A 57671-nucleotide genomic window follows, 5' to 3' on the forward strand; every position below is an offset into this window, starting at 1 on the left:
GTCGGCAGTCGGCAGTCGGCAGTCGGCAGTCGGCAGTCGGCAGTCGGCAGTCGGCCCACAACGCGTCGCGCCCCGGAGGCGTTCCGGGGCGCGACGGGTGCGGCTCTGAAGGCGCCTTGACAGGGCTTTGCCTGCCCGGGGCGACGGTCTAGGAGGCCTGTCGTTCGGGGCCGTGGTGGATCTCCACGCCACCGGAGTCGCCGAAGGTCAGCCGGCAGGTGTCGGCGCGGTAGGTGGCGATGGAGAGCGCCGCGGTGCGTCCCTCGACGAAGAACCGGGTGGTGACGACCAGGACGGGGGCACCGGGCAGCCGGTCGAGCTCCTTGGCGTCGTCGGCGCGGGCCGAGCCGAGCTCGACGGCGCGGTCCTGCCCCTCCAGGTCGAGGCGCTGCAGCTCGCGCAGCACCGCACGCGCGCGTGCCGACCCGGACGGCGCGTCGATCGCCGACAGGTCCGGCACCGAGGACGCGGGGATGTAGAGCAGTTCGGCGGCGACCGGCTGGCCGTGGGACACGCGGGAGCGGCGCACGGCGTGCACGGCCTCCTCGGGGCCGGTCTCCAGGGCGGTGGCGACGGCCGCGGGCGGCACCGTCTGTGCGCAGTCGACAGGCTGCCAGGCGTCACCGGCGGCGCCCGGCCAGGCGTGCTGCTCGGTGCCGACGGCCACGCCGACGCGCGGTGGGGCCACGGTCGTACCGACGCCGCGGCGGCGCTGGAGGCGGCCTTCCAGTTCCAGCTGTTCGAGGGCCTGACGGAGGGTGGCGCGGGCCACGCCGAAGCGGGCGGCGAGGTCGCGCTCGTTGGGCAGGATCTCGCCGACCGAGAACTCGGAGTCCAGTGCCTCACTGAGCACGGTCTTGAGGTGCCAGTACTTCGGTTCCGGCACCGATTCCAGTTGCGTGGTCCCCACCCTGTCCTCCGCAATCGCCGTGGTCCGGCGGCGTTTTAGCGCCCTTGTTTATTAAAGGTTGTTGCACTTATCTGCGACCATAAGGCGCCCCACACCCTTGGTCAAGACCAATCCTCGGTCCCGCGTGCACCGCACGGCCCGCCCGCCGTGGAGCGTTCACGAGGCGTTCTCGCGGGGTCACATTTGTGACATCACGGCAAAGCCCCCGTGCGGCGGGGGCTCGCGGGGCGGGTACGGCTCAGAGGGCGGCCAGGGACCCCAGCCTGTCGGGGTTGCGCATGATGTACACCGCGCGCACGACACCGTCCGCCACATCCAGTTGCAGCACGCTGTCGGGCTTGTCCCCGGCCAGGGCGAGCACCGCGAAACCGCCGTTGACCTCCACGAAGCGGAAGGACAGTCCCGGCGCGTCCTTGCGGGCGGCGCCGATGACGAAGCGGCCCACCTTGTCGGCGGTCTCCAGGATCCGCACGGGCGCCTTGGCCTTGCCGCCGCTGTCGCCGACCAGGCGGACGTCCGGGGCCAGCAGCGACATCAGGCCGTCGAGGTCGCCCTCGGCCGCGGCGGCGAGGAACCGTTCGGTCAGTTCCCGGCGCTCGGCCGGGTCGACCTCGTAGCGCGGCCGCCGCTCCTCGACGTGCCGACGGGCCCGGCCGGCGAGCTGGCGCACCGCCGCCTCGCCCCGGTCGAGCACGGCCGCGATGTCGGCGTACGGATACCCGAAGGCCTCGCGGAGGACGAACACGGCGCGCTCCAGCGGCGAGAGCGACTCCATGACCACAAGTACGGCGAGGGAGACGGAGTCGGCGAGCACGGCGCGCTCGGCGGCGTCCGGGACGGTGTCCCCGAAGTCGGTGACGTACGGCTCCGGGAGCCACGGGCCGACGTACGCCTCGCCGCGCGTGCGGATCTGGCGCAGCCGGTCGATGGCGAGCCTGGTGGTGACGCGCACGAGGTAGCCGCGCGGTTCGCGCACCTGGCCGTGGTCGGCGCCGGACCAGCGCAGCCAGGCGTCCTGGAGCACGTCCTCCGCGTCGGCGACGCGTCCGAGCATGCGGTACGCGACCCCCATGAGGACGGGCCGGTGCTCTTCGAAGACGTCGGTCGCGGTGTCGGTGGTCACGGCGTCCATCCCATCCGACACTTGCCGTACTGTCCAGGCGGAATCGGCCCGTCCGCGGGGGCGGTCGGACCAGAATGATCGGCGGACCGCCGGTGGTCGGCGGACCGCGACGAAAGGCAGCCGATGCGGTACGCGGTGCTGGGCACGGGCGAGGTGGGCCGCACGCTGGGCGGCAAGCTGGTGGAGCTCGGACACGAGGTGACCCTGGGTTCGCGCTCGAAGGACAATCCAGCCGCGCTGGAATGGGCTCAGGGCGCGGGCGGCGGGGCGAGCGCCGGGACGTTCGCGGAGGCGGCGGCCGCCGCCGAGCTGGTCGTGAACGCCGTCGGCGGCCGGGTGTCGCTCGCGGCGCTGGAGGCGGCCGGCGCGGCGAACCTGGACGGCAAGGTGATCGTCGACGTGTCCAACCCCCTGGCGATCGAGGAGGGCCAGTTGCGGCTGGACCCCGTGGAGTCGGACAGCGTGGGCGAGCAGATCCAGCGGGCGTTCCCGCACGCGCGCGTGGTGAAGACGCTGAACACCGTCAACTGCCAGGTCATGGTCGATCCCTCACGGGTGCCGGGCGAGCACCAGATGTTCGTGTGCGGGGACGACGCCGACGCCAAGGAGCAGGTGACGGCTCTGCTCGGGGAGTTCGGCTGGCCCGCCCACCGGGTGCTGGACCTGGGCGGCATCCGGGCGGCGCGTTCGCTGGAGATGTACCTGCCCCTCTGGGTGAATCTGTTCCAGAACCTCGGGCACGCCGACTTCAACGTGGAGGTCCGCAGGGCACATTGAGGACCGGACCCGGACGGGCGCACGGCCGGACCCGCGGCGGGACACGCGGCGATCGGGGGCTACCCGTCGGTAGCAATTGCTGACAAGCTGTCTACGGCGTCCGCAGGCCAGTCCACACGAGGAGCACCCCATGTCCGCCACCGTCTCCTTCAAGGTCCCCAGCTCGCACGGCCCACAGCCGGTGACCGTCTCGTACGCGCGCGTGGGCAAGGGCGATCCGCTGGTCCTGCTGCACGGCATCGGCCACCACCGGCAGGCCTGGGACCCGGTGCTGGACATCCTCGCGACCGAACGCGACGTGATCGCCGTGGATCTGCCCGGGTTCGGCGCGTCCCCCTCGCTGCCGGACGGCCTCGCCTACGACCTGCCCACGACGAACGCCGTGCTCGGCGCCCTCTTCGAGACCCTGGAGCTGGACCGCCCGCACGTGGCGGGCAATTCCCTGGGCGGCCTGCTGGCCCTGGAGTTGGGCCGCCACAAGCGCGTGCGGTCCGTCACCGCCCTGTCCCCCGCCGGGTTCTGGTCCGAGGCCGAGCGACGCTACGCCTTCGGCGTCCTGATCGCGATGCGCCGGATCTCCCGGCGGATGCCGCTGCCCCTGGTCGAGCGGCTGGCCCGCACGGCGGCCGGCCGCACGGCCCTGACCAGCACGATCTACGCCCGGCCAGCGCGCCGTTCACCCGAGGCCGTGGTCGCCGAGACGCTCGCGCTGGCGCAGGCCACCGGGTTCGACGCGACCCTGCGGGCGGGCACCACCATCCGGTTCACCGACGACCTCGCGGGGCTGCCCGTCACGGTCGCCTGGGGCGCCCGGGACATGCTGCTCGTGCGCCGGCAGGGGGTCCGCGCCAAGCAGGTCATCCCGCGGGCCCGACTCGTGCGGCTGCCCGGCTGCGGGCACTGCCCGATGAACGACGACCCCGCGCTCGTCGCCCGGGTCATCCTCGACGGCAGCCGCTGACCGGCGCCCGGTACTCGCACCCGACCCCAGGACGACTCCGGCGCCCACCAGGGCGCTGCCCACGGCCTGTGCGGCACCGTAGGAGCCCGCCGCGGCGAACGGGGCGGTGGCGGCGGCCGCCACGGGGATGAGCCCGGAGAAGAGCGTCGCCCGCTCCGCGCCGATCCGTCGCATGCCCGTGTACCAGCACACGAAGCCGACCACCGTGACGACCGCCGCCTGCCACAGCAGCGCGGCGGTCTCGGCGGCGTCGGGGCGGCGCAGCCACGCACCGCCGTCGAGGACGGCTCCCACGACCGCCGCCTCGGCCGCGGCCAGGGCGCAGACCGTGGCGGACAGCAGCCGTGGCCCGAGCGGCCGCAGCACGGGCACCGCGAGGACGGCGAAGCCCACTTCCCCGGCCAGGGCGCACCCGGAGCAGGCGAGCCCGGCCCCGTCCGTGCGCCCCCATCCCTGCACGGTGAAGGCCCCCAGGGCGACGAGCAGGGCCCCGCGGAGCACGGCGCGTTGCGGGCGGCGCCCGTCGAGCAGCGGGACCACGACCGCCACCACCACCGGGGCGCAGCCCACGAAGACGCCCGGCACCGCCGGTTCCGCGGTGCGTTCGGCGGCGATGACGGCCAGGTTGAAGCCGACCATCCCGACGGCCGCGAGCAGGGCCAGCCGGACCCATGCGCGGACCTTCAGCGAGCGCAGCCGCCGCGCCGCGCCCCGTCCCGCGAGCGGGAGGAGCAGCAGGCAGGCGGCCCCGTAGCGGAGGGACTGTCCGCCCGCGTACGGGTAGTCGCCCAGGAGGCTGTTGACGGTGAAGGAGCCGCCGACGAGGACGCAGGCGAAGGCGGCGAGGAAGGCACCGCGCGCGGTGGTGGCGTTCATGACGGCGACGCTAGGAACGGACGCGGTCCGGTTTAAGGTCCACTTCCATGACCTCTTCGGGGACCAATCCGGGCGGGCTCGCGGGCACCGCCGCATGGGAGTTGTTGCTGCCGGCCGCCTCGGCACCGGCACGCACGCGTGGCCGTTCCCTTCAGGCTGCGCTGCGCGAGGCGATCCGCTCGGGGCGGCTGGCGCCGGACACGCGGCTGCCGTCGAGCCGGGATCTGGCGGCCGATCTCGGGGTGTCGCGCGGGTTGGTCACCGAGGCGTACGAGCAGTTGACGGCCGAGGGCTATCTGCGCAGCGGCCGGGGAGCGGGCACCTGGGTGGGCGGCGCCGTACGGCCGGCCTCGCCCCGCGCGCGTGACCTCGCTCCGCGCTCCCCCGGCGCGCGGGCCGACTTCGTGCCCGGGACCCCGGACCTGTCGCTGTTCCCGCGTGCCGCCTGGGCCGCCGCGCAGCGCGGGGTGCTGGCGGACCTGCCGCACCAGGACCTGGGCTATCCCGACCCGCGCGGACTGCCCCGGCTGCGGACGGCCCTCGCGGAACTGCTGGCCCGTCGGCGGGGCGTGGTCGCCGATCCGGAGCGGATCGTGGTCGTCTCGGGTGTCGCCCAGGCCACGACCCTGCTCGGACACGTGCTCCACGCGCGCGGGTGGCAGGCGGTCGGCGTGGAGGATCCGGGCAGCCCGCAGCACGAGGCCCTGTACGCGGCGGCGGGTCTGGGGACCGTACCGCTGCCCCTGGACGGCGACGGCCTGGCCGTCGGCCCGCTGCGCGCGTCGGGGCTGCGGGCCGCGGTGACGACGCCGGCGCACCAGTTCCCGACCGGCATCGCGTACTCGGCGCGGCGGCGCGCCGAGTTGCTGGACTGGGCACGTTCGGTGGACGGCCTGGTGCTGGAGGACGACTACGACGGCGACTTCCGCTACGACCGCGCTCCCGTCGGCGCGCTGCAGGGACTGGACCCGGAGCGGGTCGCGTACGCGGGCTCGGTCAGCAAGTCCCTCGCGCCGGGCCTGCGGCTGGGCTGGCTGCTGGTGCCCGGGTGGCTGGCGGAGGAGGTGGTCGAGCGCAAGCGGACCATGGATCTCGGCCATCCCTCCCTGGACCAGGCGCTGTTCGCCCGGTTCCTGGAGCGCGGGGACTACGACCGGCAGCTGCGCCGCTGCCAGCGGGCGTACCGCGAGCGGCGTGACGCCTTGGTCGCGGCGCTCGCGGAGCACTTTCCCGAGGCCACGGTGTCCGGGATCGCCGCGGGTCTGCACGCCATCGCAGAACTGCCCGAGCGGTACGGGCCCGAGGAGCGGTTCCTGGAGCGGGTGGCCGCGGCCGGTGCGGCGGTGCGTCCGCTCGGCGCCTACACGCACGCGCGTGCCGCGGATTCCGGCGTACGCCTGGTCCTCGGGTACGCCCATCTGTCGCCGGCGCGGATCCGGTCGGGGGTGAGGCTGCTGGCCGAGGCGATCGCCGGGTGACGGCCGGACACGTGGCGCCTCCTGAATCGCACACCGGTTCCCCTGTCACAGGGGCGAGTTGTTCACTTCCGGTTTCCGTGTGCGCTGCGGCGCACCAGTAGTTGTGGCACTGCACACTGACCGGATCCCGTGCCTGGAGGCGCATCCATGTCGCACCGTCCGTTCCCCGGCCGCCGCAGCGTCCTGCGGGGCTCCCTGGCCGCTTCGGCGGCCCTGACCCTGCCCACCGCCCTTGGCGCGGCACCGGCATTCGCCCTGTCCGGGCGCCCCAAGGCGGGCTGGGGCGTGCAGACGGGCGACGTGACCTCGGACTCCGGTCTGGTGTGGGTGCGCTCGGACCGGCCGGCCCGGATGATCGTGGAGACCTCGGCCACCGAGTCGTTCCGCAACCCCCACCGCCGGCACGGTCCGCTGCTGGACGCGGACACCGACTTCACCGGTACCACCCGGCTGTGCGGGCTGCCGTCCGGCGAGCAGATCCACTACCGCGTGCTGCTGGCCGACCCGGACGACCCGCGTCGCACCGGCGAGCCGGTGACGGGCACCTTCCGCACCGTCTCCCCGCGCCGCCGCGAGGGAGTGCGCTTCCTGTGGTCCGGCGACCTGGCGGGCCAGGGCTGGGGCATCAATCCCGACTTCGGCGGCTACCGGATCTACGACGCGATGGCGAGGCTCGACCCCGACTTCTTCATCTGCAGCGGCGACAACGTCTACGCCGACGGCCCCATCTCGGCCACCCAGGCCCTGCCGGACGGCAGCACCTGGCGGAACATCACCACCGAGGAGAAGTCCAAGGTCGCCGAGACCCTGGCCGAGTTCCGCGGCAACTTCCGCTACAACCTGCTGGACGAGAACCTCAAGCGGTTCAACGCGCAGGTGCCGTCGATCATCCAGTGGGACGACCACGAGGTGCGCAACAACTGGTACCCGGGCGAGGTGATCGCCGACACGGACGCCCGGTACACCGAGAAGAGCGTCGACGTGCTGGCTTCGCGCGCCCGGCGGGCGTTCAGCGAGTACTTCCCGATCTCGACGCTGCGTCCGGGCGCGAAGGAGGGCCGGGTGCACCGCGTGCACCACCACGGCCCGCTGCTGGACGTGTTCGTCCTCGACATGCGGACCTACCGCAACGCCAACTCCCCCGACAACCAGACGGTGGACCCGCAGGGCATCCTCGGCCGCGAGCAGCTGGAGTGGCTCGAGCGGGAGCTGTCCCGGTCGCGCGCGGTGTGGAAGGTTATCGCCGCCGACATGCCGCTCGGACTGGTCGTGCCGGACCCGATGGAGGGCAAGCCGAACTTCGAGGCGGTGGCGCAGGGCGACCCCGGAGCCCCGCTGGGCCGTGAGCTGCAGATCGCCGAACTGCTGCGGTACATCAAGCACAGCCGGATCACCGGCACGGTGTGGCTGACGGCCGACGTGCACCACACCTCCGCCCAGCACTACCAGCCTTCGCGGGCCGCCTTCACCGACTTCGAGCCGTTCTGGGAGTTCGTCTCCGGCCCGCTGAACGCCGGTGCGTTCCCGGCCGGCGCGCTGGACAACACCTTCGGTCCGGAGCGGGTGTTCGTGAAGGCGCCGACGGCGGCGAACGTCTCGCCCGCCGGTGGCTACCAGTTCTTCGGCGAGGTCGACATCGACGGCCACAGCGGCGAGCTGACGGTGCGGCTGCGCGAGCAGGACGGCACCGTGCTGTTCACGCAGACGCTGCAGCCGGGCCGGGTCGGCCAGTAACTCCCGTACGCTTCACCTGAGCCGCGCACCGGCGTCATCCCCCGGTGCGCGGCACCGTCGCATCCGCCCCCAACTGGCCTCGCCGGAGTGCGTTTTCGCAGGTCAGGACCGATTGTCAGTGGTCGCCTCTACGGTTTTCCCCATGACGCGATCTGTACAGGCTGTGGCCTATCGACGACCCTCCGTGCTCGAATCCGCCGCGGACGGACGCCACCTCGGACTCGAAACCTCCCGGGGTGCGACGCCCACGGGTGTCGAGGACCATCCGCGGTTCTTCGCGGGCTTTTTGACCTCGCCCCAGGTGGCCGCCGCCGGGCTGCTCGCGGTGGCCGACGTGGCCGCCGCGAGGTACTACCAGCCGCAGCTGCGCGCCTCGCTCGACCCGGTGGTGACGGGCAACGGCGACCGGCTGCGCTTCGAGTCCTTCTCCGGCTGCGGCGGGGTCTACGCACGCCTGGACGTCCTCGGCCCCGGCCTGGACGGCGACGAGGTCGGTCACGGGACGACGAACGTCGACGTCAACAACCCGCTGCGCGAGGCCCTGTCCCGCATCGGCACCGACGACCCGCTCCACCTGCGGGTCGGCCCGCAGGAGCTGACCGTCACCACGCTGGACGGGCCGGTGGTGGAGAAGAAGGTGCCGCTGCCGGACCGGTGGCTGCGCGGCTTCGCCGAGGCCCAGGTCATAGCGGCCGGGTTCGACCTGCGGGCCGAGCTGCCCGCGGACGAGGCGGTGCGGTTCCTGCGCAGTCTGCCGCGCTCCGGCGGGGCGCGGCGCGGCTCGGGCGGTCCGCGCTGGGTGGTACCGGTGGGCGGCGGGCTGCGGCCGACGACCCGGCCGGTGCCGGGCGCGGTGTGCCTGCCGGGACCGGAGCGGCTGGCCGCGCTCCAGCGGGTGCTGCGGCACGCGACGGCCCTGCGGGTGTACGGCCCGGCGGTCACCGGCGCCGGTGCGGGGGCCGGCGCCACGGCAGCCGCCTGGGAGGCCGTGCTCCCGGGCATGCGGCTCACGCTCACGCTGTCGCCGGACGCCTCGCGCGGCTTCTCCGGCGAGGGCGGCGTCCTGGACGCGCTGGCCACCGACGAGGCCGCCGAGGACGCGGAGCTGATCGAGGTGCTGCTCGCGTGGGAGCCGCGCGTCGACGTCGCCGACCTCGCGGCGGGCTCCGGTCTCACCGCGGAGCGGGTCCGCGCGGCCCTGGTCCGCCTCGGCACCTCCGGGCGCGTCGGCTACGACACGGCGGAGGCGGCCTACTTCCACCGGGAGCTGCCGTACGACGCCGAGCGCGTCGAGCGCCACAATCCGCGGCTGCGCTCGGCCCACGCGCTGGTGGACGCGGGTGCGGTCGTGCTGGACGGCCCCCTGGGGACGGTGACCGCCGAGGACGGGCATGTGCACCGGGTGCGGGACGAGGCGGGGGTGCTCAGCTGCAGCTGCGTGTGGTGGGCGAAGTACCGAGGCGGGCGCGGGCCGTGCAAGCACGCGCTGGCGGTGCGGATGGTGCGGCGCGGCGCCGCGGTGGAGCGGGGACTGGCGGGAATCGACGGGGGTGTGCGATGAGTTCGCTGCTGGAAGCGGTACGGGCGGGGCGAACGGACGAGGCGCTGCGTCTGGTGGAGAGGTTGACGGACTCCGAACGGCGGGCGGCCCTGCCGGAGTTGAAGGAGCTGCGCAAGGAGCTGCGGGCCGCGCCGTGGGAGAGGGCGACCCGCAGGGCACATCCCGCGCTGCACGTGGCCGGGGCGGCGTGCCACACCGGCGCCGCGGCGGCCGCGAGCTGGCTCTCGGCGGCCGACATGCGCTGGTCGCAGGCGCCCGCCGAGAAGCTGCTGCGCGCCTTGAAGGACCGTGACACCGCGTGGCAGGCCCAGGTGGCGCGGCGGCTGGCCCAGCGTCCCGTGTCCGCGGGCGTGGGGTACGAACTGATGTCCGGGCTGGTGCACCGCTCGGGCTGCGACGTCCCGGTGACCGACGCCTATGTGATCGGCTGGTTCCAGCACGTCTTCGGCTCCCGGCACGGCACCCTTCTCGACCGGCTGCGCGGGGAGCAGGACCTGGCACCGCTGGTGGCCGGCCTGTTCGAGCTCACCGATCTGCGGGAGATCCGCTGGCTGTTCGGCGACGGTCCGGGCTCGTGGCACAGCGCCCTCGCGGGGCTCACCCGGGAGGGGGTGCTGGACCGCGCCACGATGGTCGACGCCTGTGTCGCCCGGCTGCTGCGCGGTGGCGGTCCCACCGACCACCGCATCTTCCTCCCGCTGCTGATCGAGCTCGGCCTCACCCGGGACGAGGAGCGGGAGCGGACGGCCGACTGGACCGCCCTGTCCCGGGATGCCGCCTCCCCCGTCGCCGCGCACGCCCAGTCGGTCCTCGCCGCACTGGCGCTGGACGGGGAGCTGACCTCACGGCAGCTGGCCGAGGCCTCCGAAGCGGTGCTGTTCCGCCCGGAGAGGAAGCTCGTGCGGGCCCAGCTGGTGCTGCTCGGCAAGGTGCTCTCCCGCGACGGGTCCGCCGCGGGAGAGCTCCTCCCGGTGGTGGCACAGGCGTTCGGGCACGAGGACACGCAGCTGCAGGAGCGCGCGCTCAAGCTGGTCGAACGCCATGCGAAGCGACTCGACTCCGACGACCTGCGGGACGAACTCGCTTACTCCGTGGAACAGTTGACTCCCGCTCTGCGCGGCCGGGCGGTGGACGCCCTGGGCCTGCCGGCCGTGGACCGGGCACCGGAGACGTACGAGGAGGTGCTTCCGCCCGCCCCCGAGCCGGTGACTCTCGCGCCGGCGCCGAGCACGGCCGTCGAACTCGCCGAAGAGGTGAACGCCCTGCTGGCCACCGACGGTGACGTGGCCGCGTTCGAGCGGGCACTGGACGGTCTGGTGCGGCATGCGTACCAGGACCGGGACGCCCTGCTCGACGCGCTCGACCCGGTGATCCGGCGCCGCTGGTGGCATCGGCAGGACGGCACGCACCCGCGGCACGAGGAGCCGTACCTCACCGGCGCGCACCACGGGCTCCACAGCACGGGAGACGGCCTCGACCTCCTGCTGGCGACGCTGCGCGGCGCGGTGCGGACCGCCACGCTCCACGCGGCGGTCCAGCCCGGTGCGGCCGGCCAGAACTGTGTGCACCGCGCGCTGTCCCGGGCGTTCGACGCCCGGCTCAAAGAGGTGGCGTACCGGCTGCGCACCGACCCGCTGCCGTTGCTGCTGTCGACGCCGACCTGGAGTACGGGTCTGCTGGAGCCGGACGAGCTGGTGGAACGGCTCGACACCTACCGGAGCCTGGGCGCCCGGGTCTCGGCGGCCGACTTCGCGCAGGCACTGCTGCGAGTGCGCCGCGGCGACCGTACGGCGGCCGGCGCCGCGGCTCGGCGGGCGGCGGCGCTCGGCACGCGGGAGGGCACGCGGCTCGCCCGTTGGCTGACCGCCGAGGGTCCCGAACTGCCGTCGACCCGGCGGCGCACCGCGGGCGCGCGGATCGTGATCGAGGCCGGCGAACTGCCGGAGCTGGGCGAGGACTTCCCTGGGGAGTTCCGGGCACTCGGCAGACCGGTGACCGCCTTCGGCGCCAACCACTACTGTTACCACGGGAGCGCCGGGATGGGGCAGCACTGGCTGGCGTTGCTCCCGGAGCGGCGTGAGCTGGTGGCCGTGCGGATGGTGCAGGACCTGTCCCACGCGGCGGTGGACGACAGCCGGGGCGACGTGCCGGCCCTGCCGCTGCTCGCGGAGTCGGGCGGGGCGGCGGGTGAGAGCGTGCACCTGTGCGTGGCGTACGGACTGGGCGCGCGGCATGCGGAGGACCGGCTCGCGGCCGTGGACGCGCTGCTGGTGCTCGCCGCGCGCGAACAGCTCGACGCGGCGCGGCTGGGCGCGGACCTGGGTGAGCTCGCCCGGCGCGGCATGGTCAAGCCCCTCCGGCTAGCCGACTCGGCGCGGACGGCGGCGGCCACGGGGGCGAACGCGACGATCTGGGGGATGCTCCGGCACACCCTGCCGGTGCTGCTGGCGGACCTGACGATGCCCGATGCCACGACGCGTGCGCCCCTGCCGACGCGTGGGCTCGGGGAGTTGCTGGCCGTCGCGGCCGAGTGCGCCGAGCGGTCCGGGGCGCGTGGCGAGCTGCCGTACCTCGGGCAGGCCGCCGCGAGGACCGGTTCGTCCCGGCTGGTCACCGAGGCCCGGCGGCTGCGGGACGCGCTGGCCGAGGAGGAGGCGGCGGCGTGAGTCAAGAGCCGGACTGCGCCATGATCAATTAGCGGAAAGAGCAATAAAAAGGGCGGAAGCATGCTTTACCCATCGGTCACAAGACGTTCGTGATCACGCAACACCCTTCCTTCACAGTGGGTGCATGAATCGAGGAATGTCTGATGTGACGCGGGCGAAGCATGGGCGTCCCGTGCACCACTGGCGGCGGGACGTCGTCGAACTCGCCGCTGTCTTCACGGCCGTCGCGGTGTCGGACGGCGTGGCGAATCTGATCGGGCACGGGCCGAACGGTCCGGTGCTGCTGGTGATCTCGGCGATCGCCCTGGCCGCGACGGCGGGTTTCCACACATGGTGGGCACGGCGCCACGGTCACGCACCGCCGACGAGTGATACCGGCGCCCGGCCGCCCGCCGAGGTGCGGCAGGCCGGGCCGTCCGACGGACCCGCGGCGACGCGCGGGGCCGCGGCCGGGGCGAGCGCGCTGTGGCGGATGCGGACAACGGTGAAGGACGCCCCGGGCTCGCTGGCGACTCTGTGCACGGCGCTGGCCGGGCAGCGGGTCGACATCCTGAGCCTGCAGACGCATCCGCTCGCCGAGGGCACCGTGGACGAGTTCCTGCTGCGGGCCCCGGGTGAGCTGGCGGCGGCGGAGATCAGCCGGGCGGTCGCGGTGGCCGGGGGCACGAGCACCTGGATCGAGCGGGCCGACGCGCACGACCTGGTGGACGCACCGACCAGGGTGCTGGGTCTCGCCACGCGGACCGCGCTGGACGCGGCGGAACTCCCGTTGGCGCTGCGGCAGTTGCTGGGGCGGTGCACCATCCGTTCGCTGCCCGCCAAGCCGGTCGGCGGTGGTCGCGCACCGGCGGAGGTGCCGGTCGAGGGCGTGCTCGAGGACACCGTGATGCGGCTGCGGGCGCCGGAAGGCGGCGTGATCACCGTGGAGCGGCCGTATCTGCCGTTCACGCCGACCGAGTTCGCGCGGGCGCGGGCGCTGGTGGAGCTGGACGCCCGGCTCGGCCCGCGCATCCCGCGCAGCCACGACGTACTGACGCTGCCCGAGGGCAACGCGATCACGGTGCGCCGGGCCGACACACGGGACGTGCCGGCGGCGAAGGCGATGCAGGAGCGGTGCTCGCCCCGGACGCTCGCCATGCGCTACCACGGGCCGGTCGGCGACGCGGAGCGCTATCTGAACCACCTGCTCAGCCCGCGCTGCGGGCGGACCCTGGCGGTTCAGACCGCGTCCGGCCGCATCGTCGGCCTCGGCCATCTGCTGTGGGACGGCGACGAGACCGAGGTCGCCCTGCTGATCGAGGACGAATGGCAGCGGCGGGGCATCGGCGGCGAGCTGCTGGGCCGGCTGGTGGCGATGGCGGTCGAGGCGGGCTGCGAGAGCGTGTACGCCGTGACGCAGGCGTCCAACACCGGCATGGTCGCCGCGATGCGCGCCCTGGGCCTCCCCCTCGACTACCAGATCGAGGAGGGCACACTGGTCATCACGGCCCGGCTGGATGCCACCCCGGTCCGCTCCCGGCTGCCGTACGACGGCCGGCAGGAGCAGTTCGGCGGGCCGGTCGGCCGGGACTGACCGGGCGAGGGACACCTGAGCGCACCACGGCCCGGCGGCGACATCCGCCGGGCCGTTGCGTACGCCGAGCCCTCTCGCCGGGACTCAGCGCATGGCCTCCTGAAGCCGCGCCCCGGGCACCGTCACCGGGGTCTCCCCCAGGGCCGCGTCCAGGTCCGCCCACAGATCCTCGACGTCCTCCAGCCCGACCGACATCCGCAGCAGCCGGTCGCTCACCCCGGCGCCGCGCCGGTCGTCGGCGTCCACGATGCGGTGGCTGATGGACGCCGGATGCTGGATGAGGGTGTCGACGCTGCCCAGGCTCACGGCCGGGGTGATCAGCCGGACCCCGGCGATGACCTCGTGCGGGTCCCCGTGGACCTCGAAGGCGATCATGGCGCCGCCGAGCCGCGGGTAGCGGACGCGGGCCACGCGCGGGTCGGCGGCGAGCCGCCGGGCCAGCTCGGCGGCGGTCGCGGAGGCGGCCCGCACCCGGATGGGCAGCGTGGACAGGCCCCGCAGCAGCAGATAGCCGGCCAGCGGATGCAGCACCCCGCCGGTGGCGAACCGTATCTGCCGCAGTTGCCGGGCGAACTCCTCGTCGCAGGCCACCACGCCGGCCAGCACATCGCCGTGCCCGCCGAGGTACTTGGTGGCGCTGTGCAGCACGAGCCGGGCGCCGTGTTCGGCCGGGCGCTGGAGCACGGGCGTGGCGAAGGTGTTGTCGGCGAGCAGCGGTACGGAGCCGCAGGCGTGGGCGATGGCCCGCAGGTCGAGTTCGGCCAGCGTCGGGTTGGCCGGGGACTCGACCATCACCAGCCCGGTGTCCGGGCGCAGCGCGTCCGTGATCCCCGCCGGGTCGGTCCAGGTCACCTCGGTGCCCAGCAGTCCGGCGGTCAGCAGGTGGTCGCTGCAGCCGTAGAGGGGCCGGACGGCCACGACGTGGCGCAGGCCCGTCGCGGACCGGGCGAGGAGGACCGCGCTCAGGGCCGCCATGCCGCTGGCGAAGGCGACCGCCGACTCGGTGCCTTCGAGCCGGGCCAGGGCGGTCTCGAACCGGGCCACGGTCGGATTGCCGAGCCGCCCGTAGACGGGCATCCCCTCCGGCTCGGCGCCGGTGGAGGCGAAGGTGTCGATCCGGGCGGCCTCCGCACGGCTGTCGTACGAGGGATAGGTGGTGGACAGATCGATCGGCGGGGCGTGCAGTCCCTGCCGGGCGAGGTCGTCACGGCCGGCGTGCACGGCCTCGGTGGCCAGTGCTCTGGAAACGGTGCCCACGACGCTGTGGGCACCAGTGCTCGCTGAGTCCATGGGCGGAAGGGTGAACACCGGACGGGTCACAGGAATCGAACACCGTGCTACGTTCGGCCAATGGCCGAATCTGTCGTACTGGATCCGGTGGACCTCCATCTGCTGCGCCTGCTGCAGAACGACGCCCGGACGACCTACCGCGACCTCGCCGCCCAGGTGGGGGTCGCACCCTCGACGTGTCTGGACCGGGTGGCCCGGCTGCGCCGGGCGGGCGTGATCCTCGGCCATCAGCTGCGGCTCGATCCGGCCAAGCTGGGGCGCGGCCTGGAGGCGCTGCTGTCGGTGCAGGTCAGACCGCACCGGCGGGAGCTGGTGGGACCCTTCGTGGAGCGGATCCGGGTGCTGCCGGAGTCGCGGACGGTGTTCCACCTGACCGGACCGGACGACTACCTGGTGCACGTGGCGGTCGCGGACATGGCCGACCTGCAGCGACTGGTCCTCGACGAGTTCACGTCGCAGCGCGAGGTGGCCCGGGTGGAGACCCGATTGATCTTCCAGCAGTGGGACTGCGGACCGCTCCTTCCCCCGGCCACGCCCACAGCTGAATCGGCGATGCACGGGTGACGCGGGCAGCGTGATCGTATGAGGATGGGCGGCATGTCTGAGACCCAGATCCCGCTGCCCCGTCAGGTCGCCGACGCCTATGTCGACGACCTCATCGCCCTCGATCCGATCACCGGTACGTACCTTGGTGTGAAGGAGAGTTCGAGCAGGCTGCCCGACTGCTCGCCCGCGGGCCAGGAAGCCGTGGCGGAGCTCGCGCGGACCACGCTCGCGAAGCTGGCGGAGGCCGAGCGGCAGCCCGGGGCGGACAGCGACGCGGAGCGACGCTGCGCACGGCTGCTGCGTGAGCGGCTCACCGCCGAACTCGCCGTGCACGAGGCCGACGAGGGCCTGCGCGCGGTCGGCAACATGGCGACCCCCGGCCACTCGGTGCGCGAGGTCTTCACCCTGACGCCGACGGAGACGGACGAGGACTGGGCGGCGATCGCCGAGCGGCTGCGCGCGGTCCCGGCCGCGTACGCGGGGTACCGCGCCTCCCTGGAACTCGGTCTGGAGCGGAAGCTGTACGCGGCCCCGCGCCCCACCGCCACCTTCATCGAGCAGCTCACCGAGTGGGCGGACACGGACGGCGAGGGCCACGGCTGGTTCGAGGAGTTCGTCTCGGCCGGTCCCGAGGCGCTGCGCGCTGAGCTGGACGAGGCCGCCCGGGTGGCGACCGGGGCCGTCGTGGGGCTGCGCGACTGGATGCGGGACGTGTACGCGCCGGCCGTCGAGGGCGCCCCGAACACCGTGGGCCGCGAGCGGTACGCCCGCTGGTCGCGCTACTTCAACGGCACGGACCTGGACCTGGACGAGGCCTACTCCTACGGCTGGGCCGAGTACCACCGCCTCCTCGGCGAGATGCGCGCCGAGGCCGAGAAGATCCTGCCCGGCGCCAAGACGCCGTGGGTGGCGCTCGCGCACCTCGACGAGCACGGCGCGCACATCGAGGGCGTCGACGAGGTCCGCACGTGGCTGCAGGGCCTGATGGACCGGGCCATCCAGGACCTGGACGGCACGCACTTCGAACTCGCCGAGCGGGTACGCAGGGTGGAGTCGCACATCGCCCCGCCCGGCGGTGCGGCGGCCCCGTACTACACGGCGCCCTCGGAGGACTTCTCGCGGCCCGGCCGCACCTGGCTGCCGACGATGGGCGAGACCCGCTTCCCGGAGTACGACCTGGTCTCGACCTGGTACCACGAGGGCGTCCCCGGTCACCACCTGCAGCTCGCGCAGTGGGTGCACGTGGCCGAGAACCTCTCCCGCTACCAGGCCACGATCGGCGGGGTCAGCGCCAACGCGGAGGGCTGGGCGCTGTACGCGGAGCGCCTGATGGACGAGCTCGGCTACCTCACCAACCCGGAGCACCGGCTCGGCTACCTCGACGCGCAGATGATGCGCGCGGCCCGGGTGATCGTCGACATCGGCATGCACCTGGAGCTGGAGATCCCGGCGGACTCGCCCTTCCACCCGGGTGAGCGCTGGACGCCGGAGCTGGCCCAGGAGTTCTTCGGCTCGCACAGCAGCCGCCCGGCGGACTTCGTGGAGAGCGAGCTCACCCGCTACCTCACCATCCCCGGCCAGGCGATCGGCTACAAGCTCGGCGAGCGGGCCTGGCTGCTGGGCCGGGAAAACGCGCGCAAGCGGCACGGCGACGCCTTCGACCTGAAGGCGTGGCACATGGCCGCCCTCTCCCAGGGGTCGCTGGGCCTGGACGACCTGGTGGACGAGCTGTCCCAGCTCTGAGCGAGGGCCCGGTCCCGAACGGCGGTGTCCACGACGATCTCGTGGGCACCGCCGGTAGCGGCTGAACGCCCGGCGCCGACCGGTTCAGTGCGGCAGCCGCCGCAGCTGGACGAGTCCGACCCAGGTCTCGGGGCCCGGTCGGGCGTAGGCCGCGCGCACCGCGTAGGCGCCCGCCTCCAGGGGGACCCGCAGGTGCTCCGCGCGCTCGCTCTCGTCGCCGGGCCAGGCCGAGTCGAACAGGACGACCGGGCCGGGCACGTCCCAGCGCACCTCGTCCCCCCAGGCCGCCGCGTCGAGGGCGGCGGGCACACCGGCCAGCAGTTCCTCCTCGGAGTTCGCCGCACTCCACCGTACGAAGGCGGCGTGGTCGGGCAGATAGGAGGTGGAGGCCGGTTCGTCGCCGAGCACCAGGGCCGCGCTGTTCCCGACCGGGAGCAGACCGACGTAGCCGTCGACCTCGCACGCCCGGTCGTAGTCCGTGGCCATGTCCTCCCCGTCGGCCCCCGCCCAGAAGGGCAGCACGGCCTCCGGGACGACTATCAGCGGGCCGCCGCCCGACTCCACCCACTCCACCGCGCCTGGATCCGCGTATCGCGCCATGGGCAGAACCTACACGGGTGGCGACGGCACAGGTTCACGGTTCACCCAGGCGCCCGGTACGCCCCGAATCGGCCGGTCAGCAGCCGCAGTTCCCCGCCGCCGGTGCGGTCAGCGGGTCGGCCTCGCGCCGGTCCCGGCCCTCCCAGGTCTCGTACTCGAAGCCCTCGCGGGCCCAGTACTCGAAGCCGCCGAGCATCTCCTTGACCCGGTAGCCGAGTTCGGCCAGGGCGAGCGCGGCGCGGGTGGCGCCGTTGCAGCCGGGGCCCCAGCAGTACGTGATCACCGGCACGGACCTGTCGAGGAGCCCCTCGGCCTGAACGGGGATGAGCGCGGTGGGCAGGTGGACCGCGCCGGGGATGTGGCCCTGGTCCCAGGACTCGGTGGAGCGGGAGTCGAGGACGACGAAGCCGAGGTCGCCGCCGGCCGCGAGCGCCGCTGCCACGTCGGACACGTCGGCGTGGAAGGTGAGGCTCGCGCGGAAGTGGGCGGCGGCTTGGGCGGGGGCGGCCGGGGCGACGCGCAGGACCGGGTTCTCGGTGTGGGTGATCATGACGAAGAATCTATGGCCGCAGGACCGCCTTCTGAACAAGGGATCCACGGCATCCCTCTTGATCCGCCGGGGATTCCCCTGCTATTCCTCGGTGATGACCGCCTATTCCCCGGACGCCACCGACTGGCGCATTCTGGACGTCCTGCAGCGCGAGGGCCGCGCCAGCTTCGCGGACCTCGCCCGTGCCGTCTCGATGTCCGCCAGCGCGGTCACCGAGCGGGTCCGGCGGCTGGAGGAGGCGGGCGTCATCCAGGGGTACGCGGCGGTCGTCGACCCCGAGCGTCTCGGCCTGACGATCCTCGCGTTCGTACGTCTGCGGTACCCGAACGGCAACTACAAGCCCTTCCACGACCTGGTGGCCGCGACGCCCGAGATCCTGGAGGCGCACCATGTGACGGGCGACGACTGCTTCGTCATCAAGGTGGCCGCGCGCTCCATGTCCCATCTGGAGGAGATCTCGGGGAAGATCGGCGCGCTGGGGTCGGTGACCACGAGCGTCGTCTACTCCTCGCCACTGCCTCGGCGTCCGCTGGGGCACTGACCTCAGCCGACGCCCCGCTGCCGCACCGACGACCCCGACCTGCCCTTCACGACCTCCAGCTGGGCGTGGATCCGGCGCCGCAGATCGGCGACATGGCTGACGATGCCGACGCTGCGGTCCCGTTCGCGCAGCGAGTCCAGCACGTCGAGGACCTCGTCCAGGGTCTGGTCGTCGAGGCTGCCGAAGCCCTCGTCGATGAAGAGCGTGTCGAGGCGGACCCCGCCGGCCTCGTCCGTCACGACGTCCGCGAGGCCGAGGGCGAGCGCCAGGGAGGCGAAGAACGTCTCACCGCCGGACAGCGTCGCCGTGTCCCGCTCACGGCCGGTCCAGGCGTCGACGACGTGCAGCCCGAGTCCGCTGCGGCCGCGTCCGGTGCGGTCGTCGGAGTGGACGAGGGTGTAACGGCCGGAGGACATCTGCCGCAGTCGTACGGTCGCGGCGGCGGCGACCTGTTCCAGTCGGGCCGCGAGGACATAGGACTCCAGCCGCATCTTGCGTTCATTGTCGGCCGAGGTGCCCGCGGTGAGGGCGGCCAGGCGGGCCACGCGGTCGTACTCCTCGCGCAGCGGCGCCAGTCGCCGTACGCCGTCGGCCGCGCGGGCGGAGAGGCGGTCGAGTTCGGCGCAGCAGCGGGCCGCCCCGTCGCGTGCGGAGGCGGCGTCGCGCAGCCGCTGGGCGGCCGAGGACGCGTCCCGCTCGGCGGTGGCGAGGTCGGCGGGCGGCAACTGGGCGGCGGCGGCCGTGTCGGACTCGGCGAGTACGGCACGTACGGCGGACTCATCGGAGTGCCAGGCGTCCAGACGGCGTTGGAGTTCGCGGTGGGCCGCGTCGTCCAGCAGGGCGGCGGCCGCGGCCTGCGGGGTCTCGAAGCCGGCGCGGTAGGCGGCGTCGGCCAGGCGGGCGTCGGCGTCCTTGAGTCGCTGGGCGGTGTCCTCGGCGGCGCGGGCGGTGTCGGCGGCGTCGGTGAGCAGCGCCACCTGCCGCTCCAGCTGCGCGGTGCGCGCCGCCACGCTCCCCGCGGTGCCCCGCGCCTTGGCCAACTCCTGCTCCAGAGTGGCCCGTTCGCGGTCGAGGGTGTCCCGCCGGGCGAGCCGCGCGGCGGCCCTGACCTCGGCCTGCTGCCGGTCGGCGAGGCGTCGTTCGCGCTCCTGCTCGGCCCGGCGCAGCTCCTCGTGGGCGGCGTGCAGCGCGGAGGCGTCGCGGCGTGCGCGCGCGTACTCCTGCTCCAACGCGTCGGCCTCGGCGGCGAGTTCGGCGGTGGCGGTGTCACCGGCCTCGGCGGTGGCGGCGGCCAGTGCCTCGCGGGCGACGCCCAGGCGGCGCTCGTCCTCGGCGCGCCGCTCGTCGGCCTGCTGGTGGGCGGCGAGGGCCCGCTCCTCCGCCTCGCGGTCGACGTGCCCGGCGATCCTGCGGGCGGGCGCGGGGTGTTCGGTGGCCCCGCAGACGGCGCACGGTTCGCCGTCGGTGAGGCCCGCGGCCAGTTCGGCGGCGATGCCGGTCAGGCGCTGTTCCTTGAGGTCGAGCCAGTGGGCGCGGGCGTCCAGGGCGCGCTGCTCGGAGGCGAGCGTCCGCTCCCGGGCGGCGTCGGTGTCGCTCGCCAACTGGTCGCGCATCCGGGCCGCGCCCAGCCGCCGTCGCGCGGGTTCGCGCTGGACGGCGAGCTGTTCGGCCCGGGTGGCGGCCTCCTGCGCGGACTCGACGCGGGTCTGCAGGCCCGCGCGTGTGGCGTCCCATCCGGCGAGCCAGTTCCCGGTCTCGCGCAGCACGTCCTCGTCGGTGCGCTCCTGGCGGTCCAGGCCGACGCGTTCGGCGACGACGTCCGCGAGCCGCTGTTCGGCGCGGCGGGCCGATTCGAGGCCGCCGAGCTCCTCGGCGGCCCGGCGGGCGGCGGTCGCGAGCCCGGTCGGGCCGGCGTCGGCGAGGGTCTCCGGCAGCGCCGCACGCGCGCGTGCCTCGGCGGTGGCGGCAGCCCGGTGCTCGGCGTCGGCGGCCTCGCGCAGTTCCAGCGCCGGTGCCACCATCTCCGCCTTGCGGCCCCGCTCCATGCGCGCCTGCGCCTCCTGGTGGGCGCCGGCCCGCTCCTGGAGGAGCGCCGCCCGCTCCCGCGCCTGGGCGAACCTGCTCTGCAGGCGGGCGAGTTCGCGTACGTCGGCGAGCGCGCGGTCGGCGGCGGCGTGGGCGGACTCGGTGGCGGTGAGGCGGAGGTGGGCGAGGGTGAGCCGTTCACGAACGGTGCTGCGGGCGACGGCCGCGGCGGCCAGGACGGCGTCGGCCAGGCCCGGTTCGCCCGGTGCCAGCTCCGGCAGCTCCATGGCGTCGCCAGCCTCCTGCTGCATACGGTGCGCGTCGGCGAGCAGCGCGGCGTCCCCCTCCCGCACCTGGGCCTCGGTGGCGCGGCGGCGTTCGGCGAGGCTTTTTTCGACCTCGGCGAAGCGGCGGGTGTCGAAGAGGCGGCCCAGCAGCCTGCCCCGGGCCTCGGCGTCGGCCCGCAGGAAGCGCGCGAAGTCGCCTTGGGGCAGCAGGACGACCTGGCAGAACTGCTCGCGGCTCATGCCGAGCAGCTGGGTGATCTCCTCGCCGATCTCCTGGTGCGAGCGGCTGAGGTCCTTCCAGGCGCCGGCCGTCGCGTCGTACTCGCGCAGCCAGGACTGGGCCTTGTCCAGCGTGGTACCGGAGCCGCGCTTCTTGGGGCGCTCCCACGGCGGCTGCCGGGTGATCTCCAACCGGCGTCCGGCGACGGTCAGTTCGAGGCGGACCTCGGTGCGGGTGGCGGCGTCGGCGTGGTCGCTGCGCAGGGACAGTCCCTGGCCGGTCTGCCGGGCGCCGGGCACGGAGCCGTAGAGCGCGTAGCAGACGGCGTCCAGGATGGAGGTCTTGCCGGCGCCCGTCGGTCCGTGCAGGAGGAAGAGCCCGGCGGCCGACAGTTCGTCGAAGTCGACGGACTGGGAGCCGCCGAAGGGGCCGAACGCCGTGATGTCGAGCCGGTGCAGCCTCACCGGGCCACCTCGCGCACGACGTCGTCGGTGCGGACCGCGTCGAAGGCGTCCCGCAGCACCGTCTGCTCCCGCTCGTCCGGGCCGGCGCCGCGCACGTGCGCCACGAAGTCGCGGGCGATCTGCTGGTCGCTGCGTCCGGCGAGGCGCTTCGCGTAGGACACGTCGGGGTCGTCGGGGGCCCGTTCCGGGGCGAAGACGAGGCTGAGCGTGTGCGGGAAGCGCTCGGTGAGCCGGGCCATGGGGTCGGCGGGGCGGACCGCGTCGGTGAGGGTCGCCTCGACCCACGCGTCCTCGTGCCGGGCGAGCCCCGGGTCGGCGAGTAGGTCCTCCAGCTCGCCCCGGATCCGGGCCAGTGGGCGCGGCACCGGGCAGTCGACACGCTCGGCGCTGACCGAACCGTCGGCCGCCAGGTCGACGAGCCACATGCTCTTGCGGTGGTCGGCCTCCGAGAAGGAGTACGCCAGCGGGGAGCCCGAGTAGCGCACGCGCTCGGTGAGGGTCTGGCAGCCATGCAGGTGGCCCAGTGCCACGTAGTCCACGCCGTCGAAGACCCCGGCCGGTACGGCGGCCACGCCGCCGACGGTGATGTCCCGCTCGCTGTCGCTGGCCTCGCCGCCGGTGACGAAGGCGTGCGCGAGGACGACCGAGCGGGTGCCGGGGGCGCGGGCGGCGAGGTCGGCGCGCACGCGGTCCATCGCGGCGGCGAGCACGGCCTCGTGGCCCGGCTTGTCGACCCCGAACTCGTCCTTCACCAGGGCCGGTTCGAGATAGGGCAGGCCGTAGAAGGCGACGTCCCCGAGGGCGTCCGCCAGCACGACCGGTGTGCCGCAGGCTGCCGGCTCGGTGCGCAGGTGGATGCCGGCGCGCCCGATGAGGCCGGCGCCGACGCCGAGGCGGCGGGCGGAGTCGTGGTTGCCGGAGATCATTACCGTGGGCACGCCGAGCTCGGCCAGCCGGTGCAGGGCGTCGTCGAACAGCTCCACGGCCGCGAGCGGCGGCACCGCCCGGTCGTACACGTCCCCCGACACGACCACCGCGTCCACGGCCCGCTCCCGCACGACCGTGACCAGGTGACCGATGAACTCGGCCTGGGCGCCAAGCATGTTCACCCGGTGGAACGCCCTCCCCAGATGCCAGTCGGACGTGTGCAGCAACCTCAAGAAACCGCTCCGACCTGCACATTTCCCCCTATGGCACCTTCTGTGGCACCCCTGTGACCAGCACTGACCCGCACAGGCTCGCGGTCAGCAGCCACCACGCTAACGCGTCCGGGCACCTGATCCACCACGAACCACTACCCGCCACCCGCCTCTGGGAGCAAATCGACCGATACATTGACGATGACCCGATTCGTCCGGCTTGCCCATGAGAAGCTGTAGGGGCGCGACCGGGCACCGGGCCACCATGCGCTCGTGAGGGCAGGAGAGCAGGCGCACGTGATGGCACGAGAGAAGGAAGGGAAGAAACCGCGGCAGCCGCATCTTCCGGACCTGCAGGTGCGCCTGCGTGCCGAGCTGGGCCGGATCGACGAGCAGTTGCGCTCCCTTTTGGACGCCATGGACCGGCTGCAGGGCCTGCTGGACGCGGTGGTGGCGATCACCCGCGAGGTGGAGCTGCCCGCGGTGCTGGACCGCATCGTGACCACGGCCATGGACCTGGTCGGCGCCCGCTACGGGGCCCTCGGCGTGCTCGACGACTCCGGACAGCACCTGAAGCGGTTCATCACCGCCGGTCTGTCCGAGCGGGAACGTGCCGATCTGGCGGATACCGAGCTGCCGCGTGGTCTGGGCGTCCTCGGCCACCTGATCCGCCACCCCGCGCCGCTGCGGGTGGACGACATCCCGGCCCATCCGTCCTCCGTCGGGTACCCGCCCGGACACCCGCACCTGGTCACCCTGCTCGGCGTCGCCATCACCGTCCGGGGCGAGATCTACGGCGACCTCTACCTCTCGGAGCGGCACGACGGCCTGCCCTTCGACACCCATGACGAGAACGTCCTCATCGCCCTGGCCAGCGCCGCCGGTATCGCGATCGAGAACGTCCGTCTGTTCGAACAGGTGCGCGTCGGAGCCGAGCAGTTCCAGCGGCTGCTGCTCCCGACCCTGCCCGACCTGCGGCCCTTCACCGCCGCCGCGATCTACCGCCCCGCCGCCGAGCCCAGTCAGCTCGGCGGCGACTGGTACGACGCCGTCCCGCTGCCCGACGACGTGGTGGCGGTCGTCATCGGTGACGTGGTCGGCCACGATCTGCGGGCCGCCGCCGCCATGGCCTCCACCCGGAACATGCTGCGCGCCCTGCTGTTCGAGCGGGGCAACACGCCCGGCGGGGTCCTGTCCCGGCTCGACCGCACCCTGCAGGCCATCACGAACAATCCGGTCACCACCACGACGCTGGCGCGCATCGAGCCGGAGGGAGCGGGCTGGCGGCTGCGCTGGAGCACGGCGGGCCATGTCCCACCCCTGCTGGTCATCCCGCAGCACCCGGCGCAATACCTGTTCGCCGAGCCCGGGCTGCCCCTCGGGGTCGACCCCGAACAGCCCCGCCCCGACCACTCCCGCCTCCTGCCCACGGACGCCACCGTGGTCTTCTTCACCGACGGTCTGGTCGAGGATCCCGTCCGTTCCATCGACGAGAGCCTCACCGCGCTCGCCGCGCTCGCCACCGGGTACGCCGGGCTGCCGCTGCAGGAGTTCGTCCAGGCCCTGGCCGATCACCACCCCAGCGACGGCCACGACGACATGGCCATCCTCGCCGTACGCACGCCGCACGCCTGACCCCCGGCCCGCCGCGCCTGGCCGCCGCCCGGACGGCGGGCCCAGCGGTGGCGTGGAGGATCCGGGGGATCCGTCGGATGATGGGCCTCGGGGCGATGTAGATGCGGAGGCTCGCCCGATGAGTGTCGCGCGGCGGGAACGGCTCCTGCGCCGTGGCCTGCCCGTCCTGGAGATCATCGTCGTCGCCGGGCTGTACTACGGCTCGGCCGAGCTCGGACTGCTCCAGCAACTGGTGCGCAGCCAGATCACCCCGCTGTGGCCGCCCACCGGCATCGCCGTGGCGAGCCTGCTCCTGCGCGGCCCGCGCATCTGGCCCGGGATCGCGCTCGGCGCGTTCCTGGCCAACGTCTCTCTCGGGCCGTCCCTCCCGGTCGTGCTCGTGATCGTGGCGGGCAACACCCTCGCGCCCCTCTGCTCGTACGCGCTACTGCGTCGTACGGGGTTCAGCGTCGACTTCGACCGGCTGCGGGACGCGCTGAGCCTGATCTTCCTCGGCGCGTTCACCGGGATGCTGGTCAGCGCGACGATCGGCACGGGCTCCCTCGTCCTGTCCGGGGTGCTGAGCTCCGGCAACTTCTGGCCCTCGTGGTCGGTCTGGTGGACCGGCGACGCGATGGGCGTGCTGCTGGTCACGCCGGTCCTGCTCGTACTCCGCTCGGCGCGCCGGCCGAGCGGTGTGCCGCCGGCCCGCTGGGCGGAGGCGCTGCTCCTGGTGGCGGCCATGGTCGGCGTCGGATTCATCGAGACGACCCGCGCGCCGCTGCTTTTCCTCGGCTTCCCCCTGCTGATCTGGGCGGCCTTCCGCTTCCAGCTGGCCGGGGCCGCGCCCTGCGCGCTGGCCGTGTCGTCCTTCGCGATCCTCGCCGCCACCCGGGGAACCGGCCCCTTCGCCGGCCACGACCTGCTCACCAACATGATCACCCTGCAGGCGTTCAACGGTTCCGTCTCGCTCACCGCGCTGCTGCTCGCGACGGCCGTCAGCGAGCGCAACCAGACCCAGCTGGAGATCGCGCGGGCCTGCGGGCAGCTCGCCGCGATGGTGGCCAAGATGACCGCTGGTAACCACCATCTGACGCTGCCCGACGGTGAGGGCGAGGACGGCGAGAGCACAGGTTCGAAGGAGGAGGAGCCGGGCGGACGGACCCCGAAGCCTGCGTGATCACGGGCAGCGGGGCGGGTGACCGGGCCGCCCGCGCGTCACGCGTCGCCGTAGGCCTCCCCGCCCAGTTCGAGTTCGGCGGTACCGGCGGTGGCGTCGGCCAGCCAGGCGCGGAAGGCGTCCACGTCGGCGTCCGGCAGGCCGATCTCGATCGTGACCGCCTCGCCGTACCGCACGTCCCGTACCTCGCGGCCCGTCGCGCGCAGGTCGTTCTGCACCTTGCCCGCACGCTGGTGGTCGACGGTCACCGTGGCCAGCCGGAAGCGGCGCCGGGTGATCGTGCCGAGCGTGTCCAGGGCTTCGCCGACCGCTCCGCCGTAGGCGCGGATGAGGCCGCCCGCGCCGAGCTTGACCCCGCCGTAGTAGCGGGTGACGACGGCGACGACGTAGCGCATGTCGCGGCGGAGCAGCATCTGGAGCATCGGGACGCCCGCGGTGCCGCCGGGTTCGCCGTCGTCACTGGCCTTCTGGGTGGAGGCGTCGGCGCCGATGACGTACGCCCAGCAGTTGTGGGTGGCGTCCGTGTGCTCCTTGCGGATCGCGGCGAGGAAGTCCTGGGCCTCCTGCTCGGTGGCCGCCGGGGCGAGGGCGCACAGGAAGCGTGAGCGGTTGACCTCGGTCTCGTGCACGCCCGCGCGGGCGACTGTGCGGTACTCGTCCTGCATCCGGACAGCCTATGCGGACGCGCGCACCGCCCCGTGGCCGCCCGCAGGGGAGCTCCGCTACTCCCCCTTCTTCCCCCGGGGCACGGAGACCGCCGTCAGCAGGGCGGTGCCGGGGCCGAGGGCCGACCAGCCGGTGCCGTGCCAGGCGAGGACCGCGACGGCGGAGGTCGGGAACTTCCTCCGCACCTGGTCCAGCGTGTCGTCGAGGCCGTCTCCGGAGAGGTCGAGGACCAGCTCCTCCAGGCCGGGGTTGTGCCCGACCAGGAGCAGGGTCTCCACCTCCGGCGGCACCTCGCGCAGCACGGCCAGCAGTTCCTCCGCGTCGGCCGCGTACAGCCGCCGGTCGTAGCGCACCGGCGGCGGGGTGCCCCACTGCTGCGAGGCCAGCTCCCAGGTCTGGCGGGCGCGTACGGCGGTGGAGCACAGGGCGAGGTCGGGCAGGCAGTCGGCCTCGGCGAGGGCACGTCCGGCGGCGGGCGCGTCCCGCAGGCCGCGCGGGGCGAGCGGCCGCTCGTGGTCGGCGGCTCCCTCGGGCCAGGCGGACTTGGCGTGCCGCAACACCACCAGCCGCCGCATCGGCCCCACGCCCGCGCGGGCCGTCACGCGGGACTCCGTCGGTCGCGGCCGAGGGCGCGGAGCGGAGCGGCGACGATCACGCGAGGCTCCCCGGGGCAGGCGCCGGGTCGGCGCCGAGGGGCCGGTCGGCCGCCGGCACGCGGCGGCCCTGCGGATCGGGAGCCCGGCCGGAGCCGGGCGCGCAGTCGACGGCAATCACGCGAATCTCCCCAGGTCACGGGCCACGTCAAGGCCGAGCAAACGGTCGGTATAGGCATACGTCTCGAAGCGGGCGCCGTCCGGCAGGGCCGACGCGGTCTCCACCGAGTTCAGCACCCTCAGTACCTCGGGCACATTCAGATCATCCTCCCAGGCGGCCCGCAGCCGCCCCCGCACATCGTCGGGAACCGGCCGCGACGGCTGCCGCGCCCAGAGGGCCACGGCGCGCCGCCAGCGGGCGAGCGTGCGTCCGGCCTCGTCCAGCGCGTCCGCGTCGAGCCGTACGGGGGCGCCGCGCGGGCTCGCCAGCAGGGCCAGCCGGAGGACGGAGGGATCCGGGAGGTCGGCCGGCAGGCCCCGGTCGAAGACCGTGCCCCGCGATGACGGCGGGGCGCCGGGGGCCGTGTCCCGCGCCGTCGGCCCGCTGACGGGCGCCACGCCGACGACCACACCGCCCGGCGGCAGCGGCTCGCCCTCCCCCGCCACATGGATGACCTGCGCCTCGCCCAGGCCCGAGGCGAGGTCGTGGGCGTCCTCGAAAGGGCGGATGCCGAGGGTGGTGGCGGCCGCGCGGAGCTCGGCCTGCTCGTGGTGACCGCTGAGCATCGCCCAGACGGGCGTGCCGCCGAGTTCCAGGGCGCGGACGAGGACGTCGGCGGTCAGGAGCACCCGCAGCGCGGTCGGACCGAAGCCCGAGGCGTGGGCCTGCACCCGGGTCAGTCCCCGGCGGGCGGGGGCGGCCTCGACGGGCTCACCGGTTCGGGCGTCGATGATGCGCAGCACGGGCCGAGCGTAGGCGGGCGGAGGCCCGTACGCAGGCAGTTGCCGCCGAAACCGGACAGCGTGGCGGGAGATCGGGTAGGGGAGGGCGGTGGGAATCACGTTCCGGCACCCGCTGTTCCCCCGAGGAACACTTCCCCCGAAGCCCGAGGAGGCCGGCCGTGTACGGCGACGAAGCGACGATCCGCAGGATCCTGACCGAGCTCGGTGACACGTGGGCCGTGGTGGGCCTGTCCTCCAATCGGGGGCGCGCGGCGTACCGCGTGGCCGAGGCCCTCCAGCGGTTCGGCAAGCGCGTCGTGCCCGTGCACCCCAGGGCGGAGACGGTGCACGGCGAGCGCGGCTACGCCTCCCTCGCGGACATCCCCTTCGAGGTCGACGTGGTCGACGTGTTCGTCAACAGCGACCTCGCCGGACAGGTCGCGGACGAGGCGGTCGCACGGGGCGCGAAGGCCGTCTGGTTCCAGCTCGGAGTGCTCGATCCGGCGGCCTACGAACGCACCCGGGACGCGGGTCTGGAGATGGTGATGGACCGGTGCCCGGCCATCGAAATTCCCGCTCTGACCTAGCTGTCTTGTGCTCTTCTCATACTCCGCAAGTGAATACAGGCATTCGTTACCAGTCGCTGACCTGTGCAAAGGCCGGGTAAACGGCACCCCATGGCCCGGGTCAAATCTTGCGGGATGGTCTTTTGTAAGCAGCGAATGCCTACTTAGCCTGTGGCCTCTTCCCCGTTAGACCTGTGTTCAGATTCTGAGAGGCCACTTGACATGGCGAAACTCGACCCTGCCGTGCGGGACGCCACGAGCGCTCCGTCCGGCGGCCTGCGGCGCGACGTCGGGCTGATCGGCCTGATGTGGGCCTCGGTCGGTTCCATCATCGGTTCCGGCTGGCTCTACGGAGCCGAGAAGGCCGTCGTGGTGGCGGGCCCCGCGGCGATCATCTCGTGGGTGATCGGCACGATCGCGATCGTGCTGCTGGCCCTGGTGCATGCCGAGCTCGGCGGCATGTTCCCGGTGGCGGGCGGCACGGCCCGCTACCCGCACTACGCGTTCGGCGGCCTGGCCGGCCTGTCCTTCGGCTGGTTCGCCTGGCTGCAGGCGGCGACCGTGGCGCCGATCGAGGTCGAGGCCATGATCGGTTACGCCGGTCACTGGCACTGGGCCCAGGGCCTCCAGCACACCGACGGCACGCTGACCACCAGCGGCTTCACCACCGCCGTCCTGCTCATGGCCGTCTTCGTGGGGGTCAACTTCTTCGGCGTCCGGGCCCTGGCGCACACCAACAGCGCCGCGACCTGGTGGAAGATCGCCGTCCCGCTCGCGGCCATCTTCATCATCGCCATCGGCAACTTCCACCCGGCGAACTTCACGTCGGAGGGCTTCGCGCCGTTCGGCGCCAAGGGTGTGCTCGGCGCCATCAGCTCCAGCGGCATCATCTTCGCGCTGCTGGGCTTCGAGCAGGCCATCCAGCTGGCGGGCGAGAGCCGCAACCCCAAGCGCGACCTGCCGCGGGCCACCCTCGGCTCGGTGGCGATCGGCGCCGTGATCTACATCCTGCTGCAGGTCGTCTTCATCGGCGCGCTCCCGCACTCCTCCTTCGCGCACGGCTGGGCCAAGCTCGACTTCCCGGGCATCAGCGGCCCCTGGGCGGGCCTGGCGACCGTGGTGGGCCTGGGCTGGCTGGGCTTCGTCCTGTACGTCGACGCGATCATCTCCCCCGGCGGCACCGGCCTGATCTACACCACCGCCACCTCCCGCGTCTCCTACGGCCTCGCCAAGAACGGCTACGCGCCGAAGGTGTTCGCCAAGACCGACGCGCGCGGCGTGCCGTGGTTCGGCCTCATCATGTCCTTCGTGACCGGCGTGGTCTGCTTCCTGCCGTTCCCGAGCTGGCAGGAGCTGGTCGGCTTCATCACCTCGGCGAGCGTGCTGATGTACGCCGGCGCGCCGCTGGCGTACGGCGTCTTCGCCGACCGTCTGCCGCACCACGACCGCCCGTACCGACTGCCCGGCGGCAAGATCATCTCCCCGCTGTCGTTCGTGGTGGCCAACCTGATCATCTACTGGGCCGGCTGGGACACCCTGTGGCGGCTCGGCTTCGCCATCGTCCTCGGCTACGTCCTGCTCGGCGGCTACGCCTGGTACGCCAACAGCAAGGACCTGCCGGGCGCTCCCCGGATGAACTTCAGGTCGGCGCAGTGGCTGCCCGGCTACCTGCTGGGCCTGGGCCTGATCTCCTGGCAGAGCACCTTCGGCGGCCAGGGCAACATCCCGCTGTGGTGGGACATCCTGGTGGTCTCGGCCTTCTCCCTCGCGATCTACTACTGGGCCAAGGCCACCGCGGCGCGGCCCGAGGAGATCGAGCACAGCATCGACGAGGTCGTGGTGACCGACGCTCCGGCGCACTGACCCTCTCCGCTCGGTGTCCCGTCGGCCGAACCTCGGCCGACGGGACACCGTCATAATGCGGGGGTGACGTCCCCCCACTCACCGTCCGTCCCCTTCGACCCTTCCGACCCCGCCGAACGCCGTCCGGTCGTCACCGTGGGCGCCGGGCCCGCCGGGCTCACCGTCGGCGCCCTCCTGCGGGCCGCCTCCGTCGACTGCGTGGTCCTGGAGACCGGGAGCAGACAGTTCGTCGAGACACGGCCGCGGGCCGGGGTCATCGAGGAGTGGGCGGTGCGGGAACTGGACCGGCGGGGCCTCACGGCGAACCTGCTGGAGCACGCGCAGGCGCACACCGAGTGTGCGAGTTCCGCTTCGGCGGCGAGCGGTGCCGCTTCCCGTACACCCGGCTGACGGGCCATCACCACTACTTCTACCCCCAGCCGTTGCTGGGTGACGCGCTCGTCGCCCACTCACGCGAGGGGACTCCACGGGCCTGGCCGGCTACTCGGAGACAAGTCTGCGGCGGGTGGGGGACTACCAGGAGTTCTCACAGTGGCTCTCGGACATCTACCACGGAGCCTCCAGCGGCGATCCGTACCTGGCGGGCACCACGCCGGCCCGGCTGCGCCGCCTGTTCACCCAACCGGCCGCCGCCCTGGCCTTCGCCGAGCAGTACCTGGGGTCGGCCGCCGCCTTATGAGCGGGGATGTCCGCGCTTCAGGCGACGCCGAGGCCCTCCAGCACCACCGCTCCCGGGAGTTCGGCGAACGCCTTGCCCGGCACCAGGAGTTTGCCGCGCCGGCGGCCGCTGCCGACCAGGACGTAGGGCAGGTCGACGACGGCCGCGTCGACCAACACGGGCCAGTCCTCGGGCAGTCCGATCGGGGTGATGCCGCCGTACTCCATCCCGGTCTCGCCCGTCGCCAGGTCCACGGCGGCGAACGAGGCCTTGCGGGCGCCGAGTCGGCGGCGCACCACGCCGTTGACGTCCACCCGGGTGGTGGAGAGCACGAGGCAGGCGGCGAGCCGGGTCTCACCGGCCCGCTTGGCCGCCACCACCACGCAGTTGGCCGACTGCTCCAGCAGCTCACGCCCGTAGTGCTCGACGAAGGTGGCGGTGTCGGCCCACTCCGGTTCGGTGTCGACGTGGACGATCCGCTCGGCGGGGACGCTGCCGTGCCAGCGGCGTACGGCGTCGGCGACCGGGCGGATCAGTTCGTCCAGGCACTCGGGAGCGGGGGTGACGGTGTCGAACTGTCCGATGGGTGCGCGCATGACCGCACGCTAACAGCCGTGCCGCGCCGGACGGCCGTGCGTCTCAGCGCACCGGCGGCACCGAGACCGCCATCACCATCTCCATCGGCTCGTCGCCGTCGTTGCCGTACACATGGGGTGAGTCGGCCTCGAAGGAGGCGCTCGCGCCGGCCGGGACGCGGTGCTCCACCCCGTCCACGGTGAGGGTCAGCTCCCCCGCCGTGACATGGACGAGTTCGACCGTGCCGGTGGGGTGCGGGTCGGAGGGGCTGCGGTCGCCGGGCATCAGGCGCCAGTCCCACATCTCCAGCGGGCCGGGGGCCTCGGTGCCCGCGAGGAGGCGGTTGTAGCTGCCCGCGTCCGTGTGCCAGAGGCGTACGGCCTGCTCGGCCGGGACGATACGGACCTGCGGGCCCCGCTCGTAGTCGAGCAGGGTGGTGATGCTGATGCCGAGGGCGTCGCCGATCTTGACGACCGTGCCGATGCTCGGGTTGGTCCTGGCCTGCTCGATCTGGATGAGCATGCCGCGGCTGACTCCCGCGCGCGCGGCCAGCGCGTCCAGGGTGAAGCCGCGCTCGTTGCGCCAGCGTTTGACGTTGCGCGCCAGTGACTGGGTCAGCAGGTCGAGGTCCGACACTTTCCGTCCAATATTCTGGATTACAGAGTTCAACCAGATGAACTACGCTGTGGTGCACCCGATCGTTCACCGAACTGTACTGCGAGGCGGCGATGACAGCACTCTTCGCCCTGGCCACCAGCTTGCTGTGGGGTCTGGCCGACTTCGGCGGCGGGCTGCTGACCCGGCGCGCCCCGGCCCTGACGGTGGTGGTCGTCTCCCAGACGATCGCGGTGCCGCTGCTCGGGGCGATCGTGGTGGCGACCGGCGGCTGGAGCGAGGCCGGTCCACGGCTGTGGTTCGCGTGCGCGGCGGGCCTGGTGGGGCCGGTCGCCGTGCTCTCCTTCTACAAGGCGCTGGCACTCGGCCCGATGGGCGTCGTCTCCCCGCTCGCCACGCTGAGCGTGGCCGTCCCGGTCGGCGTCGGCCTGTTCCTCGGCGAGCGTCCGGGGCTGGCGCAGGTCGCGGGGATCGCGGTGTCGGTGACGGGCGTCGTCCTGGCGGGTGGCCCGCAACTGCGCGGCGCGCCCGTGCAGCGCCGGACGATCCTGCTCACGCTGGTCGCGGCGCTCGGCTTCGGCACCGTGTTCGCCCTGATCACCGAGGCGTCGACCACCGTCCCGGGCCTGTTCCTCTCGCTGTTCGTGCAGCGGGTGACCAGCGCGGTCACGGGCGGGGCCGCGCTCCTCGTCACGGTCCGGCGCGGTGCGCCCGCGCTCCCTCAGGGCGGCCTCCCCTTGAGCTCGCTGCCGGCCCTCGCCTTCGTCGGCCTCGCCGACGTGGCCGCCAACGGCACCTACGCGATCGCCGCCCAGCACGGCCCGATCACCGTCGCGGCGGTCCTGGCCTCGCTCTACCCGGTGGTCACGGCCCTTGCCGCGCGCGGCATCCTGCGCGAACGCCTGCAACGCGTCCAGGCGGCGGGCGCGGGCCTCGCGCTGGTGGGCACGCTACTGCTCGCGGCGGCCTAGCTCTCGGTCTCCAGCTGGGCGAGCCGGGCGGCGCCCTCCTCGTCGAGGTCCGCCAGCGCGCGCAGTTGGTCCGGGGTGACACCGTCGGGGATCGGCACCGGGGCCGGCGTCCGCAGCGGCGGCTGCCAGCCGTCGTCGGGCGTCCAGCGCCGTACGACCCGGGCCGGCGCCCCCGCGACCACGGCGTGGTCGGGCACCGTGCCCCGGACCACCGCACCGGCGGCCACGACCACGTTCCCGCCGATCCGCGCGCCCGGCAGGATCACCGCTCCGGTGCCGATCCAACACCCCGGACCGATCTCCACCGGCTCCATCCGCGGCCACTGCTTGCCGATGGGCTGGTGCGGATCGTCGTACGAGTGGTTCGTGGACGTGACGTAGACGTACGGCCCGAAGTAGCAGTCACTGCCGATGGTCACCGTGGTGTCGGCGATCACGTGGCTGCCGCGGCCCAGCACGACGCCGTCGCCGAGGCGCAGGATCGGCTCGGGGCCCAGGTCGAGGTCGGGCATCAGGCCGGCGGTGAGGGTGACCTGCTCGCCGATGATGCAGTGGGAGCCCAGATGGATCCAGGGTTCGCCGAAGACCGTGCCCAGCGGGAAGGCGAGTCTGGTACCTGTTCCCATCGCCCCGAAGCGCAGTCGTCCCGGGCGCTCGGCGGTGACGGATCCCGTGCGCTGCACCCAGGCCCAGCCCGCGTGGACGGCCCGCTGGGCGAGGCGACGACGCCAGGACGAGAACGTGTTCTTGGGCTTGGGCACCCGCTCACGGTACTCAGCGCCGACCGCGGCCAGGTGACCGGACCGCTGTGATCTTCGCCCCACCGGGTGGCGTACGGTGCGGGGGAATTCCCTCGGCAGAAAGACGGTGGACGCAGATGACGCACAGGGCGCTGATCATGGGCATCGGCGGCACGGAGCCGCGGATCGACGAGACGGCCTTCGTGGCGCCGACGGCCTCGGTGATCGGGAACGTGACGCTCGAGGCCGGGGCGAGCCTCTGGTACGGGGCGGTGGCGCGGGGCGACTGCGAGCGGATCAGCGTCGCGGCGGGCGCGAACATCCAGGACAACGTGACGCTGCACGCCGACCCGGGATTCCCCGTCACCATCGGCGAGCGGGTGTCGGTCGGCCACAACGCCGTGGTGCACGGAGCGACCGTCGAGGACGACTGCCTGATCGGCATGGGGGCGACCGTGCTCAACGGGGCGGTGATCGGCGCGGGTTCCCTGGTGGCGGCGCAGGCGCTGGTACCGCAGGGCATGGTCGTGCCGCCTGGTTCACTGGTGGCAGGGGTCCCCGCCAAGGTGCGCCGGGAACTGACCGCCGAGGAGCGGGAGGGCCTCGTCCTGAACGGCACCTGGTACGTCGAGCTGTCGAAGGCACACCGGGACATCCACGAGAAGCCCTGATGTCCCACCCCGCGGGTCGGGCACCGTCGTACCGGAGGCCGACCCGCCGGCCAGGCCCTAGTCGGTGGCCGCGACGGGCTCCGGTTCGGTGGCCTGCTTCTCGGCCGTCGCCTTCTTCGCCTTCCGCTTCAGCACCAGCATCGACGTCAGGCCGATCAGCACCGCCGCCACCAGGCCCAGGTACGAGAAGCGCTTGAGCCAGTCCTCGGCGACGACTCCGACGTAGTAGATGACGGCGGTGGTGCCGCCCGCCCAGCAGATGCCGCCGAGCAGGTTGGCGGTCAGGAACTTCCAGTACGGCATGTGCAGGACGCCCGCGAGCGGACCGGCGAAGATCCGGAGCAGGGCGACGAAGCGGCCGAAGAACACGGCCCACATGCCCCACTTCTCGAAGGATCGCTCGGCGGTGGCGATGTGGCCCTCGCTGAAGTGTCTCGGGAACTTCTTGCCGAGCCAGGCGAGCAGCGGACGGCCGCCCTTGCGGCCGATGGCGTAGCCGATGGAGTCGCCGATGACGGCACCGGCCGTGGCGCAGGCACCGAGGACGATCGGGTTGACACCCGAGTGCTGTGAGGACAGCAGCGCCGCCGAGACCAGGACGATCTCGCCCGGCAGCGGGATGCCCAGGCTTTCCAGACCGATGACCAGGGCCACGACCGCGTAGACGGCGGCCGCGGGTACGGTGTCGAGCCATTCCTGGACGTGCAACGCCCTGTCCTCCCCTGTCGGGTCACTGCCTCCCGGACGCCGCCCGGCGGGCGGCGTCCATGTGAAGGCTACCTGCTCACGGAAACGGGGCAGCCCGCCCGAAAGTGCCCGGCGGCACCGTCCCGCCGACGGTCCTTCGGTTTTCGGACATCCGCGTGTCATGCGGAACGGGAAAGCTCCTCGCGGTTTCCCGCGTTTCCCGCGCCTCGCGTCCCCCAGGTCTCCTGCCGCGCGGCCCGATGCGGAAGGACGAAGTCCCCGTGTCCTCGCTGTCCCCTGTGTCCTCACTGTCCCCGCTGTCCCCGACCTCCCCGGCCTCCCCGCTCCGCCCCGACGCGCCCGCCCGGTCGGCCTCCCCCATGGCCGCCCGCTCCGTCCGGCTGGCGCTGTGCTTCTGCCCGCTCCTGCTCGTCGCGGTGTGGGGGCTGACCAACCAGCGCGTCATGTACGAGGGCGCGGTCCGGCTGGCCACCGCCGACCCCTGGTGGCTGCTGGCCGGGCTGGGCTTCACCTGCCTCGGCTGGGTCGCCGCCTCGTGCGTACGGCAGGGTGCCCTGCCGGAGCGGCTCCCGCCGGGCCTGCTGCTGGCCTCGCAGTTCGCCGCCCGTGCCGCGAACCACGCGCTGCCCGCCGGCATCGGCGCCCACGCCGTCACCCTGCGCTTCCTGCGCGGGCGCGGCGTACCGCTCGACCGGGCCACCGCCTCGCTCGCCCTGTACTCGCTGGTGAAGCCCGTCGCCAAGACGCTGGTGCTGCTGGTGTTCGTCGCGGTCTCCCCGGCCGGGCGGCGGCTCGGCGAACTGATCCCGGACGCGCGCATCCTGCTGGTCGCGGCCATCGCCCTGACCGTCGCCGCCCTGGTCCTCGCGGTCGTACGTCCGCTGCGCCGCCCCGTGACGGGCCTGCTGCGCACCGCCCTCGCCGACGCCCGGCTGCTGCACTCCCGGCCCTGCCGGGTGCTCGCCCTGTGGGGTGGGGCCGCCGCGATGCCGCTGCTGCAGGCGTGCACGGTGGCGTCGGTCGGGGCCGCGCTGGGGCTGCCGGTGCCCTGGCCGGAGGTGGTCGTCGCGTTCCTGGCCGCGGGGACCGCCGTCGGAGCGGTCCCCGCGCCCGGCGGCCTCGCCGTGGACGCGGCGCTGGTGTTCACGCTGGCCGCGTTCGGCTCCCCGGTGGCGGTGGCCACGGCCACCGTCATCGGCTTCCGGGTCCTGACGGACTGGCTGCCGCTGCTGCCGGGCGCCCTGGTGCTCTCCGCGTTGATCCGCTCCAAGGTGCTCTGAGGGCCAGTTCTCCGAGGGCGTGTTCTCCGAGGGCGGGTTCAGTCCCGGCGGGCCACGAGGCGGTAGGCGTTCGACAGGCGGAGCCAGTGCGACAGGGGTCGTACGGCGAACCGGTCGACGAGCGTGCCCGCGACCAGGGCGGGCACGCCCGCCAGGAAGACGCCGGAGCGCAGGGCGCGCCGGAACGCGCCGGGGGGCTCGGCCAGCCACGGGGCGTCCTCGCGCGGGGCCGCGTGGTCGAGGGCGAGCCAGACGGCGGCGAGCAGGTCGACCGGGTCGTGCGGCTGTGCGTGCTGTTCCCCGACCACCGAGAAGCCCAGCTCGGTCAGGCGGCGGCGCAGGTTGGCGACCGGCACGAAGTGCAGGTGCTGCGGCTGGAGCCAGGGCAGCCACCAGCGGCCCAGCAGACGGGCGTAGCGGCTCTCCGGGTCCGGGACCTCGATGAGCAGGTGCCCGCCGGGGCGTACGACCTCGTGGGCGGCCCGCAGTTCGCGGTCCGGGTCGGTGCTGTGCTCCAGGTAATGGAACATGCTCACCACGTCGTAGTGGGCGGCGAGGTCCGGTGCCAGGTCGGGGAAGGCGCCGCGGAAGCCGTGCTCCACCCGACCCTCCCGTTCGGCGAGTGCCACGCCGTCGGTGAAGTCGAGGCCGTCGAACGCGGTGCCCGGCAGTACCTCGCGGGCGGCCTCGCAGAAGTGGCCGTGGCCGGTGCCGACGTCCAGCCAGTTCTTGGGGGTCGGGTCGTACCGCAGCATCGCCTCGGCGCGGCCCCGGTACATCTTGGTCCGGCCGCCGAAGGTGCCGCCCATCCGCTGCTCGCCGAGGCCGTCGTAGAAGTCGCGGTAGTAGAACTCCAGGCCCGCCTCGTTCAGCCTCGGGTTCTGAAAGGTGTGCCCGCACTGCGTGCACCGGTCGAGCCCGAAGTCACCCGGCTTGTGCTGGAGCAGGTCACCGGTCCGCAGCCGGGCGACCAGCCGGTCCGACCCGCACCAGGGGCAGGTGGCGCGCCTGGGCTCGAAGAACCGCTCCACGCCGTCGGCCAGGTCCGCCCGGTAGCGGGGCCGCAGGGCGGCGATCCGCGCGGCCCGGTCGGCGGGGTCGGCGGGGTCGGCGGGCTCCGCGTCGTCGGCGGGGACGGTGGGCTGCATCTCGTCACTCATCGGGTCTCCACTCGTCGGCTCTCGGCTCATCGGCAATTCGTTCATCGGCGACGCTGGGGGCAGCGGCTCTTCGCTTACCGGCGACGCTCGGGCACCGGCTCTTCGCTCACGGCCGGCGCTCGGGCACCGGCCCTTGGCTCACCGGCGACGCTCGGGCACCAGCTCTTCGCTCACCGGCGACGCTCGGGCACCAGCTCTTCGCTCACCGCCGGCGCTCGGGCACCGGCCCCTGGCTCACCGGCTCTCGGTCGTTCGGTCGTTCCGCTCGCCGCTTCCTCGGCTCGTCCCGCCTCGGCTCGCCTCCGCGGCGCCCGGCTATGCCTCGCCCGCCGCCAGTCCCGCAAGGTGGCTCGCCGCCGCCGTGGCGCCTCCGGCCGTGCGGAACGCCGTGCGGATGCGGGCGGCGGCGGTGCGATGGGCCGGGTCGTTCAGGAGGGTGTCGAGGGCCTCGCCCAGGCGGGCGGACGTGACGCGGCCGAACCTGACCCGCAGGCCCGCTCCCGCGTCGACGACCTGGGCCGCCACCACGGGCTGGTCGTCCCGGATGGGGGCGACGACGAGCGGGACGCCGTGCCACAGGGCCTCGCAGACCGTGTTGTGCCCGGCGTGGCAGATCACGGCGTCGACCCGTTCCAGGAGCGGCAGTTGCGGGACGGACGGCAGGATCAGTACGTCCTTGTCGTCGCCGCGTTCCGCCAGGGTGCCGCCGGGATCGACGAGCACCCCCTGCACCCGGCCGGCGCGTTCGCGCACCACGGTCACGCACTCGGCGAGAAAGCGGCCGCCCGCGTCCGCGTTGGCCGTGCCGAGGGTCACCAGGACCTTCGAGCGGCCGGGATCCAGCCACGCCCAGGGGAAGTCGGCCGCGGCAGGCCGGTCGGCGATCGAGGGGCCGACGTAGTGGATGTGCTCCCCCGTGCGGGCCGTGGGCCCGACGAGCTCGGGCGTGCTGAACGCGAGGACCAGGTGGGGCGAGAACCGCGGGTCGGCGCCGCCCGCCGGGTCCCCGATCCGGCCCCGCAGCTCGTCGAGGCGCGCCCCCAGCCAGGCCGCGACCTTGGGCATGCCGTCGTACACGTCGGTGAACTCGGCCGAGGTGGTGGCGGAGGTGGCCCAGCGCAGGCCGAGGCGCTCGGCCACCAGGGCGCCCGCGAAGGCCTGTTGGTCGGCCACGACCACGTCCGGCCGGTACTCCTCCACCGCCGCCCGCACCCCGGGGGCCATCGCGTCGGCGAGCGGCACCAGGTACCGCTCCCAGAGGAACTTCAGCGCCTCGGGGCCGCGCAGCCCGGGCGGCCGCTCGACACCGGCGATGCCCGCGCACGGGTACACGACCGCCCGCGCTCCGGCGAGCCGCCGTACCAGCCCGGGATCCGGGCAGGCCCAGGCCACCCGGTGCCCGCGCGCGGCGAGCCGGGCGGCCACGCCCACCGTCGGGTTGATGTGCCCGACCAGTGGCGGTACGGCGAACAGGAACCCGCTCACCGGGCCTCGGCCCCCACCGGCCGGATCCCGCTCGCGTCGCTGATGAGCCCGAGGATGTGCGTGCCCACCGGCCCCGGTGCCTCCACCAGCACGGAGTGCTCGTGCCCGGGCAGTACGACGGACCGGAAGTCGGCGAGCAGCGTCTGCTTCAGGGACACCAGCTCCACCAGGTCCGAGTCGCCGCCGTAGACGCCGAGGACCGGGCAGCGTACGGCCCTGATCTCGTCCTCGGTGAGCACCCGGCTGGCCGGGATGTCCCCGCCGAGGGTGGTCTCGCGGGCGAGCCGTGCCGCGCCCTTGGCCAGCCGGGCGGTGTTGTGGCTGCGGTGTGCGGTGATCCAGGCGATCGCGTCCGGCTCGTTGTGCGCCAGCTCGGTCACCACGCGGCGCAGGATGCCGCCCAGTTTCGCCGCCCAGGTCGCGGTCGCCGGCTCCGACTCGATCAGGGTGAGGCTCGCCGTCCGGCCGGGGTGGCGGGCGGCCCAGCCGAAGGCGATGGTGCCGCCGTAGGAGTTGCCGACCAGGTGGACGGGGCCGGTGATGTCCAGCCGGTCGAGGAGAGCCTCCAGGTCGTCGATGTTGTGGTCGAGGGAGTAGCCGCTCGGGGGGCGTTCGCTGCGGCCGTGGCCGCGCAGGTCGTACATGACCACGTCGAGGCCCGCCGCGGCGAAGCGGGGGGCCACGGTGAAGTAGTAGCTGGCCAGGCTGTCGGTGAGCAGCCCGTGCACCAGCACCACCGTGGCGACGGGGGTGCCGGCGCCACGGGGTCGCAGGCGTTGGACGTGCAGCCGGATGTCGCCGGTGTCGACGATCGCCATGCGTCAGCCCGCCTCGGCGGCCTTCAGGCTGTGCACGACGTACTCGACGAGCCTGCCGACGGTGAGTGCGATGATCTCCTCGAACTCCATGCCTGCCAGGAACTCGGCGAAGTTGACCCGGTCGCCGTACCGCTGCTCCAGGAGGCCCGCGAGGGTCACCAGGTCGATGCTCTCCAGCTCCAGGTCACGGTTGAAGGTGGTGGTCATGCCGATCTCGACCTCGTCCTCGCCGTACTCCTCCAGGAGCGTCAGGAGCATGGCTCTGACGTCGGCGAGCACGGCCTCCTCGTCGGCATGCTCGGTGGTCGGGCGCGTGGGGTTCATCGGCCGTGCTCCTCTCCGTCGTCTTCCGCTTCGTCCGCTGCTTCCACTGGTTCCGTCTCGGGCACCGGTCCCGTCGTCCAGGCCACGACGTAGTCCCGGTCGGGCAGCGCGGGGGGATTGCGGACGGGTGCGCAGCGCACGCGGTACGCGCGTTCCAGGCGTCCGGTGACGAGCAGCCGGCTTCCGTCCGGCGTGACGTCGAGGACTTCGAAGTCCCGTGGGCGGCCGCCGAATCCGGTGCCCTCGGCCTTGGCGACCGCCTCCTTGGCGGCCCAGAACCGGGTGAACCACAGGGCCTCGCCGATGCCGTCGCCGTCGTCGCTGCCGCCGGCCGCGGCGCGGCGCTCGCGCAGCAGCCGCAGTTCGTCGGCGCCGAGGGCGGTGGCGAGGGCGGCGGGGTCGCGTGCGGTGACTTCTTCGAGGTCGATACCGGGGCCGGGGCCAAGGGTGTGCGGCCGTACGATCGCCACCGCGGCCTCGGCGCGGTGGGCGAGCGAGACGTCCAGCGGTGGCAGGGTCCTGCCGTTGACGCCGGTGACGTAGGGGCGGCCCATGTCGTCGTTGTGGACGCGTAGTTCGGCCGGGTAGACCGGTCCCTCGCCGTGCTCCCACAGCCAGCGGCGTACGGCGTCCTTGGCGGCGATCCGGCCGAGCAGCCACTGCCGGCGGCCGCGCGGCGCGTGTGCGGCGTACTCCGCGCGCTCGGCCCCGCCGAGCGAGTTGCGCATGATCAGCTCGCGGGAGGCGAGGTCCGGCCAGCGCTCGTGGAGCAGCGACCAGCCGCCGGGCCGGGCCTCGGAGAGGGTGTTGCGCTCCGGGAAGCGCTCGACCGGGCGGGTGTAGGGGTCGTTGTCGAAGCGGCGGTCCTGCCAGCCGGTGAGCTCGGCCCACACCCGGCCGGCAACGGTCAGTTCCACGTCCGCCTCCAGGACGGTGTCGGTGAGCGAGGTGATCCGTACCAGGCACTCGACCTCGGTGCCCGGGGCCGGGTGGGGTCCGTGGAAGCGCATCCGCCGCATCCCCACGGGGAAGACGACGGTGCGTTCGGTCCGGGTCGCCATGATCCAGTAGCCGAGCAGCTGGCCCACGTTGTCCAGCAGGGCCCCGGGGGCTTCCGGTGTCGTGATCACACCACGGACGTGGGCGTCGCCGATGGCGCTGAGTTCGGTGACGCCCTGGAAGGCCGGGCCGTGGAACATCCAGCGCTCGGCGTAGAGCTGGGCCGCGGTGTGGTCGGGGGTGCGTTCGCGGCCGGCGGGATCCGGGCGGCGGGGTGGGGGCGGTGCGGGGTGGGTCGCGGCGAGCTCGACGACGGCGCGGGCCGTGGGTCCGAAGGAGACGGCGACACGGTTCGGGTCCTCGGGGGTGCGCCGCACGGTGACCGGGACGTCGACGGCCGGGGTCGCCGTCAGCCACCGGTCGAACCGGGCGTCGTGCACGGCGATGGCGCGCATGCCGGGGACGGCTTGTTCGGCCGCGTCCGTCATGTGCCGCACGATCGTGGTCGCCGGGACCACCGGCCAGCGGTCGGCCACGTCCGGCCAGCCGGGGCGCTGGGGGAAGAAGCAGTGGTCGAGGAGGTGGGGCATGGTGTCCGGGGAGACCTGGACGGTGGTGTGCCAGGTGTCGGGGGCGGCCGGGGCCGCCGGGGCGGTACGGGGGCCCTCGTGTCCGGGCGGTGCCGGGGGCGCGGGCGGAGCGGGGGCGGACGGCACGGGGGCGACGGATGGCGTGGGAGCGGCGGATGGCGTGGCAGTGGCCGTTGCCGTGGGAGCGGCGGTCGCCGCACGGGCGGCGCTGTCGGCCCGGTGACGTCGGTTCCCGGCGCTGATCACTGCCGCCGCCGTGTCCGCCGTGTCCCGCAGCAGGGCGCTCAGTTCGGCGGCGAGCGGATGGCGGCCGGCGAGGGCGCTCAGGGCGTCGTCCCCGGGGGCGAGGGCAAGGACGGGGACGGCCGGGACGGACTCGGGTGCACCGATCCGGGCGCCGCTCACCGCCCCCGGGGCCCCGGCACGCAGCTCCGCCCGGAGCCCGTCGAGGACGCGGCCGTCGAGGGACACCAGCGCACCACCCAGGTCCAGCCGGACGGGCGGACGCCCCGTCGCGCCGCGAACGCCTTCCCGGGCCGACACCTCACCGTCGCCGGTGCGCGGCAGCGCGGGTGCCACCCGGGCGCCCGTCGTCCACAACGCCGTCGCCACGCGCCGGAGTTGGGCCAGGCCGGAGCGGTGGGGAGAGTTCGCGGCGACGGACAGGTGGTCGCGGTCGCCGAGGGTGTCGTCGACGAGGGAGGTGAGCCGGCCCGGGCCCGTCTGGACGAAGGTGCGGTGGCCGGCCGCGTACAGGGACTCGACGAGGGTCCGGAAGCGGACGGGTTCCAGCAGGTGCCGGACGAACAGCTCGCGGACCGCTGCCTCGCCCTCGGGAAACGGCGCCGCCGTCGTCCCCGACCAGACGGGCACGGTCGGCCGGTGCAGCCGGAACCGGGCGGCGGCCTCCTTGATGGGCGTCAGGTACGGCGCCAGCATCGGGGTGTGGAACCCGGACCGGAAGGGCAGCACCTGGCACACCACGCCCTGGGCCCTGAAGGCCCGGACGAAGGCGTCCACGGCCCCGTCCGGACCGCACACCATGGACTGGCTGGGCGCGTTGTCGTGGGACAGCACGATGCCGGTGCCCGCCCAGCCGTCGGCCAGGGCGGCGAGGACGCGCTCGGCGGAGGCCCCGACCGCGCCGAAGGTCAGGCCGGGCACGCTCACCGCGTCGGGGTCGAACTCCGCCATGAAGGCGTCGACCTGCTCGGCCGCGTACAGCCCGGCCGCCGCCATGGCCGTCCACTCGCCGACGCTGTGCCCGGCCACCGCGTCCGGCACCGTGCCCATGCGGCGCAGCGCGGTGTCGAGGAGCCGCCCCACGCCGACCACGCCGAAGCCGTGCCGGGCGACGTCACCGACGCGCACCTCCGCGCCGTCGCCGGTGGGTCCGGCCAGGCCGAAGTGGGCGGCGATGTCGTCGACGCGGGGCGTGAACTCGACCTCCAGGCCCGGGAAGAGGAAGGCGAGCCGCCCGACTCCCGTGCCGAGGAGGGGTCCGGGCCGGAACCACACGTCGTTGCGGCCCTGCCAGGCGCGGCCCCTGGCGACCGCCCGCCGGGCCAGCGCGAGCCGCTTGGCGGTCGGGGCGACGATGCCCAGCCGGGCCGGGCCGGCCTGCGGGTGCGTGCGGCCGGTGTCCAGACCGCAGGCCAGGACGGCGGTGTCGTCCGCGTCCAGCAGGGCGGCGAGCCGGCCCGGGCTGTCGGCGGCGAGCAGCAGGACACGCTCGGGCTCGACGACCACCGCGGTGGGACGGGGCACCCGGTCCACGGCGGAGGGTCCGCCCGCACCGGGTGCCTCCTCCAGCACCACGTGCGCGTTGATCCCGCCGAACCCGAAGGCGTTCACCGCCGCCCTCCGCACCGGCCGCTCCGCGCCGGTCTCCCAGGCAACGGCTTTCTCCAGCACCCGGAACCGGGTGTCCGCGAGGGCCGGATGCGGATCGTCGCAGTGGAGTGTGGGCAGGAGGGTGCGGTGGTGGACCGCGAGGGCGGCCTTGATCAGGCCCGCCACCCCGGCGGCCGGCATGGTGTGGCCGATCATCGACTTCACCGAGCCGATCACGGCCCGCTCCCCGCCGTGGGCGTCGCCGGGCCCGAACACCTCGGCGAGCGTGGCGAGTTCGGCCGCGTCGCCGGCCGGGGTCGCGGTGCCGTGCGCCTCCAGGAGGCCGACGGAGCCCGCGGCGGCGGGGTCGAGTCCGGCGGCTTCCCAGGCCTGACGGACGGCATGTGTCTGGCCGCCCGGGTCGGGGGTGACGAGACCGGCCGTACGGCCGTCGCTGGCCACGCCGGTGCCCCGGATCACGGCGTAGACGCGGTCGCCGTCGCGTTCGGCGTCCGCGAGGCGTTTCAGTACGACGATGCCCGTGCCCTCGCCGATGAGGATGCCGTCGGCGTCGCGGTGGAAGGGGCGGATGCGCTCGCTCGGGGAGAGCGCGCGCAGTTGGGAGAAGACGCTCCACAGGGTGATGTCGTGGCAGTGGTGCACTCCCCCGGCCAGCATCAGATCGCAGCGCCCCGAGACGAGTTCCCGCACCGCCTGGTCGACGGCGACGAGCGAGGAGGCGCAGGCGGCGTCCACGGTGTACGCGGGGCCGCGCAGGTCGAGCCGGTTGGCGATCCGGGAGGCCGCGAGGTTGGGGACCAGGCCGATGGCGGACTCGGGGCTCGCCGGGCCCAGACGTTCGGTGAACGCCTCCCGGACTCGGGCGAGTTGACCGGGGTCCAGGTCGGGCAGCAGCTCGCCCAGGGTGCGCACGAGCTGGCCCGCCGTACGCACCCGCTGGTCGAGCCGGACCAGGCCGGGGGTGAGGTAACCGCCCCGGCCCAGGACGACGCCGACGTGGTGCCGGTCGGGCAGCCGCTCCCCGGCGCCCGCGTCGGCGAGGGCGGCGGCGGCCACGTTCAGCGCGATGAGCTGGTCGGGCTCGGTGCCGGGCACCGAGGTCGGCATGATGCCGTACCGGGTGACCTCCACCTCGACGAGGTCGTCCACGAATCCGCCCCGCCGGCAGTAGACCTGGTCGGCGACGGCGGGCCCGGTGGCCGAACCGGGGCGGTAGTAGTCGGCGTCCCAGCGGCCCGCGGGGACCTCTTTGATCGCGTCCACGCCGTCCCGCAGGTTGCGCCAGTAGGCGTCGAGGCCCGCGGCACCGGGCAGCAGCGCCGCCATGCCCACGATGGCGACGGGCGTCTGTGGGGTGGTCATGTCACCAGCCCGAGGAGGTGTGGACGACGGCACGGACCGCCGCGTCGCCCCAGGCGAGTTCGCGCAGCAGGGCCGCGGTGCCCTCCTCGGGGTCGATCAGCCGGATGCCGCGCCGGGCGTACTCCCGGCCCAGCTCCGGGCTGACCATCCCGGTGTGCCCGCCGGTGGGCGCCCATGGCCCCCAGTGCACGGTCAGCGCGCGGTTGCCGGTGCGGGCGGCCCAGGCGGCACCGAGGCTCTGCAGGGCGTCGTTGGCGGCGGCGTAGTCGGCCTGGCCGCGGTTGCCGAGCACGGCGGAGAGGCTGCCGAACAGGACGGTGAAGGCGGGCCCGGTGGGCAGTTCCTCCAGCGCCGCGAGCAGGGTGGCGGCGCCGCCGGTCTTCGTGCCGTACACCCGCTGGAAGGACGCGTCGGACTTCTCGGCGATCAGCCGGTCCTCGATCACCCCGGCCGCGAACACGACCCCGTCGAGCCTGCCGTGCTCGGCGTGGATCTCCTTGACCGCCTGGAGCGCGGCGTCCTGCTCACGGAAGTCCACGGACCGGTAGCGGACCTGGCTGCCCAGCGCGGTGAGCTGTGCGAGGGTCTCGCCGATCTCCCGCTGGGCGAGGATCAGTTCGGCGGTCCGGTTGACCTCCGCGGGGGTGAGCGAGCCGCGGGCGGCGACGGCCGCGCGCAGCTGGGCCGGGGTGCGGGCGGCCGCCGTGTCCGGGGCCTCGGGGCCGGTGGGTGCGGGTGTCCTGCCCAGCAGTTCGACACGGCAGCGGCAGGCCGTGGCGAGCGACGCGGCGACCTTGGCGGTGATCCCGCGGGCCCCGCCCACCAGCAGCACGACGGAGTCCCGGTCGAGGCCGAGCGCGGCGGCCTCGGCGGCGCCGTCGGCGGCCGGTCCCGCGCCGGTGCTGCCCAGCGGGCCGAGGGGTGCCTCGACCAGCTCGAAGCCGTGGCGGCCTTCGGCGGTGCGCAGGACGACGGGGGCCGGCTCCGGTGCGAGGAGTTCGGCGAGCAGGGCGTCCGCCACGGCGGCCGGGCCGGTGTCGTCGAGGACCACGGTCCGGGCGACCGTCCGCGGGTACTCGCGTGCGACGGTGCGGAACAGGCCGTCCAGGCCCGCCGACCGCGGCGCGTCGGCGTCGCCGTCCGCGGGGCGCGCGGCCAGCAGCCAGCGCGGGTCGCGGGCCAACGCGGCCCGGAACACCGGGAAGGCGTCCGGCAGCACCGGTGACTCGTCGCCCGGGAGCGCGCCCAGGTACAGCACGCCGTCGACCACGCCGTCCGTCTCGGTGAGCAGGTGCCCGGCGTCGACGGTCACCACGTCGGCGCCGTACGGGGCGAGCCGCTCCGCGATCCGTGGCGCGGCGCCCGCGCCGTCACCGAGGACGACGAACCGCCGGCCGCACAGGACGGGGGCGGGATCCGCCGGGTCGTCGTCCGCCCGGTCGAGGAGCACCGGGCGGAGCTCGAAGCGCTTCGGCGCGACGCCTCTGAGCTCGGCCTCGTTCTCGTTCTCGTTCTCGCTCGCGTTCTCGCTCCCGTTCTCGCTCGCGCCGACGGAAGCGACCACGTCGGGCTGTGCGGGCGTCGGCTCCCCGGCCGCCGGTCCGATCCGCGCCGCCAGCCAGGCCGTGACCGCGGCCGCCGTGCGCGCCTTGGCGAGTTCCTCCACCTCGGCGTCGTCCAGGGCCGTCACGTCCGCCCCGGCGCCGATCCCGAGGCGTTTGGCGAGTTCGCCGGCTATCTCGGCCCGCTTGATCGAGTCGATGCTCAGGTCCGCCTCCAGGTCGAGGTCGGGCTCGATCATGTCGACGGGGTAGCCGGTGCGTTCGCTGATGATCTCCAGGACGACGCGCGCCACGTCCGTCTCCGCGCCGCCGTCGGCGGCCGACGGGAGGACCTCGGGGACCGCTTGCGGGATCGCTTCCGGGACGGCATTCGGGGCCGCGACGAGTTCAGCGGGCAGGATCCGGGGCTCGGGCAGGGCGCCGGGGGCCGGGGGTGCCGGGAGCGACGCGGCACCCGGAACCGCCCCGAGGTAGGTGAGCAGCACATCGCGTTGGGCGGCGATCATCTCCCGGCCGGTGCGCAGGAATTCGGAGATCAACGCGTCCTGGCCGGCCGGGACGCCGTACGGGTGGTTCGTCGTCACAGTCGTCTCCACGACTCGTCGGGCCGGTGCGAGGGCACCGGGCAGGAGTTCTCCGGCGGCGGTGCGGACCAGATGTCCGTCGACCGTCCAGCCGGGCCGCTTCGGCGCCGGGGTGCGGACCGCATCGACGGCGTCGCGGCCGCGCAGGAGCCACGCGGTGCGCACGGGGCTTCCGGCGACGGCCAGTTGGGCGAGCGCGTCGAGCCAGCCGTGCAGGCCACTGTCTGGGCGGGGTTCGCAGGCGACGGCGCGGTGCGGGCGGTCACCGAGGATCCGGCCGACCAGCCGGGTCAGGACTGTGCCGGGTCCGGCCTCGACGAAGGTCCGGGCCCCGGCCTCGTACATCGCCTCGATCTGCGCGACGAAGGCGACCGGGGCGCCGATCTGGGCGGCCAGTTCCGCGCGCACGGCGTCCGCGTCCGACCCGTACGGAGCGGCCGTACGGTTGGCGAAGACCGGGAACTCGGGCGGCCGTAGGGTCCTGTCCCGGAGGACCTCGGCGAACCGCTCCCCGGCACCGGCCACCACGGGGCTGTGGAAGGCGCAGGCCACGGGGACGCGCCGGACGCCGAACCCGGCCCCGCGCAAGAGCCGTACGGCGGTGGTGACGTCGTCCGTCGGGCCGGAGATCACCGTCTGCTCGGGCGAGTTGCGGTTGGCGACGACGACGGAGGCGGGGGCTGAGGTGACGCGCAGGGCATCCGCCACGTCCTCGGCGCCGGCGGAGACCGCGGCCATGGTGCCGGGTTCGTCGCCCGCGGCCGCGAGTATGGCCGCCGCCCGCTCGCCGCTCAGCTCCAGGAGTGTCTCGGGCTCGATGGCGCCGGCCGCGCACAGGGCGACCAGTTCGCCGTAGCTGTGTCCGGCCGCCATGTCCGGCCGTATGCCCGCGGCGGTCAGCAGGGCGTGGGCGGCGAGGCCGGTGATGCCGAGCGCGGGCTGCGCGGCCCGGGTGTCGGTGAGCGCGATCCGCTGCCGCTCCCGGCCCGCGTCGTCGAACGCGGCCGGCGGATAGAGGCGTTCGGCGTGGGCCCGGCCGAGCTCCAGCCAGTGCCGTACCTCGGGGAAGGCGACGAAGACGTCGGCGAGCATGCCGGGCCGCTGGCTGCCCTGCCCGGGGAAGAGGAAGGCGACCTTGCCGCCTCCGTCGTCCGGGGCCGCATGGATCCCGGCGGCCGGATCGTGCTCCCCGGCCAAGGCTCTGCGCAACTGGGCGGTCAGGCCCTCCACATCGGTCGCCACGACCGCCACACGCACCGGGTCCGGTGAGGCGTCGGAGCGGCGGGCCGCGCCGAGCGCGAGGTCGCGCAGCCGCCAGGGGCGGCCCTCGGACTCGGCGGCTCGCAGGAGCTCCTCCATCGCCCGGTGTGCCGCGGCCGTGTCCCTGCCCCGGAACGTGAACAGTTCGGCCGGCCAGGCGTTGAGCCCCTGCTCGGGCGGTGTGCCGTCGCCGTGCGCCGCCAGCACCACGTGGAAGTTGGTGCCGCCGAAGCCGAACGCGCTGACCCCGGCGAGCCGTTCGCCGGGCGGCACGGCCCAGGGCTGGGCCCGGGTGTGGAAGGCGAACGGGCTGTCCTCGTCCTTCCAGGCCGCGTTGGGCCGCTCCAGGTGCAGGGTCGGCGGCGTCACGCCGGTGTGCAGGGCCAGCGTGGTCTTGATCAGGCCCGCCAGTCCGGCGGCGCACTTGGTGTGCCCGATCTGCGACTTGACCGAGCCCAGGACGCAGCCACCCGGCCGCGCCCCGGCCCGGGTGAACACCTCGCCGAGGATGGTGAGTTCGGTGCGGTCGCCGACCACGGTCCCGGTGCCGTGCGCCTCGACCAGGCCGACCTCGGCGGGCGACACACCGGCATTGCCGTACGCCCGCTCCAGCGCCGCCCGCTGCCCCTCGGGCCGGGGTGCGGTCAGGCCCAGGGAGCGGCCGTCGCTGGACGAGCCGAGCCCCTTGATCACGCCGTACACGCGGTCGCCGTCGCGTTCGGCGTCCGCCAGCCGCTTGAGGACCACACAGGCGACGCCCTCGCCGAGCGCGATGCCGTCGGCCGAGCTGTCGAAGGCCCGCGACCGGCCGGTCGGGGAGAGGGCGTGCACGGAGGAGAACAGGACGTAGTCGTTGATGCCGTTGTGCAGGTCGGCGCCCCCGCACAGCACGACGTCGCTGGTGCCGGCCACGAGTTCCTTGCAGGCGACGTCGACCGCGGCCAGCGAGGACGCGCAGGCCGCGTCGACGGTGTAGTTGGCCCCGCCGAGATCCAGCCGGTTGGCGATCCGGCCGGAGATGACGTTGGCGAGCATGCCCGGGAAGGAGTCCTCGGACAGCCGGGGCAGCTGCTCGTCCAGGGCGTCGGGCACCTTGCCGTAGTACGAGGGCAGTACGGCCCGCAGGGTGGCGGCGTTGGAGAGGTCGCTGCCCGCCTCGGCGCCGAAGACGACGGAGGTCCGCGAACGGTCGAACTCCCGCCCCTGATCGCCGTACCCCGCGTCCTCCAACGCGCGCCGGGCGGCCTCCAGGGACAGCAGCTGGACGGGCTCGACGCTGCCGAGCGAGGCCGGCGGGATGCCGTAGCGCAGCGGGTCGAAGGGGATACGGGGTAGGAAGCCGCCCCACTTGGACGTCGTAGCGCCGTCGGCGTGGTGCACGGCCGGGTCCCAGCGGTCGTGCGGCACCTCGGTGACGGCGTCGTGTCCGGCGACGACGTTCGCCCAGAAGGTGGCCAGGTCGGGGGCCTGCGGGAACATGCAGGCCATACCGACGATCGCGATGTCGAGAGGCGCGGGCGGTTCCTGGACGGCGGCGGAGTCCGCGACTGTCTCCAGACCGAGTTCGTGGGCGCGCGCGGTGAGGAAGTCGGCGGCCCCGTCGGTCACCGAGCGGTGCAGGGCGCCGATCGTGGTCGTCGCCGAGCGCAGGACGGCCACTTCCCCGGCCATGAACATGCCCTCGTCGAGCTGGCGTTGTTCCGAGACGGGCGCGAGTTCGCCGTCGGCGGCGCGCTCGACGCCCTTGCCGGCGATGCGCAGCCGGCCGACGTTGAGCCGCTCCAGCTCCTCCCAGACCCGCCGGTCCGGGACGCCCCGGGCGCGTAACTCGGCCTCGCGCTCACGGTAGTCGAGGGTGAACGGGCTGGGGACACAGCGGGTGGCGTGCCCGGGCGCGGTCTCCAGCAGCGCCGTCTCAGTGGCGGCCAGAACCTGCCGTTGGAAGAGCGGCTGGATCGCGCCCCGGCCCACCGCCTCCTCGGTGAAGAGGTAAGCGGTTCCCATGAGGACGCCGACGGCGGCGCCGCGTGCGGTGAGCGGTGCGGCGAGCGCGGCGACCATCGCCGCCGAGCGCTCGTCGTGGATCCCGCCGGCGAAGAACACCTCCACCGTGTGCGCCGTCGCGTCGTCCGCGTCGGCCAAGAAGTCTTCCAGGACGGCGAGTTGGGCCTCCCACAGCGGGAAGCTCGCGCGGGGTCCGACGTGGCCGCCGCACTCGGAGCCCTCGAAGACGAACCGGCGTGCCCCGGCCTCCAGGAACTGCCGCAGCAGCCCCGGCGAGGGCACGTGCAGGAAGGTGCGGATGCCGGCCCGCTCCAGCGCCTCGGCCTGGGCGGGCCGCCCGCCCGCGACGATGGCGTGGCTGGGGCGCAGCTCCCGTACGGCTTCGAGCTGGGCGTTCCTGAGCTCCTCGGGCGCGAATCCGAGCACGCCGACACCCCAGGGCCGCCGGTCCAGTTCGGCTCGCGCGCGCGTCAGCATCGCCCGCGCCTGCGCGCCGTCCGCGAGGGCCAGCGCCAGGAAGGGCAGCGCACCCTCTTCGGCGACGGCGGCGGCGAACCCGGCCTGATCACTGACCCGGGTCATGGGCCCCTGCGCCACGGGCAGCCGGGTCCCGAGGGCGCGACTCATGGGCGAGCTGGGGCGCAGGGCGCGGGCGGGGGCGGGGCTCGGGGCTGAGGCTGCGGCTGCGGCTGCGGCCTCGGCTGGGGCCTGGGCTGGGGCTGGGGCTGGGGCCAGTGTGTCGGCGGCCGAGGCGGGGTCGGGCCCGGCCGCAAGGTCCTGCGCGGAGTTGGTGGGCGCGGGCCCGGTGGCCATGTCCTGCGCGGAGCGGGAGGGTTCGGGCCCCGGCGTCAGGTCCTGCGTGGCCGCGGTCGCTTCGGGCCTCAAGCCCTGTGCGGCCCCCGTCGCTTCGGGCCTCGGGACCAAGCCTTGCGCGGCCCCCGTCATTTCGGACGTCGTGACCGAGCCCTGCGCGGAGCCGCCGGGTTCGGACTCCGGCGACACATCCCGCACGGCCCCCACCGCCTCGGGCCTCGCGACCAAGCTCTCCGCGGAGCAGCCGGCTTCGGACTCCCGCGACACACTCTGCGCGGCCCCCACCACTTCCGGCCCCGTGACCAAGCCCTGCGCGGAGCCGCTGCGTTCGGCCTCCGGCGACACGCCCTGCGCGCCATTCATCGGTTCGGCCCCGGCGAACGTCTCCTCCACCGCAGCTCTCAGCCCGCGCAGCACCCCGCGCACGTCCCGCCAGCGCTCGGCGAAACGGGCCGCGAGGAAGCCGTCCTGGCCGACCGGCAGGAGCTGGGTGTGCGGATCCTGCGCGCCGAGCAGGGACGCGACCACGTCCGGGTCGTCGGCCAGGGGACGCGGGGCGTGGGGGCCTCGTCGGTGCAGTACCCGGTGGCCCGCCACGACGACGGTCTCCGAGCCGTCCAGGGAACGCAGCGCGGCCGCCGTCGCCTCCGGCAGACCCGACTCGGCCAGCAGGGCCAGTTGGCTGTCGAGGACGACACCGGCCGCCCCGCCGGCCACCGCGGCCGCCGCCGTCCGGGGACCTATGCCGCCGCAGGCCCAGACCGGAACGTCCGTCCCCACCTCGGCGAGCAGGTGCTGGAGCAGCACGAAGGTGCTCAGCTCCCCGACGCGACCGCCGCTCTCACTGCCCCGGGCGATGAGTCCGTGTGCCCCCGCGCGGACGGCTTCCCACGCCTGGACCAGGTCCGTGACCTCGGCCAACACCCGATGGTGTGCGGCGACTTCGCCGATCGCCCAGGGCGCGTCCCGGGCCAGGATCACCGTGTCGGGACCGCCCTCACCCCGCTCTCCCGCCGCTTCGAGTTCCTCGGGGCGCATACGGCAGCGGCCCGCGACCCGCACTCCGTAGGGGCCCGATGCCGCTCGTCTCATGCGCCCGAGCGCCTCACGGGTTCTTCGGTCTCCCACACCCAGATCGAGGACCCCGAGTCCGCCGGCGCGGCAGGCAGCCGTGGCGAGCCGGGCGTCCGGTTCTCCGAAAGGGGTGACGCAAATGATCAATTCCAGGGCGCGCACATCAGGCGTCATGATGCTCCGAAAGAATCGGCAAGACAGCACGGTGGGGGTTTGTGCGACATGCAAACTCTGGTGCGGCCCCCGGAAACTAGCGACTACCTACTGACGGGTCAATAACCGCGCCGACTCTCCGCGACCTGTGGAATCGATCCGGCCAGCGGCCGGGACTCGCCGCAAGAGCCGAAAATCCGAGCAATTCCCTTCAGTCTCCCCGCGGCACCGGGCGCCGCCCGCGGACGCCACAACGCCACAAGCCCGTCAAAGCGTCCGGCGCATTCACCCCGCACTCACCCGGCAGCAACGCGAAGGGTCGTGCCAAGGGGGACTGTAAAATCCGCATGACTTCGGCCAACTGGCTCGAACGGGGCGCACCGGAAACCAATTCCCTCCGGCGAAACGCGAACCGGGAAAAATTCTAGTAAACCATTGAAGAAACGGCCGGGATCATCCTTCCCCGTCGAACGGGACGGTCGCCGCCACACGGGACGGCAAGCCGCCGACCGCTCGCGCCGGCAGGGACGTCACCTCTTCGACCGAGGCCGGCAAGGCGCGTACGACGCCGGTGGCAGCGGGCCGCCACGCCGCACCGTTGTCGAAACCGACCTGTGCGACTCGTGTGTCGTAGCTCCGAGGTTCGGGCTGCCCGGACTCCTCGCGGGGCGCTTCCCGCTCCGAAGGCTTCCCGGTGGGTCGCTCCGTCGGGGCCGGGGACGCTCCTCGCCCCTCCCCCTCCCCCGGTACCGCTCCGCGTTCCGCCGGACCGGTCCCGGCGTCCAGCGCCCAGCGCTGCCGTTCGGAGTCGTTCCGGTCCGCCACGACGACCCGGCCGCGCGCCGCGCCCGAGCCGGGGGCCACGGCGAGCCCGTCCCGCCACCGGAGCAGGAGTTCACCGCGGGCCGTCAAGTCGTAGGACACCTCGCCCGGGTGGACGAGGCAGCCGGACAGCACGACCGTGCGGGACGCGGGGTCGGCGGCGAGGCAGAGGGTGGGGTCGGCGGCACTCCGCAACCGCCCATCACTCTCGTACTTCCACTGCTGCGATCCGGCGGACGAAGACCCGGAGGAAGCCCCGGACGAAAAGCCGGAGGAAACCCCGGAGGAAACCCCGACGGAAGATTCCGCGGAGGAACAAGCCACCGCGACGGCCCGCGCCCCCGACTCGGCCCGGCCGCCTTCGACGTCGAGGCAGAGTCCGGTGGCGAGGCTGCGGAGCCTGCCGTGCGCGACCTCGACGGGTTCGCCCTCGGCGTCGGCGGTCGACGGGAAGCCGGCGGAGGACGACGTATCGGCCGTGCCCGGCCGGGCCGAGGCCCCGGCGGGGGCTCCCCAGGCGACGTGCGACCCGGCGCCGCCGTGGTCGTCGGACCAGCTCCGGGCCGCGAGCACGGTGGCGAGCAGCACGAGGGAGGTGAGGCCGACGGCGAAGGCCACCATCGTGCGGCGGCGACGCTCGGGCGCGGTGCGGTGACGGCCGCCGCTCGCCGGAGCCGCCGGCTCGTGGACGGGCGGCCACTGCGCGGCGGCGCCTCGCCCCGGGCGGGAGTCGAGGTAGCGGCGGGCGCCCCAGCCGAGCACGGTCTCGGCGAGCAGGGCGCCCAGGCCCCCTTCGGCGTGGCCGAGTTGTTCGGCGGCATGACGGCAGTACCGGCACCGGGTCAGGTGCTGCCGGACATCCGGCAGCAGAGTGCCGCCACGGCGAATGGGGACATCGAGGAGACGATTGTAGAAACGGCATTCCCTGGACGGCGCGAGTTCCCGGTGGGCGCGTACGAGACCCGCCCTGAATTGTGCGCGCGCCTGCTCCAGTTCGGCCGCCGCGGTGGTGGCGTCCACACCCGACAGACCAGCGGGTATGGATATCGGCTCCGCCTCCACCTCGGTATGCCACAGCAGGCATTGGGAGGTTCCCGGAAGGGCCGAGAAAGCGCGCTCCGTGAGGTGTCGCCTGTCGGGCACACCGGGGGGCACCGCGCGTAGACCGCGGCCACCGGTGGGTTTGCCCAGTTCCGGGAGCACGATGCGCACGACGTCGTCGGCGGCCCATTCACGGACCGTCTCCCGTACGGCCACGAGGAGTTGCGGGCGCAGGGCGCCGACGACGGCGCCTGCCGCCGCTCGGCCGAGCACCCGCTGGAACGCCGCGGCGGCCACGTAGTGGACCGCGTCCGTGGCGGAGGCGAGGCAGACGACCGCGTAGTCACACGTCGCGCGCCAGTGCCGGGCGAGCAGCAGGGCGACGGCGCAGTGCCGGCCCTCGCCCGGACCGGCGAGCCGAGCGACCAGTTCGCGGTCGGAGTCTCCCGGGGCCGCGCCGGGGTGGGGCGGGTAGGGCGGATGTGGGGGTGTGGGGGGCTGCACTGAACCATTTCCTTCCAAGCCACAGGACGGCATACGGAATGGCGTCCCGTCGGAATGCAGTGCCTGATTGGTGCGTACCTGTCGGAGCCGGGCTTCCCGTACGGCCCCGGCCCGGCCCCGTCAAGGGGAGGCTCACTTTCGCACATGCGACTCACGGGAAACAAGAAGTTCGAATGCCCCAGCCCCAACGTGCGGGAAATTCCAATAAGTTACCGACGGTATCCGCACCCGCATTCGAGATCACCGTCGCGGAAGGGCCAACTTGTGTACGAGGGAAGCCCGATGACACACGGAATCTCCAACTTCCCACCCACGCAAGGCCGGAGGCGGTTCACAGGACGCTTCGAGCATGCGAACGGGGCCCGACCGCACCCGGCCGGGCCCCGCGCGTGGTCCGCCGCTCGGCGGACCGCTGTCAGCTGTTGGGACGGAGGGTCCAGATCACCGTCATCTCCGTCGTCACCGCACCGTCCTCGCGCTGGATGGCGACGCTGACCGGAAACTCGGGGCGCTTGCCCGCGTCGAGTTCGGCGACGACCTCCGGGATGGGGCGGCCGAGGGTCGCGGTGGCCTTGACCGGGCCGAGGGCGATCTTCTTGAACGCGATCTCCGCGGTGACCGGGAGCGGCACGGCGCGCGAGAGCTGGTCGCCGAACGCGGCGAGGACGATCGCGCCACTGGCGGACTCGCCGAGGGTGAACATCGCCCCGGCGTGGGGGCCGCCGACGTGGTTGCGGTACTCGCTCTGGTCCGGCAGCGACAGCACGGCCCGCTCCGGAGTGGTCTCCAGGTACTCCAGGTTCAGGGTGCGAACCATCGGCACCGTGGCGGCGAGCAACTCGCCGATCGACATCTGATCTGCGCTCATGCCGACATGTTACTCATGAGTAGGGGGGCTGGCCAGAGCGGGTGCGATGATCGCTGTATCGTTTCGGCCCATGTGGCCAGGGGAACAGCCGCCGACGGGCGGGACACATCCGCAGCAGAATCCGTACCAGCAGCCCGGCTACCAGCAGCCCAACCCGTATCTGGGTGCGCCGCAGCCGGCCCCATGGGGCACGCCGCCGCAGCCACCGACGCCGGGACCGGGCGACGGGGGACGGCGCACCAGGCTCGTGGCGATCGTCACCGCCGCCTGCGTGGTCGTCGCGGCGGGCGTCACCGGATTCCTCGTCCTGGGCGGCGGCAAGGACGACAAGACCGGTCCCGCCACCCCCTCGAGATCGACGTCCGGCAGCCCGTCCGACTCAGCCGACTCCTCGGATTCCGCCTCCGACAACCCGCGCTCCGAGGACGACGCCCTGAAGCCGACGGTCAAGGGCTGGAAGGTCGTGGTCAACCCGGACATCGGCGTGGCCTTCGACGTGCCGCCCGACTGGTCCCCGCGCTCCAAGAGCTGGGTCACCTATGTCACCGATGACGCCGGCTCCGACGACGACATCCTGATCGCCATGAAGGCCCCCGCGGTCTTCAAGGAGAAGTGGTGCAGTTCCGACGACAACAAGGACGGCGGCAGCGAGAACACGTCCCTGGCGAACGTGGGCACGCGCGGCATCGCCGCCGGCCGGAGCTCGCAGCAGGTCGCCCGTCAGGACTCGGCGGAGTGGGTCTACGGCTGGTACACCCAGCCGGACCGCAAGAAGGTCACCACCGGTCCGGTGACCTCGTTCACCACGGCCTCCGGCATCGAGGGCAGCGTCGCCGGCTCGCAGTCCTCCGGGGTCGCGAGGAAGAAGAAGTGCGACTCGGACGGCAAGGCGACGACGTTCGCCTTCAAGAACGCGGCCGGAAGGCCGCTTTCGTGGTCCTTCGTCGGTGCCAAGGGAGTCAAGGGCGAGGTTCCGGACACGACGATCCGGGCGATCCTGCGTACGGTGCGGCTGTACGACACCGGCTCCGACTCCTGATTCGGTACGTCCCTGACAAGGGGCAGTGACCGAATCGTGTCCCCGGCGCGACTAGGGTAACTGCCCATGTGGCCAGGACAGCAGCCGCCCGGGGGCGAGCAGAACCCGCAGAACAACCCGTATCAGCAGCCGGGTTACCAACAGCCGAATCCGTACCAGCAGCCCGGCTACCAGCAGTATCCGCAGGCCAACCCCTATGGGCAGCAGGGGCAGTGGGGCGCTCCGTCCCCCGCGGGCGGGCCCCAGCCGCCGCAGGCCCCGCAGGGCGGTGGGGACGGAAACCGGACGAAGGTGATCGCGATCGTCGCGGCCGTGGCGATCGTCGTCGCGGCCGGCGTGACCGGATTCCTGGTCCTGGGCGGCAAGAAGGACGACGAGGGCGGCGGTTCGGGCAAGAAGCCCAGCCAGTCGCCGACCTCGTCCGCGCCCTCCCCCTCGTCGTCCGGCTCGACCGACAACCCGCGCGGCGACGAGACCGACAAGCCGACCGTCCCGGGCTGGAAGGTCGTCGCCAACCCCAAGTTCGGCACGGCGTTCGACGTCCCCGCGGACTGGGAGGTCGAGGGTCCGGGCATCTCCATCGCCATGGAGGACCGCAAGGCCGACAACAAGCTGCTCACCTCCGTGTCCGGGCCGGCCCAGTACAAG

Annotated in this window: 42 protein-coding genes and 2 pseudogenes (1 of these 44 running past the window's edge); 20 read left to right on the forward strand and 24 right to left on the reverse strand. The window is 73.7% G+C overall.

The features are described from left to right. Positions 1 to 148: 148 nt before the first annotated feature. Both ACWGKT_RS29065 and ACWGKT_RS29070 read right to left on the reverse strand, forming a co-directional pair. On the reverse strand, positions 149 to 910 hold the full coding sequence (locus ACWGKT_RS29065) for a GntR family transcriptional regulator (RefSeq protein WP_356147365.1): 762 nt from the start codon (positions 908 to 910) through the stop codon (positions 149 to 151). Between the two features lie 238 nt (positions 911 to 1148). Next, on the reverse strand, positions 1149 to 2033 hold the full coding sequence (locus ACWGKT_RS29070) for an RNA polymerase sigma-70 factor (protein ID WP_453276020.1): 885 nt from the start codon (positions 2031 to 2033) through the stop codon (positions 1149 to 1151). A 123-nt stretch (positions 2034 to 2156) separates the two neighbouring features. Between ACWGKT_RS29070 and ACWGKT_RS29075 the strand changes: the two genes are divergently transcribed. Together ACWGKT_RS29075 and ACWGKT_RS29080 are read left to right on the forward strand one after the other, a co-directional pair. Further along, positions 2157 to 2810, forward strand: coding sequence for an NADPH-dependent F420 reductase (locus ACWGKT_RS29075; protein ID WP_356147359.1), 654 nt, complete (start codon positions 2157 to 2159; stop codon positions 2808 to 2810). Between the two features lie 130 nt (positions 2811 to 2940). Then, the gene (locus tag ACWGKT_RS29080; RefSeq protein WP_453276021.1) at positions 2941 to 3771 is read left to right on the forward strand and encodes an alpha/beta fold hydrolase; all 831 of its coding nucleotides are present in this window, start codon (positions 2941 to 2943) and stop codon (positions 3769 to 3771) included. A 519-nt stretch (positions 3772 to 4290) separates the two neighbouring features. Here ACWGKT_RS29080 and ACWGKT_RS29085 read toward each other — a convergent pair. Continuing rightward, positions 4291 to 4743: pseudogene (locus ACWGKT_RS29085) on the reverse strand (hypothetical protein); the annotation flags it as partial. Between ACWGKT_RS29085 and pdxR the strand changes: the two are divergent. The 5 genes from pdxR (at position 4695) to ACWGKT_RS29110 (ending at position 13659) form a co-directional block, all read left to right on the forward strand. Further along, a complete protein-coding gene (gene pdxR / locus ACWGKT_RS29090) occupies positions 4695 to 6125 on the forward strand; it encodes a MocR-like pyridoxine biosynthesis transcription factor PdxR (protein ID WP_453276022.1) in 1431 nt (476 codons plus the stop codon). The pseudogene ACWGKT_RS29085 and the gene pdxR sit on opposite strands and share 49 nt — an antisense overlap. Before the next feature lie 147 nt (positions 6126 to 6272). Then, entirely contained in the window at positions 6273 to 7859 is a 1587-nt protein-coding gene (locus ACWGKT_RS29095) for an alkaline phosphatase D family protein (protein ID WP_453276023.1), read from the forward strand. A gap of 142 nt (positions 7860 to 8001) precedes the next feature. Beyond that, complete coding sequence (locus tag ACWGKT_RS29100; protein ID WP_453276024.1) at positions 8002 to 9420, forward strand: SWIM zinc finger family protein; 1419 nt, start codon at positions 8002 to 8004, stop codon at positions 9418 to 9420. Beyond that, positions 9417 to 12086: a DUF7824 domain-containing protein gene (locus ACWGKT_RS29105; protein WP_453276025.1), complete on the forward strand. Its 2670-nt coding sequence runs from the start codon at positions 9417 to 9419 to the stop codon at positions 12084 to 12086. The genes ACWGKT_RS29100 and ACWGKT_RS29105 overlap by 4 nt, the downstream gene beginning before the upstream one ends. 136 nt (positions 12087 to 12222) lie before the next feature. Then, positions 12223 to 13659 (forward strand): GNAT family N-acetyltransferase, encoded by a 1437-nt coding sequence (locus ACWGKT_RS29110; protein ID WP_453276026.1) that lies wholly within the window; start codon positions 12223 to 12225, stop codon positions 13657 to 13659. A gap of 84 nt (positions 13660 to 13743) precedes the next feature. On the opposite strand, the gene ACWGKT_RS29115 is transcribed toward ACWGKT_RS29110, so the two are convergent. Further along, a complete protein-coding gene (locus tag ACWGKT_RS29115; protein WP_453276027.1) occupies positions 13744 to 14949 on the reverse strand; it encodes a trans-sulfuration enzyme family protein in 1206 nt (401 codons plus the stop codon). 60 nt (positions 14950 to 15009) lie between these two features. Between ACWGKT_RS29115 and ACWGKT_RS29120 the strand changes: the two genes are divergently transcribed. Next, a complete protein-coding gene (locus ACWGKT_RS29120) occupies positions 15010 to 15513 on the forward strand; it encodes an Lrp/AsnC family transcriptional regulator (RefSeq protein ID WP_235453927.1) in 504 nt (167 codons plus the stop codon). Positions 15514 to 15546: 33 nt separating this feature from the next. Beyond that, on the forward strand, positions 15547 to 17238 hold the full coding sequence (locus ACWGKT_RS29125) for a DUF885 domain-containing protein (RefSeq protein ID WP_453276028.1): 1692 nt from the start codon (positions 15547 to 15549) through the stop codon (positions 17236 to 17238). A gap of 84 nt (positions 17239 to 17322) precedes the next feature. On the opposite strand, the gene ACWGKT_RS29130 is transcribed toward ACWGKT_RS29125, so the two are convergent. Both ACWGKT_RS29130 and ACWGKT_RS29135 read right to left on the reverse strand, forming a co-directional pair. Then, entirely contained in the window at positions 17323 to 17838 is a 516-nt protein-coding gene (locus tag ACWGKT_RS29130; RefSeq protein ID WP_356151772.1) for an immunity 21 family protein, read from the reverse strand. Between the two features lie 76 nt (positions 17839 to 17914). Then, the gene (locus ACWGKT_RS29135; protein ID WP_453276029.1) at positions 17915 to 18388 is read right to left on the reverse strand and encodes a rhodanese-like domain-containing protein; all 474 of its coding nucleotides are present in this window, start codon (positions 18386 to 18388) and stop codon (positions 17915 to 17917) included. Positions 18389 to 18482: 94 nt separating this feature from the next. Here ACWGKT_RS29135 and ACWGKT_RS29140 point away from each other — a divergent pair, with 94 nt between their 5' ends. Next, positions 18483 to 18929, forward strand: coding sequence for an Lrp/AsnC family transcriptional regulator (locus tag ACWGKT_RS29140; protein ID WP_453276030.1), 447 nt, complete (start codon positions 18483 to 18485; stop codon positions 18927 to 18929). 2 nt (positions 18930 to 18931) lie between these two features. Here ACWGKT_RS29140 and ACWGKT_RS29145 read toward each other — a convergent pair whose 3' ends face one another. Then, positions 18932 to 21925, reverse strand: a complete 2994-nt coding sequence (locus tag ACWGKT_RS29145) for an AAA family ATPase (RefSeq protein ID WP_453276031.1) — start codon at positions 21923 to 21925, stop codon at positions 18932 to 18934. Next, positions 21922 to 23085, reverse strand: a complete 1164-nt coding sequence (locus ACWGKT_RS29150; RefSeq protein WP_453276032.1) for an exonuclease SbcCD subunit D — start codon at positions 23083 to 23085, stop codon at positions 21922 to 21924. The genes ACWGKT_RS29145 and ACWGKT_RS29150 overlap by 4 nt, the downstream gene beginning before the upstream one ends. Before the next feature lie 279 nt (positions 23086 to 23364). On the opposite strand from ACWGKT_RS29150, the gene ACWGKT_RS29155 reads away from it, so the two are divergent. Together ACWGKT_RS29155 and ACWGKT_RS29160 are read left to right on the forward strand one after the other, a co-directional pair. Continuing rightward, positions 23365 to 24699, forward strand: coding sequence for a PP2C family protein-serine/threonine phosphatase (locus ACWGKT_RS29155; protein WP_453276033.1), 1335 nt, complete (start codon positions 23365 to 23367; stop codon positions 24697 to 24699). A 118-nt stretch (positions 24700 to 24817) separates the two neighbouring features. Next, the gene (locus ACWGKT_RS29160; RefSeq protein WP_453276034.1) at positions 24818 to 25858 is read left to right on the forward strand and encodes an MASE1 domain-containing protein; all 1041 of its coding nucleotides are present in this window, start codon (positions 24818 to 24820) and stop codon (positions 25856 to 25858) included. Positions 25859 to 25896: 38 nt separating this feature from the next. On the opposite strand, the gene ACWGKT_RS29165 is transcribed toward ACWGKT_RS29160, so the two are convergent. From ACWGKT_RS29165 to ACWGKT_RS29180, 4 genes are read right to left on the reverse strand one after another with little or no spacing between them, the layout of a single operon-like run. Beyond that, the gene (locus ACWGKT_RS29165) at positions 25897 to 26523 is read right to left on the reverse strand and encodes a YigZ family protein (protein WP_356151786.1); all 627 of its coding nucleotides are present in this window, start codon (positions 26521 to 26523) and stop codon (positions 25897 to 25899) included. A 57-nt stretch (positions 26524 to 26580) separates the two neighbouring features. Further along, positions 26581 to 27126 carry a SixA phosphatase family protein gene (locus ACWGKT_RS29170; protein WP_453276035.1) on the reverse strand — a complete coding sequence of 182 codons (546 nt, stop codon included), beginning with the start codon at positions 27124 to 27126 and terminating at the stop codon, positions 26581 to 26583. A 49-nt stretch (positions 27127 to 27175) separates the two neighbouring features. Further along, complete coding sequence (locus ACWGKT_RS29175) at positions 27176 to 27298, reverse strand: hypothetical protein (RefSeq protein ID WP_356151790.1); 123 nt, start codon at positions 27296 to 27298, stop codon at positions 27176 to 27178. Further along, a complete protein-coding gene (locus ACWGKT_RS29180; RefSeq protein WP_453276036.1) occupies positions 27295 to 28080 on the reverse strand; it encodes a hypothetical protein in 786 nt (261 codons plus the stop codon). Before ACWGKT_RS29180 ends, ACWGKT_RS29175 begins: the two co-directional genes overlap by 4 nt. A gap of 158 nt (positions 28081 to 28238) precedes the next feature. Between ACWGKT_RS29180 and ACWGKT_RS29185 the strand changes: the two genes are divergently transcribed. From ACWGKT_RS29185 to ACWGKT_RS29195, 3 genes and pseudogenes are all read left to right on the forward strand, one after another. Then, the gene (locus ACWGKT_RS29185) at positions 28239 to 28646 is read left to right on the forward strand and encodes a CoA-binding protein (protein WP_453276037.1); all 408 of its coding nucleotides are present in this window, start codon (positions 28239 to 28241) and stop codon (positions 28644 to 28646) included. A 201-nt stretch (positions 28647 to 28847) separates the two neighbouring features. After that, entirely contained in the window at positions 28848 to 30488 is a 1641-nt protein-coding gene (locus tag ACWGKT_RS29190) for an APC family permease (protein ID WP_453276038.1), read from the forward strand. Positions 30489 to 30623: 135 nt separating this feature from the next. Then, positions 30624 to 31167, forward strand: a pseudogene (locus ACWGKT_RS29195) (FAD-dependent monooxygenase). A 17-nt stretch (positions 31168 to 31184) separates the two neighbouring features. Here the strand turns inward: ACWGKT_RS29195 and ACWGKT_RS29200 are convergent. Both ACWGKT_RS29200 and ACWGKT_RS29205 read right to left on the reverse strand, forming a co-directional pair. Then, positions 31185 to 31742, reverse strand: a complete 558-nt coding sequence (locus tag ACWGKT_RS29200) for a YbaK/EbsC family protein (RefSeq protein ID WP_453276039.1) — start codon at positions 31740 to 31742, stop codon at positions 31185 to 31187. Between the two features lie 43 nt (positions 31743 to 31785). Beyond that, positions 31786 to 32358: a helix-turn-helix domain-containing protein gene (locus tag ACWGKT_RS29205; RefSeq protein ID WP_235453942.1), complete on the reverse strand. Its 573-nt coding sequence runs from the start codon at positions 32356 to 32358 to the stop codon at positions 31786 to 31788. 92 nt (positions 32359 to 32450) lie between these two features. Here ACWGKT_RS29205 and ACWGKT_RS29210 point away from each other — a divergent pair, with 92 nt between their 5' ends. Continuing rightward, a complete protein-coding gene (locus tag ACWGKT_RS29210; protein WP_453276040.1) occupies positions 32451 to 33308 on the forward strand; it encodes an EamA family transporter in 858 nt (285 codons plus the stop codon). Here ACWGKT_RS29210 and ACWGKT_RS29215 read toward each other — a convergent pair. Next, on the reverse strand, positions 33305 to 34069 hold the full coding sequence (locus ACWGKT_RS29215; protein ID WP_453276041.1) for an acyltransferase: 765 nt from the start codon (positions 34067 to 34069) through the stop codon (positions 33305 to 33307). The two genes, ACWGKT_RS29210 and ACWGKT_RS29215, sit on opposite strands and share 4 nt — an antisense overlap. Positions 34070 to 34185: 116 nt before the next feature. Between ACWGKT_RS29215 and ACWGKT_RS29220 the strand changes: the two genes are divergently transcribed. Continuing rightward, the gene (locus ACWGKT_RS29220) at positions 34186 to 34719 is read left to right on the forward strand and encodes a gamma carbonic anhydrase family protein (protein ID WP_453276042.1); all 534 of its coding nucleotides are present in this window, start codon (positions 34186 to 34188) and stop codon (positions 34717 to 34719) included. A gap of 57 nt (positions 34720 to 34776) precedes the next feature. Here the strand turns inward: ACWGKT_RS29220 and ACWGKT_RS29225 are convergent, their stop codons facing one another. Next, positions 34777 to 35427 (reverse strand): DedA family protein, encoded by a 651-nt coding sequence (locus ACWGKT_RS29225; protein WP_453276043.1) that lies wholly within the window; start codon positions 35425 to 35427, stop codon positions 34777 to 34779. A 239-nt stretch (positions 35428 to 35666) separates the two neighbouring features. On the opposite strand from ACWGKT_RS29225, the gene ACWGKT_RS29230 reads away from it, so the two are divergent. Then, entirely contained in the window at positions 35667 to 36707 is a 1041-nt protein-coding gene (locus ACWGKT_RS29230) for a lysylphosphatidylglycerol synthase transmembrane domain-containing protein (protein ID WP_453276044.1), read from the forward strand. Between the two features lie 38 nt (positions 36708 to 36745). On the opposite strand, the gene ACWGKT_RS29235 is transcribed toward ACWGKT_RS29230, so the two are convergent. The 8 genes from ACWGKT_RS29235 to ACWGKT_RS29270 all read right to left on the reverse strand — a co-directional run bounded on the left by ACWGKT_RS29235 (position 36746) and on the right by ACWGKT_RS29270 (position 55969). Then, complete coding sequence (locus ACWGKT_RS29235; protein WP_356151831.1) at positions 36746 to 37783, reverse strand: class I SAM-dependent methyltransferase; 1038 nt, start codon at positions 37781 to 37783, stop codon at positions 36746 to 36748. 399 nt (positions 37784 to 38182) lie between these two features. Next, positions 38183 to 39352 carry a glycosyltransferase gene (locus tag ACWGKT_RS29240; RefSeq protein ID WP_453276045.1) on the reverse strand — a complete coding sequence of 390 codons (1170 nt, stop codon included), beginning with the start codon at positions 39350 to 39352 and terminating at the stop codon, positions 38183 to 38185. Beyond that, positions 39349 to 40170, reverse strand: coding sequence for an alpha/beta fold hydrolase (locus ACWGKT_RS29245; protein ID WP_453276046.1), 822 nt, complete (start codon positions 40168 to 40170; stop codon positions 39349 to 39351). Before ACWGKT_RS29245 ends, ACWGKT_RS29240 begins: the two co-directional genes overlap by 4 nt. A 3-nt stretch (positions 40171 to 40173) precedes the next feature. Then, the gene (locus ACWGKT_RS29250; protein ID WP_453276047.1) at positions 40174 to 40494 is read right to left on the reverse strand and encodes an acyl carrier protein; all 321 of its coding nucleotides are present in this window, start codon (positions 40492 to 40494) and stop codon (positions 40174 to 40176) included. Then, on the reverse strand, positions 40491 to 45299 hold the full coding sequence (locus ACWGKT_RS29255) for a beta-ketoacyl synthase N-terminal-like domain-containing protein (protein ID WP_453276048.1): 4809 nt from the start codon (positions 45297 to 45299) through the stop codon (positions 40491 to 40493). The genes ACWGKT_RS29250 and ACWGKT_RS29255 overlap by 4 nt, the downstream gene beginning before the upstream one ends. A 1-nt stretch (position 45300) precedes the next feature. Beyond that, positions 45301 to 52614: an SDR family NAD(P)-dependent oxidoreductase gene (locus ACWGKT_RS29260; RefSeq protein WP_453276049.1), complete on the reverse strand. Its 7314-nt coding sequence runs from the start codon at positions 52612 to 52614 to the stop codon at positions 45301 to 45303. A 588-nt stretch (positions 52615 to 53202) separates the two neighbouring features. Then, complete coding sequence (locus ACWGKT_RS29265) at positions 53203 to 55116, reverse strand: ricin-type beta-trefoil lectin domain protein (RefSeq protein ID WP_453276050.1); 1914 nt, start codon at positions 55114 to 55116, stop codon at positions 53203 to 53205. A gap of 415 nt (positions 55117 to 55531) precedes the next feature. Then, the gene (locus ACWGKT_RS29270) at positions 55532 to 55969 is read right to left on the reverse strand and encodes a DUF4442 domain-containing protein (protein ID WP_235453315.1); all 438 of its coding nucleotides are present in this window, start codon (positions 55967 to 55969) and stop codon (positions 55532 to 55534) included. 85 nt (positions 55970 to 56054) lie between these two features. On the opposite strand from ACWGKT_RS29270, the gene ACWGKT_RS29275 reads away from it, so the two are divergent. Next, positions 56055 to 57023: a hypothetical protein gene (locus tag ACWGKT_RS29275; protein WP_453276051.1), complete on the forward strand. Its 969-nt coding sequence runs from the start codon at positions 56055 to 56057 to the stop codon at positions 57021 to 57023. A gap of 66 nt (positions 57024 to 57089) precedes the next feature. Beyond that, on the forward strand, positions 57090 to 57671 hold the 5' portion of the coding sequence (locus tag ACWGKT_RS29280) for a hypothetical protein (protein WP_453276052.1). The gene runs 435 nt beyond the window's last position; the window shows 582 of its 1017 coding nt (coding positions 1-582); its start codon is at positions 57090 to 57092; the stop codon falls past the right edge of the window.

The sequence above is a fragment of the Streptomyces sp. NPDC054794 genome (assembly GCF_053611585.1).

What these genes read in the sequence shown, in the direction of transcription:
- ACWGKT_RS29075 (WP_356147359.1), top strand. Translation starts at nt 2,157, where the DNA reads ATGCGGTACGCGGTGCTGGGCACGGGCGAGGTGGGCCGCACGCTGGGC.
- ACWGKT_RS29080 (WP_453276021.1), top strand. Translation starts at nt 2,941, where the DNA reads ATGTCCGCCACCGTCTCCTTCAAGGTCCCCAGCTCGCACGGCCCACAG.
- pdxR (WP_453276022.1), top strand. Translation starts at nt 4,695, where the DNA reads ATGACCTCTTCGGGGACCAATCCGGGCGGGCTCGCGGGCACCGCCGCA.
- ACWGKT_RS29095 (WP_453276023.1), top strand. Translation starts at nt 6,273, where the DNA reads ATGTCGCACCGTCCGTTCCCCGGCCGCCGCAGCGTCCTGCGGGGCTCC.
- ACWGKT_RS29100 (WP_453276024.1), top strand. Translation starts at nt 8,002, where the DNA reads ATGACGCGATCTGTACAGGCTGTGGCCTATCGACGACCCTCCGTGCTC.
- ACWGKT_RS29105 (WP_453276025.1), top strand. Translation starts at nt 9,417, where the DNA reads ATGAGTTCGCTGCTGGAAGCGGTACGGGCGGGGCGAACGGACGAGGCG.
- ACWGKT_RS29110 (WP_453276026.1), top strand. Translation starts at nt 12,223, where the DNA reads ATGTCTGATGTGACGCGGGCGAAGCATGGGCGTCCCGTGCACCACTGG.
- ACWGKT_RS29115 (WP_453276027.1), bottom strand. Translation starts at nt 14,949, where the DNA reads ATGGACTCAGCGAGCACTGGTGCCCACAGCGTCGTGGGCACCGTTTCC.
- ACWGKT_RS29120 (WP_235453927.1), top strand. Translation starts at nt 15,010, where the DNA reads ATGGCCGAATCTGTCGTACTGGATCCGGTGGACCTCCATCTGCTGCGC.
- ACWGKT_RS29125 (WP_453276028.1), top strand. Translation starts at nt 15,547, where the DNA reads ATGTCTGAGACCCAGATCCCGCTGCCCCGTCAGGTCGCCGACGCCTAT.
- ACWGKT_RS29130 (WP_356151772.1), bottom strand. Translation starts at nt 17,838, where the DNA reads ATGGCGCGATACGCGGATCCAGGCGCGGTGGAGTGGGTGGAGTCGGGC.
- ACWGKT_RS29135 (WP_453276029.1), bottom strand. Translation starts at nt 18,388, where the DNA reads ATGATCACCCACACCGAGAACCCGGTCCTGCGCGTCGCCCCGGCCGCC.
- ACWGKT_RS29140 (WP_453276030.1), top strand. Translation starts at nt 18,483, where the DNA reads ATGACCGCCTATTCCCCGGACGCCACCGACTGGCGCATTCTGGACGTC.
- ACWGKT_RS29155 (WP_453276033.1), top strand. Translation starts at nt 23,365, where the DNA reads ATGGCACGAGAGAAGGAAGGGAAGAAACCGCGGCAGCCGCATCTTCCG.
- ACWGKT_RS29160 (WP_453276034.1), top strand. Translation starts at nt 24,818, where the DNA reads ATGAGTGTCGCGCGGCGGGAACGGCTCCTGCGCCGTGGCCTGCCCGTC.
- ACWGKT_RS29165 (WP_356151786.1), bottom strand. Translation starts at nt 26,523, where the DNA reads ATGCAGGACGAGTACCGCACAGTCGCCCGCGCGGGCGTGCACGAGACC.
- ACWGKT_RS29190 (WP_453276038.1), top strand. Translation starts at nt 28,848, where the DNA reads ATGGCGAAACTCGACCCTGCCGTGCGGGACGCCACGAGCGCTCCGTCC.
- ACWGKT_RS29200 (WP_453276039.1), bottom strand. Translation starts at nt 31,742, where the DNA reads ATGCGCGCACCCATCGGACAGTTCGACACCGTCACCCCCGCTCCCGAG.
- ACWGKT_RS29210 (WP_453276040.1), top strand. Translation starts at nt 32,451, where the DNA reads ATGACAGCACTCTTCGCCCTGGCCACCAGCTTGCTGTGGGGTCTGGCC.
- ACWGKT_RS29220 (WP_453276042.1), top strand. Translation starts at nt 34,186, where the DNA reads ATGACGCACAGGGCGCTGATCATGGGCATCGGCGGCACGGAGCCGCGG.
- ACWGKT_RS29230 (WP_453276044.1), top strand. Translation starts at nt 35,667, where the DNA reads ATGCGGAAGGACGAAGTCCCCGTGTCCTCGCTGTCCCCTGTGTCCTCA.
- ACWGKT_RS29245 (WP_453276046.1), bottom strand. Translation starts at nt 40,170, where the DNA reads ATGGCGATCGTCGACACCGGCGACATCCGGCTGCACGTCCAACGCCTG.
- ACWGKT_RS29250 (WP_453276047.1), bottom strand. Translation starts at nt 40,494, where the DNA reads ATGAACCCCACGCGCCCGACCACCGAGCATGCCGACGAGGAGGCCGTG.
- ACWGKT_RS29255 (WP_453276048.1), bottom strand. Translation starts at nt 45,299, where the DNA reads ATGACCACCCCACAGACGCCCGTCGCCATCGTGGGCATGGCGGCGCTG.
- ACWGKT_RS29260 (WP_453276049.1), bottom strand. Translation starts at nt 52,614, where the DNA reads ATGAGACGAGCGGCATCGGGCCCCTACGGAGTGCGGGTCGCGGGCCGC.
- ACWGKT_RS29270 (WP_235453315.1), bottom strand. Translation starts at nt 55,969, where the DNA reads ATGTCGATCGGCGAGTTGCTCGCCGCCACGGTGCCGATGGTTCGCACC.
- ACWGKT_RS29275 (WP_453276051.1), top strand. Translation starts at nt 56,055, where the DNA reads ATGTGGCCAGGGGAACAGCCGCCGACGGGCGGGACACATCCGCAGCAG.